This is a genomic window from Thermovibrio guaymasensis, from assembly GCF_003633715.1.
GTDB classification, from domain to species: domain Bacteria; phylum Aquificota; class Aquificia; order Desulfurobacteriales; family Desulfurobacteriaceae; genus Thermovibrio; species Thermovibrio guaymasensis.
On the sequence record NZ_RBIE01000001.1, the window covers coordinates 673,572 to 731,242 of the forward strand.

General features: G+C 42.6%; 52 protein-coding genes (1 of these 52 only partly in view). 24 read left to right on the top strand and 28 right to left on the bottom strand.

Annotated elements, in window-relative coordinates; translation table 11 throughout:
* Positions 1–11: 11 nt before the first annotated feature.
* The gene (mnmE, locus tag C7457_RS03595; protein WP_211321810.1) at positions 12–1,406 is read right to left on the bottom strand and encodes a tRNA uridine-5-carboxymethylaminomethyl(34) synthesis GTPase MnmE; all 1,395 of its coding nucleotides are present in this window, start codon (positions 1,404–1,406) and stop codon (positions 12–14) included.
* A gap of 51 nt (positions 1,407–1,457) precedes the next feature.
* Here mnmE and glmS point away from each other — a divergent pair, with 51 nt between their 5' ends.
* Positions 1,458–3,287, top strand: coding sequence for a glutamine--fructose-6-phosphate transaminase (isomerizing) (glmS, locus tag C7457_RS03600; protein WP_121170073.1), 1,830 nt, complete (start codon positions 1,458–1,460; stop codon positions 3,285–3,287).
* A gap of 2 nt (positions 3,288–3,289) precedes the next feature.
* A complete protein-coding gene (gene purU / locus C7457_RS03605; RefSeq protein WP_121170075.1) occupies positions 3,290–4,147 on the top strand; it encodes a formyltetrahydrofolate deformylase in 858 nt (285 codons plus the stop codon).
* Here purU and hisG read toward each other — a convergent pair.
* The 3 genes from hisG to prmC are packed head-to-tail and all read right to left on the bottom strand — an operon-like array spanning position 4,134 to position 6,892.
* Entirely contained in the window at positions 4,134–4,772 is a 639-nt protein-coding gene (gene hisG / locus C7457_RS03610) for an ATP phosphoribosyltransferase (protein ID WP_121170077.1), read from the bottom strand. The two genes, purU and hisG, sit on opposite strands and share 14 nt — an antisense overlap.
* A gap of 10 nt (positions 4,773–4,782) precedes the next feature.
* The gene (gene murA, locus C7457_RS03615) at positions 4,783–6,048 is read right to left on the bottom strand and encodes a UDP-N-acetylglucosamine 1-carboxyvinyltransferase (RefSeq protein ID WP_121170079.1); all 1,266 of its coding nucleotides are present in this window, start codon (positions 6,046–6,048) and stop codon (positions 4,783–4,785) included.
* The gene (prmC, locus tag C7457_RS03620) at positions 6,041–6,892 is read right to left on the bottom strand and encodes a peptide chain release factor N(5)-glutamine methyltransferase (protein WP_121170081.1); all 852 of its coding nucleotides are present in this window, start codon (positions 6,890–6,892) and stop codon (positions 6,041–6,043) included. Before prmC ends, murA begins: the two co-directional genes overlap by 8 nt.
* Positions 6,893–7,121: 229 nt before the next feature.
* Between prmC and C7457_RS03625 the strand changes: the two genes are divergently transcribed.
* The 19 genes from C7457_RS03625 to C7457_RS03715 all read left to right on the top strand — a co-directional run bounded on the left by C7457_RS03625 (position 7,122) and on the right by C7457_RS03715 (position 25,148).
* Positions 7,122–7,814 carry a biotin--[acetyl-CoA-carboxylase] ligase gene (locus tag C7457_RS03625; protein WP_121170083.1) on the top strand — a complete coding sequence of 231 codons (693 nt, stop codon included), beginning with the start codon at positions 7,122–7,124 and terminating at the stop codon, positions 7,812–7,814.
* Positions 7,811–8,482 carry an HD domain-containing protein gene (locus tag C7457_RS03630; protein WP_121170085.1) on the top strand — a complete coding sequence of 224 codons (672 nt, stop codon included), beginning with the start codon at positions 7,811–7,813 and terminating at the stop codon, positions 8,480–8,482. Before C7457_RS03625 ends, C7457_RS03630 begins: the two co-directional genes overlap by 4 nt.
* Before the next feature lie 10 nt (positions 8,483–8,492).
* Positions 8,493–9,143: a methylenetetrahydrofolate reductase C-terminal domain-containing protein gene (locus C7457_RS03635; RefSeq protein ID WP_121170087.1), complete on the top strand. Its 651-nt coding sequence runs from the start codon at positions 8,493–8,495 to the stop codon at positions 9,141–9,143.
* A 4-nt stretch (positions 9,144–9,147) separates the two neighbouring features.
* Positions 9,148–10,029 carry a methylenetetrahydrofolate reductase gene (locus tag C7457_RS03640; protein WP_121170089.1) on the top strand — a complete coding sequence of 294 codons (882 nt, stop codon included), beginning with the start codon at positions 9,148–9,150 and terminating at the stop codon, positions 10,027–10,029.
* The gene (gene uppS / locus C7457_RS03645) at positions 10,030–10,722 is read left to right on the top strand and encodes an undecaprenyl pyrophosphate synthase (RefSeq protein WP_121170091.1); all 693 of its coding nucleotides are present in this window, start codon (positions 10,030–10,032) and stop codon (positions 10,720–10,722) included. It begins immediately after the preceding gene.
* The gene (locus C7457_RS03650) at positions 10,719–11,543 is read left to right on the top strand and encodes a phosphatidate cytidylyltransferase (protein WP_121170093.1); all 825 of its coding nucleotides are present in this window, start codon (positions 10,719–10,721) and stop codon (positions 11,541–11,543) included. The genes uppS and C7457_RS03650 overlap by 4 nt, the downstream gene beginning before the upstream one ends.
* Positions 11,540–12,526, top strand: coding sequence for a hydrogenase expression/formation protein HypE (gene hypE, locus C7457_RS03655; protein ID WP_121170095.1), 987 nt, complete (start codon positions 11,540–11,542; stop codon positions 12,524–12,526). The genes C7457_RS03650 and hypE overlap by 4 nt, the downstream gene beginning before the upstream one ends.
* Complete coding sequence (locus C7457_RS03660) at positions 12,527–13,294, top strand: ABC transporter permease (RefSeq protein ID WP_121170097.1); 768 nt, start codon at positions 12,527–12,529, stop codon at positions 13,292–13,294.
* Between the two features lie 3 nt (positions 13,295–13,297).
* Positions 13,298–14,347 (top strand): hydrogenase formation protein HypD, encoded by a 1,050-nt coding sequence (gene hypD / locus C7457_RS03665; protein WP_121170099.1) that lies wholly within the window; start codon positions 13,298–13,300, stop codon positions 14,345–14,347.
* A gap of 75 nt (positions 14,348–14,422) precedes the next feature.
* A complete protein-coding gene (locus tag C7457_RS03670) occupies positions 14,423–15,742 on the top strand; it encodes a sigma-54-dependent transcriptional regulator (protein WP_121170101.1) in 1,320 nt (439 codons plus the stop codon).
* Entirely contained in the window at positions 15,732–16,898 is a 1,167-nt protein-coding gene (locus C7457_RS03675; protein WP_121170103.1) for a sensor histidine kinase, read from the top strand. Before C7457_RS03670 ends, C7457_RS03675 begins: the two co-directional genes overlap by 11 nt.
* Before the next feature lie 109 nt (positions 16,899–17,007).
* Entirely contained in the window at positions 17,008–17,979 is a 972-nt protein-coding gene (locus tag C7457_RS03680) for a DUF2202 domain-containing protein (protein ID WP_121170682.1), read from the top strand.
* Positions 17,980–17,981: 2 nt separating this feature from the next.
* Positions 17,982–18,806, top strand: a complete 825-nt coding sequence (locus tag C7457_RS03685) for a DUF4405 domain-containing protein (RefSeq protein ID WP_121170105.1) — start codon at positions 17,982–17,984, stop codon at positions 18,804–18,806.
* A complete protein-coding gene (locus tag C7457_RS03690; protein ID WP_121170107.1) occupies positions 18,775–19,029 on the top strand; it encodes an HPr-rel-A system PqqD family peptide chaperone in 255 nt (84 codons plus the stop codon). The genes C7457_RS03685 and C7457_RS03690 overlap by 32 nt, the downstream gene beginning before the upstream one ends.
* Positions 19,022–20,050, top strand: a complete 1,029-nt coding sequence (locus tag C7457_RS03695) for an ATP-grasp domain-containing protein (protein ID WP_121170109.1) — start codon at positions 19,022–19,024, stop codon at positions 20,048–20,050. The genes C7457_RS03690 and C7457_RS03695 overlap by 8 nt, the downstream gene beginning before the upstream one ends.
* A gap of 138 nt (positions 20,051–20,188) precedes the next feature.
* A complete protein-coding gene (locus tag C7457_RS03700) occupies positions 20,189–21,550 on the top strand; it encodes an alanine racemase (protein ID WP_121170111.1) in 1,362 nt (453 codons plus the stop codon).
* Positions 21,538–23,604, top strand: coding sequence for an urea transporter (locus C7457_RS03705; RefSeq protein ID WP_121170112.1), 2,067 nt, complete (start codon positions 21,538–21,540; stop codon positions 23,602–23,604). Before C7457_RS03700 ends, C7457_RS03705 begins: the two co-directional genes overlap by 13 nt.
* Entirely contained in the window at positions 23,601–24,485 is an 885-nt protein-coding gene (locus C7457_RS03710) for a TonB-dependent receptor (RefSeq protein ID WP_121170114.1), read from the top strand. Before C7457_RS03705 ends, C7457_RS03710 begins: the two co-directional genes overlap by 4 nt.
* A gap of 9 nt (positions 24,486–24,494) precedes the next feature.
* On the top strand, positions 24,495–25,148 hold the full coding sequence (locus tag C7457_RS03715) for a tetratricopeptide repeat protein (protein ID WP_121170116.1): 654 nt from the start codon (positions 24,495–24,497) through the stop codon (positions 25,146–25,148).
* A 12-nt stretch (positions 25,149–25,160) separates the two neighbouring features.
* On the opposite strand, the gene purD is transcribed toward C7457_RS03715, so the two are convergent.
* The 10 genes from purD to C7457_RS03765 are packed head-to-tail and all read right to left on the bottom strand — an operon-like array spanning position 25,161 to position 36,413.
* Positions 25,161–26,441, bottom strand: a complete 1,281-nt coding sequence (gene purD, locus C7457_RS03720) for a phosphoribosylamine--glycine ligase (protein WP_121170118.1) — start codon at positions 26,439–26,441, stop codon at positions 25,161–25,163.
* 37 nt (positions 26,442–26,478) lie between these two features.
* A complete protein-coding gene (gene mobB, locus C7457_RS03725; protein ID WP_121170121.1) occupies positions 26,479–27,144 on the bottom strand; it encodes a molybdopterin-guanine dinucleotide biosynthesis protein B in 666 nt (221 codons plus the stop codon).
* Positions 27,144–27,761 (bottom strand): lytic transglycosylase domain-containing protein, encoded by a 618-nt coding sequence (locus C7457_RS03730; protein WP_245939571.1) that lies wholly within the window; start codon positions 27,759–27,761, stop codon positions 27,144–27,146. The genes mobB and C7457_RS03730 overlap by 1 nt, the downstream gene beginning before the upstream one ends.
* Positions 27,727–28,596 (bottom strand): signal peptide peptidase SppA, encoded by an 870-nt coding sequence (gene sppA / locus C7457_RS03735; RefSeq protein ID WP_121170123.1) that lies wholly within the window; start codon positions 28,594–28,596, stop codon positions 27,727–27,729. Before sppA ends, C7457_RS03730 begins: the two co-directional genes overlap by 35 nt.
* A gap of 1 nt (position 28,597) precedes the next feature.
* Positions 28,598–29,416 (bottom strand): ribonuclease HIII, encoded by an 819-nt coding sequence (rnhC, locus tag C7457_RS03740; RefSeq protein WP_121170125.1) that lies wholly within the window; start codon positions 29,414–29,416, stop codon positions 28,598–28,600.
* Positions 29,413–33,351, bottom strand: coding sequence for a translocation/assembly module TamB domain-containing protein (locus tag C7457_RS03745; protein WP_121170127.1), 3,939 nt, complete (start codon positions 33,349–33,351; stop codon positions 29,413–29,415). The genes rnhC and C7457_RS03745 overlap by 4 nt, the downstream gene beginning before the upstream one ends.
* Positions 33,341–34,402 carry a tetratricopeptide repeat protein gene (locus tag C7457_RS03750; protein WP_121170129.1) on the bottom strand — a complete coding sequence of 354 codons (1,062 nt, stop codon included), beginning with the start codon at positions 34,400–34,402 and terminating at the stop codon, positions 33,341–33,343. The genes C7457_RS03745 and C7457_RS03750 overlap by 11 nt, the downstream gene beginning before the upstream one ends.
* A gap of 3 nt (positions 34,403–34,405) precedes the next feature.
* Positions 34,406–34,900 carry an HIT family protein gene (locus tag C7457_RS03755; protein WP_121170131.1) on the bottom strand — a complete coding sequence of 165 codons (495 nt, stop codon included), beginning with the start codon at positions 34,898–34,900 and terminating at the stop codon, positions 34,406–34,408.
* Between the two features lie 12 nt (positions 34,901–34,912).
* Positions 34,913–35,566, bottom strand: coding sequence for a hypothetical protein (locus C7457_RS03760; protein ID WP_121170133.1), 654 nt, complete (start codon positions 35,564–35,566; stop codon positions 34,913–34,915).
* A 28-nt stretch (positions 35,567–35,594) separates the two neighbouring features.
* On the bottom strand, positions 35,595–36,413 hold the full coding sequence (locus C7457_RS03765) for a tyrosine-type recombinase/integrase (RefSeq protein WP_121170135.1): 819 nt from the start codon (positions 36,411–36,413) through the stop codon (positions 35,595–35,597).
* A 253-nt stretch (positions 36,414–36,666) separates the two neighbouring features.
* Here C7457_RS03765 and C7457_RS03770 point away from each other — a divergent pair, with 253 nt between their 5' ends.
* Positions 36,667–37,731 (top strand): CheB methylesterase domain-containing protein, encoded by a 1,065-nt coding sequence (locus C7457_RS03770; protein WP_121170137.1) that lies wholly within the window; start codon positions 36,667–36,669, stop codon positions 37,729–37,731.
* Here C7457_RS03770 and C7457_RS03775 read toward each other — a convergent pair.
* From C7457_RS03775 to murD, 12 genes are all read right to left on the bottom strand, one after another.
* Positions 37,721–38,533: a CheR family methyltransferase gene (locus C7457_RS03775; RefSeq protein ID WP_121170139.1), complete on the bottom strand. Its 813-nt coding sequence runs from the start codon at positions 38,531–38,533 to the stop codon at positions 37,721–37,723. The genes C7457_RS03770 and C7457_RS03775 overlap by 11 nt on opposite strands.
* 12 nt (positions 38,534–38,545) lie before the next feature.
* Positions 38,546–39,922, bottom strand: a complete 1,377-nt coding sequence (locus C7457_RS03780) for a chemotaxis protein CheW (RefSeq protein WP_121170141.1) — start codon at positions 39,920–39,922, stop codon at positions 38,546–38,548.
* A 1-nt stretch (position 39,923) separates the two neighbouring features.
* Entirely contained in the window at positions 39,924–41,696 is a 1,773-nt protein-coding gene (locus tag C7457_RS03785; RefSeq protein ID WP_170137342.1) for a methyl-accepting chemotaxis protein, read from the bottom strand.
* 28 nt (positions 41,697–41,724) lie between these two features.
* Positions 41,725–43,650: an EAL domain-containing protein gene (locus tag C7457_RS03790; protein ID WP_121170145.1), complete on the bottom strand. Its 1,926-nt coding sequence runs from the start codon at positions 43,648–43,650 to the stop codon at positions 41,725–41,727.
* Between the two features lie 247 nt (positions 43,651–43,897).
* Entirely contained in the window at positions 43,898–46,576 is a 2,679-nt protein-coding gene (locus tag C7457_RS03795; RefSeq protein ID WP_121170147.1) for an EAL domain-containing protein, read from the bottom strand.
* Between the two features lie 34 nt (positions 46,577–46,610).
* Positions 46,611–47,621 carry a DUF1786 family protein gene (locus C7457_RS03800; RefSeq protein ID WP_121170149.1) on the bottom strand — a complete coding sequence of 337 codons (1,011 nt, stop codon included), beginning with the start codon at positions 47,619–47,621 and terminating at the stop codon, positions 46,611–46,613.
* A gap of 121 nt (positions 47,622–47,742) precedes the next feature.
* Positions 47,743–48,321 (bottom strand): nicotinamidase, encoded by a 579-nt coding sequence (locus tag C7457_RS03805; RefSeq protein WP_121170151.1) that lies wholly within the window; start codon positions 48,319–48,321, stop codon positions 47,743–47,745.
* Position 48,322: 1 nt separating this feature from the next.
* Entirely contained in the window at positions 48,323–49,183 is an 861-nt protein-coding gene (locus C7457_RS03810) for a cytidylate kinase-like family protein (protein ID WP_245939572.1), read from the bottom strand.
* Positions 49,158–49,688, bottom strand: coding sequence for an SMC-Scp complex subunit ScpB (gene scpB / locus C7457_RS03815; RefSeq protein ID WP_121170153.1), 531 nt, complete (start codon positions 49,686–49,688; stop codon positions 49,158–49,160). Before scpB ends, C7457_RS03810 begins: the two co-directional genes overlap by 26 nt.
* Complete coding sequence (gene murG / locus C7457_RS03820) at positions 49,667–50,764, bottom strand: undecaprenyldiphospho-muramoylpentapeptide beta-N-acetylglucosaminyltransferase (protein ID WP_121170155.1); 1,098 nt, start codon at positions 50,762–50,764, stop codon at positions 49,667–49,669. Before murG ends, scpB begins: the two co-directional genes overlap by 22 nt.
* The gene (locus tag C7457_RS03825) at positions 50,761–51,918 is read right to left on the bottom strand and encodes an FtsW/RodA/SpoVE family cell cycle protein (protein WP_121170157.1); all 1,158 of its coding nucleotides are present in this window, start codon (positions 51,916–51,918) and stop codon (positions 50,761–50,763) included. The genes murG and C7457_RS03825 overlap by 4 nt, the downstream gene beginning before the upstream one ends.
* Positions 51,911–53,146 carry a UDP-N-acetylmuramoyl-L-alanine--D-glutamate ligase gene (gene murD / locus C7457_RS03830; protein WP_121170159.1) on the bottom strand — a complete coding sequence of 412 codons (1,236 nt, stop codon included), beginning with the start codon at positions 53,144–53,146 and terminating at the stop codon, positions 51,911–51,913. Before murD ends, C7457_RS03825 begins: the two co-directional genes overlap by 8 nt.
* A 78-nt stretch (positions 53,147–53,224) precedes the next feature.
* Here murD and C7457_RS03835 point away from each other — a divergent pair, with 78 nt between their 5' ends.
* A complete protein-coding gene (locus C7457_RS03835) occupies positions 53,225–54,439 on the top strand; it encodes a M16 family metallopeptidase (protein ID WP_121170161.1) in 1,215 nt (404 codons plus the stop codon).
* Here C7457_RS03835 and C7457_RS03840 read toward each other — a convergent pair.
* Positions 54,407–55,651: a peptidyl-prolyl cis-trans isomerase gene (locus C7457_RS03840; RefSeq protein ID WP_121170163.1), complete on the bottom strand. Its 1,245-nt coding sequence runs from the start codon at positions 55,649–55,651 to the stop codon at positions 54,407–54,409. The two genes, C7457_RS03835 and C7457_RS03840, sit on opposite strands and share 33 nt — an antisense overlap.
* Before the next feature lie 42 nt (positions 55,652–55,693).
* Positions 55,694–56,662, bottom strand: a complete 969-nt coding sequence (locus tag C7457_RS03845) for an ADP-ribosylglycohydrolase family protein (RefSeq protein ID WP_121170165.1) — start codon at positions 56,660–56,662, stop codon at positions 55,694–55,696.
* Positions 56,663–56,717: 55 nt separating this feature from the next.
* Here C7457_RS03845 and C7457_RS03850 point away from each other — a divergent pair, with 55 nt between their 5' ends.
* Positions 56,718–57,671, top strand: partial view of an FAD-dependent oxidoreductase gene (locus tag C7457_RS03850; protein ID WP_121170167.1) — the 5' portion only. It continues 477 nt past the right edge of the window; only the first 954 of its 1,431 coding nucleotides appear in the window; the start codon lies at positions 56,718–56,720; the stop codon falls past the right edge of the window.

Below are 57,671 nucleotides of genomic sequence, written 5' to 3' on the forward strand. Positions count from 1 at the left end.
GCTTAAATCTCCTATTTTCCTATGCAGAACCGAGAAAAAATTATATCATACATATCCTCCGTCGTTACTTTGCCTACTATCATTCCTAGACTCTCTAGGGCTTGGTCAATATCCATTGAGAGGAATTCGGGAGATTCAAAACCTTCCTCTAGACTTTTAAGGGCTTTTTCAATTGAGTTTTTAGCTTTTTCTAAGAGCTCCCTGTGCCTTTCACTTGTTATTACCTCTTCTTCACCTCCAAAAACCGCTTCAGGTTCAAGTAAAACCATCTTTACAATCTCCTCTGAAAGCTTCTCAATCCCTTTCCCTTCCTTTGCGCTGATTTCAACGCACCTGTTCCACTCCTTTAAATCTTTACAGTTGACCTTTAACCCCGCATCCTTTTTGTTTACTACTACTATTACGTTTTTCCTCCCCTTAAGGAGTTCCCAAATTTTTTTATCTTCCTCAGTTAAACCGACAGAACCATCTACTACAAAGAGAACAACGTCGGCCTCTTTCAGCTTTTCAAGGCTCCTTTCAATTCCTATCCTCTCCACCTTTTCAGCAGTATCCCTTATTCCAGCAGTGTCTATAAGCCTTACGGGAATTCCCTTTACAGTAACGCTCTCTTCAATAACGTCCCTCGTAGTTCCTGGAATTTCCGTAACAATAGCCCTTTCTTCCCTTAAAAGGGCGTTTAAGAGTGAGGACTTGCCTACATTTGGTCTTCCAACTATCGCCACCTTTATCCCTTCTCTTATTACCTTTCCTTCCCTGTAGCTCTTTAGGAGTTTTTCTATCTCTTCCTTAATTTCAATTAACTTCTCTTTGACTTTTCCCCTTTCAAGGATCTCAACTTCTTCCTCTGGAAAATCTACGGCGGCCTCTATGTAGGCTTTAGTTTCAAGGAGTTTGTTCCTGATCCCCTCAATTCTCTTTGATAGAGAGCCTTCAAGGTGTCTTAGAGCGACCTTTGCCTCAACTTCACTCTTAGCTTCAATTAACTGGTTTATTGCTTCTGCCTGTACAAGGTCAATTTTCCCGTTTATAAAGGCCCTCATTGTAAATTCACCGGGTTCAGCAAGCCTTGCTCCCCTCTTTAGTACTTCCCTTAAAATCTTCCTCACCACGACTATTCCGCCGTGGCTGTGAATTTCAACTACGTCCTCTCCCGTGAAGCTCCTTGGAGCTCTCATGTAAACTGCCAAAACCTCGTCTATCGGCTCCCCAAACTCATCAACTACCAGTCCGTAGTAGACTCTCCTCTCTTCAAACTCTTCCTTCTTATTTCCCCTTTTAGTTCTGAAGAGTTCTTTAAGTATCCTAAGAGCCTCCTTTCCAGAGATCCTAACTATTCCGATAGCTCCTCTTCCAATTGGCGTTCCGATTGCCGCTATCGTATCCTGGCACATGTAATCTCTCATTTCTTCCTCCCAGACTGTTATACTAACAAAATAAAAATCTGGGAGATTTTAATGTGTGGAATTGTCGGTTACGTTGGAAAGGATAACGCAAAGAACGTTGTGGTTGACGGGTTAAAGAGGCTCGAGTATAGAGGTTACGACTCTGCAGGCTTAGCCCTGATAGTTAACGGTGAAATTAAAGTCTTTAAAAAGGTAGGGAAGATCAGAGAGTTTGAAATAGAGCTCAACAGGCTTAACGTTTACTCAAACGTTGGAATCGGCCATACTCGTTGGGCAACTCACGGTAAGCCCACCTTTGATAATGCCCATCCCCACCTTTCCTGCGACGGCAAAATAGCCCTCGTTCACAACGGGATAATAGAAAACTACGCCCAGCTTAAAGAGGAGTTCTTTAAAAAAGGCCACAAGTTTAAGTCTCAAACTGATACTGAAGTTGTAGTTCACCTGATAGAGGAGGAACTGAGGAGTTCTAGGGATTTTTTTGAAGCCTTCTTAAGGGCAGTAAACAGGTTAAAGGGTTCCTTTGCCCTTTGCGCTATAACTACCCATGAGCCCGATAGACTCTTCTGCGCCAGAAAGGACAGTCCTTTGGTTGTAGGCCTTGGAGAGGATGAGTCCTTCGTAGCTTCAGACGTTCCAGCTTTCCTATCCTATACAAACAGGGCCGTTTTCCTAGATGATGGGGAGGTTGCCGTTGTAGGTAGAGACGGGGCTGTCTTTTACGATTTTAGCGGGACTGAAGTTAAAAAGGAGGAAGTTAGAATCCCTTGGAGTTTAGCTCAGGCTGAGAAGGGTGGTTATAAACACTTTATGATTAAGGAAATCTACGAGCAGCCGAGGGCCGTTTCAGATACCATAAGTGGAAATATGGCTTGGTTTAAAGGGGATGTTCCTTTGGAAGGGATTGATCCAACTTCTTTTGAGAGGATACAGATCGTTGCTTGTGGAACCTCTTTCCACGCCGGGTTGATAGCTAAGTTCTTCTTTGAGAACTTTTCCCAGATACTAACTGAAGTTGACTACGCTTCTGAGTACCGATATAGGAATCCTGTAGTTAACGGGAAAACCTTGGTTATTGCAATAACTCAGTCGGGAGAGACTGCCGATACCCTTGCAGCTATGAGGCTTGCCAGAAAGAAAGGAGCAAAGCTCCTTGCTGTCTGTAACGTTATAGGCTCTACCGCAACCAGGGAAGCGGATACCGTCATATACACCTATGCAGGTCCTGAAATTAGCGTTGCCTCAACGAAGGCCTTTACAACTCAGCTAACTGCTCTATACATGCTTTCACTTTGGCTTGGTAGGGAAAATGGCGTTCTTAAAGAAGAAGAGGTAAACGCAAGGTTCTCTCAATTAATGGAAGTTCCCTCAAAGATTGAGTATTTCCTCGGTAGGGAGAAAAAGGAAGGAAACGTTAAGAATATTGCCCTTGAGTTCTACAGGTCTAAAGATGCTCTATACCTTGGTAGGCACGTTAACTATCCAATAGCACTTGAAGGTGCTTTAAAGCTGAAAGAGATTTCTTACATACACGCTGAAGGCTACCCTTCAGGAGAAATGAAGCACGGCCCTATTGCCCTTATAGATGAGAGTGTACCTGTTATATTTATTGCCACAAAGGGTAGTGTTTATGAGAAAGTGGTTTCAAACATGGAGGAGGTGAAGGCGAGGAAGGGTAAGATCATTGCCCTTTTGAACCCATCTTCTCCTGAAGTTGAAAGGATTTCAGATTTTAAGATTGAAGTTCCTGAGGTTGATGAGTTCTTGTCTCCTATTGTTAACGTTGTTCCGCTTCAGCTCTTTGCTTACTACATTGCCGATTTTCTTGGCTACGACGTTGACCAGCCGAGAAACCTTGCAAAAAGCGTAACTGTGGAGTGAAGATGGGTAGAACGGCAATTCTTTTGATCTCCTGTCCAGATACAAAGGGGATTCTCGCAGAGGTAACAGGGTTCATAGCTAGGAACGGCGGAAACATAATCCATGCCGATCAACATATAGACTTTCAGAAGAAAATCTTCTTCATGAGGATTGAGTGGGAGCTCTCAGACTTCAAAATTCCCGACTCCCAAATAGGGGATGCCTTCTCTCCGATTGCCCAGAAGTTTAAAATGGAGTGGGAGCTCCACTTTAGCGATGAAGTTAAAAGGGTTGCTATCTTTGTCTCAAAACACGATCACTGTCTCTACGAACTCCTCTACCGTTTTAAGGCTGGGGACTTTCCTGGAGGTGATTTAAGGCTGGTTATCAGCAACCACCTTGACCTTAAAGAGTTGGTTGAGCGTTTTGGGGTTCCCTTTTACCACTTTCCAGTGAGTAGGGAGAATAAACAGGAGGTTGAGAAAAAGGAACTGGAGCTCTTAAAGGAAGAAGGTATAGACTTAATCATTCTTGCCCGCTACATGCAGATTTTGAGCGATCAGTTTGTTAACCAGTACAGGAACAGGATAATAAACATTCACCACTCATTCCTTCCTGCCTTTGTAGGAGCGAAGCCCTACCACAGGGCTTACGAGAGAGGAGTAAAGATAATTGGGGCAACGAGCCACTACGTTACAGAGGAACTTGACCAGGGACCTATAATTGAACAGGACGTTGTTCGGGTAAGCCACAGGGATAGCGTTGAGGATATGATTAGAAAGGGCAGGGACCTTGAAAAGCTAGTCCTTGCCAGAGCTGTAAAGTGGCACCTTGAGAACAAGATTCTCGTTTACGACAACAAAACTGTTATCTTTGACTAATTGCAGATTTGAGTGAGTCTATTATCGGCTTTATCTCACTGTACTTTGTTTTGAGGCTAGCCCTGTTTACTATTAGCCTTGCAGTAGAGTTCAGGATCGTGTCTACCTCCCTTAGTCCGTTCTCCCTTAAAGTCGTTCCCGTTTGAACCAGGTCAACGATTCTGTCTGAGAGTCCTACCAGCGGCGCAAGCTCAACGGATCCGTAAAGTATAATGATTTCAGGGTGAATTCCTTTACTCCTAAAGTACCTATCAGTAATTTTAGGATACTTTGTGGCAACCCTTATGAAAGAGAGCTTTTCAAGGTCGTAAGGTTCGCTGATGTTAACCGGTTCGGCTACGCTTAACCTACACTCCCCAAACCTTAAGTCAAGGGGCTCGTAGAGGTCAAATCCCTTTTCTTTTATTACATCCTTTCCTGCAATCCCTAAGTCTGCAGCTCCGTAAAAGACGTAGGTGGGGACATCCATAGGTTTAACGAGTAGAAATCTGTACTTTCCACTTTCAAATATCAGTTTCCTAGTTTCTTTAAGGGTTTCGGATGCGTCAACTCCCGCCTTTTTTAAAAACTCTACGCTCTCCTTTAGTAATCTTCCCTTTGGAAGGGCAAAGGTTATCCTTTCCATTTTACTGCTCCTAGTATTTAAGCTCACTCTTTACCCTTTCTATTTCTGCACCAAGGGCCTTTAGTTTCTCTTCCATCCTCTCGTAGCCCCTGTCAAGGTGGTAAATTCTATAAACTTCCGTTGTATTTTCAGCTGCTAGCCCTGCAATTACCAATGAGGCACTTGCCCTTAGGTCCGTTGCCGTTACTTTTGCCCCGGATAGTTTCTTAACTCCCTTTACTACTACAGTGTTCCCGTCAATCTTCAGATCTGCCCCTAAGCGCTTTAGCTCTAAAGCGTGCATAAATCTATTTTCAAAAATGGTCTCCTTTATAACAGAAACCCCTTCAGCTAGGCACATTGCAGCCATAAACTGTGCCTGCATATCGGTTGGAAATCCAGGGTAAGGAGCCGTTGTAACATCGGTTCCCTTCAAACTACCGGTTTTTTTCACTTTTACCTTTCTATCGCTTAACTTTTCAATGCTGAGTCCAGATTCCAAAAACTTTTCAATTACAGCCGTTAGACTTTCGTAGGGGAACTCTTCTATTTCTACTTCTCCTCCAACTGCTCCAACTGCCGCAACGAAAGTTCCAGCCTCTATCCTGTCAGCCATTACTCTGTAAGTTGCAGGGTGGAGTTCCTCTTGACCGACAACTTCTATCGTATCTGTTCCCTCCCCCTCTATTTTAACCCCCATAGCCTTTAGAGCCCTTGCAAGGTCAACGATTTCCGGTTCCTTCGCAGCGTTCCTTATTACAGTCTTCCCTTTAGCAAGGGTTGCTGCCATCATTACGTTTTCAGTTCCACCAACCGTTGGAAAGTCAAAGGTTATTTCGTTTCCCTTTAGGCCCTTTGGAGCTTCAGCTATTACGTAGCCGTGTTTAACCTCTATTCTTGCTCCCAGCCTTTCAAGGCCTTTTAAGTGTAGATCTACCGGTCTTAAGCCTATTGCACATCCACCGGGAAGGGAAACAACTGCCTTCCTGTACCTTGCCACTAAAGGTCCAAGGGCTAAGATGGAGGCCCTCATCATCTTTACAAGCTCGTAGGGGGCCTCTTTTCTCTCTACTTCTCCGTAAATCCTTACTCTATTGTCCTTCCTTTCAACATTAAGGCCCATGTAAGAAAGGATTTTACAGGTGGTATCAACATCTTTGAGCTGCGGAACGTTCTCTACTTCAAGCTCTCCGCTCAAAATGGATGAAAATAGTATTGGAAGGCTAGCGTTTTTAGAACCTGAAACTTTAACTTTCCCTTTTAGTTCTTTACCACCTTTTATTACGAATTTATACATCTTCTTTTACTCCTAATGCGACTCTATCAATACCGGATAAGTCCTTGAAAATTTTAACTCCTTTAAAACCTCTTTCCTCAAGCAGTTCCTTTACCCTTTCGCCCTGTCCTTCTCCAAATTCAAGCGCTATAAATCCGCCTGGTTTAAGCTTTTCTCTGGCCTCTTTTATTAAACTTTCTATTACTTCAAAACCGGTTTTACCTGCAAAGAGGGCAACTGCAGGTTCAAACTTTACAACTTCCCTATCTACTCTCTTGTCGTCAAACGATATGTATGGAGGGTTTGAAACTACCACATCAACTTTCTCGTTAATTTCCTTTAATAGGTTGCTCTTTTTAAATTCAACCGGACAGCTTAAGTTTTCAGCATTCTCCTTTGCTACTTTCAGCGCTTTTTCAGATATGTCAACACCTATAATTTCATGTTTGTTCTTCGTTAATTTACAGAGAGAAATAGCTATACAGCCACTTCCTGTTCCTACGTCAATGATCTTTAAACCTTCCTTATCTTTAACTCTTTCGTAAACAACCTCAACTAAAAGTTCTGTTTCAGACCTAGGTATCAAAACTCCCCTTTCGACTTTAAAACTGAAACCGAAGAACTCCTTTCTTCCAGTTATATAAGCTACAGGCTCTCCCTTTGCCCTCCTTACAATTAACTTCCTGTAATTCTCTACTTCTTCTTCAGTTAAGGGCCTATCAAAATTTGTGTAAAGTTCTACTCTGCTTTTAAAACCGAGGGAGTAACTTAATAGGAGTTCTGCATCTAGCCTAGGACTCCTACTTCCCCTCTCTCTTAAAATCTCCGTAGCTCTCTTTAGTAATGCTCCGATGGTCCACTTCATAGCGGAGTATTATCTACTAAATTGTTTTTTTGTTCAATATTACTTATAAAATTTACGGTTATTTAGTTTGCCAAACCAAACCTCAACCTCAAAATAGTATCCCTTACTTCCCTAAGTATTCCCATAGGTCCTTTATAGGAACTTATTTCCTATCCAGTCTAACCCTATTATTTAATTCAGAGTTAAATTAGTTCTGATCACTCTAAACCTACTTTGACGGAGGAAATCTTTGAAAATCCTTTACTTTGAAGAGCTCCCTTCAACCAACGACTACCTTAAATCTGTTCCATTTGAACCTTTCCTGGGAGTAGTTGCCCTATCTCAGACTGCAGGAAGGGGTAGAAGGGGAAAGAGTTGGCTTTCAGAAAGGGAAAAGGGGCTCTACTTTTCACTTCTCTTTCCTCCCCTAAAGGAAAACCTAACCTTGGCTGGTCTAGCCTTTGGCTATGCAACCTACTTGGCCTTAAAGGAACTCTCTCCCGACTTTTACTTAAAGTGGCCTAACGATGTCTACATAAACGGAAAGAAAGTTGCCGGAGTTTTACCGGAGATCTTAAAGGACCGTCTGATAGTCGGAGTTGGAATAAACCTCCTCTACGCGGAAGAAGAGCTTTCCTCACTTTCCGTTCCGGCAACGTCACTCAAAGCTCAAGGTATAGAGTTTAATTACGACCTTTTAGTTTCAAACCTATATAACCAATTAGTTGAACACTACCACCTTCTAGATAGAGGTTTTTTTAAAGTTGATGAATTTGAAAAAGCGTGTCCTTTAGTAGGCTCTCCCGTAAAAGTAATTGAGGGTGAAAAAGTTTATAATGCTTTTGCCTTAGGTGTAGATAGGGAAGGAGCCTTGATCGTTGAGACTTCAGAAGGTATAAAGAGGCTCTTCTCGGCAGAGGTTTCCGTAAGAGAGGTAAGATGAGAGAGGTAGAGTTTCCAACCTACAGGGAGCTCCTTAAGGACAAGAGAATCCTCTACTACATAGAAAGGGCCGATTACTTTTTAGAGAGAATGGGGTACACTGACCACGGTATAAAACACGTAGGCTGGGTAGCTCAGAAGGCCAGGGAACTACTTCTAGCCATAACTGGTGATAGGCGTTTAGCAGAGCTTGCCGGGGTTGCCGGGCTTTTGCACGACATCGGTCACGTTGTTGGCCGCCACGACCACGCCCAGAGCGGAGCCCTCCTTGCATACCAGCTCTTAAAGGGAAGGGGCTACCTGGACGACGACTTAACGGAGATAACATTTGCAATTGGAAACCACGAAGAAGGAACAGGAGAGCCTGCGACAGAAGTTGCAGCTGCTTTGGTTATTGCCGATAAGTCCCACGTTCACAGAACTAGAGTGAGGAGCTCCAAGACGATATACGAGGATATTCACGACAGGGTCAACTACGCCGTCCTTTACTCAAACCTTTTGGTTGATAAGAAAGAAAAGGTTCTAAGGCTGGTTCTAAAGATAGATACTGAAATTTCAGACCTGCTGGACTACTTTTCTATATTCCAGCCTAGGATGGAGATGTGCCGTAGGGCTACTCAGGTTCTAGGCTACCGCTTTAGAATCAGGATTAACGACACCGACCTTTAGGGGGAGTTAAATGGTAACAGTTAGGCTGAAACCTGTAGAGGAGATAGTAAAGTCCTTGAAGCCTTACCGGAAAGTGTTTGTTATAGGCTGTCAGCTTGGTTCTGGGAGGTGTAAAAACGGCGGTTTAAGGGAAGCCTTTAAGGTTGCCGGTTACCTTGAACTTCACGGCTTTAAGATAAGTGGGGTTAAGAGTCCCGGCGGAACATGTATTCTTGAGAGGTTGGATTCCTCAGATAGGAGTTTGATTAAGGAGGCTGAAAGTTCCTCAGATGCAATTCTCTCCTTGGCATGTGGGGCCGGTACACAGCTTATTGCTGAAAACGTTTCTATTCCTGTTGTCACAGGAGTTAACACTCTCTTCATAGGGGTTGAGAGGGAGAGGAAGTACTTTGATGAGTACTGTATAGCCTGCGGTGAGTGTGTAATCTCTGAAACCGGCGGGATCTGTCCCGTTGCAAGGTGTCCTAAGTCCCTCGTAAACGGTCCCTGCGGTGGGGCTATAGCCGGTAAGTGTGAAGTTGACCCTTCAATTCCCTGTATCTGGTACAGGATAGAGAATAGGTTGAGAGAGCTCTGTTCTTTAGAGACCCTTAAAAAGAGAGTCCCCCTTAAAGATTACAGGGCTTCAGTTTATCCGAGAAGGTTAGTTCTGGAGGATTGAGGAGTTGGAGTTTAGAGAGAAATTAGAGTCTGGGCAGTTTCTCATAACCGTTGAAGTGGCACCTCCGAGGGGAGTTAGCTGGGAGGAGACTATCTCAGCCCTTAAACCTTTAAAGGGAAAGGTAGATGCCTTTAACGTTACAGACTGTCAGCGTTCAATGGTTAGAATGTCTGCGCTGTCAATGGCTAAGCTCCTGCTTGACTCTGGATATGAGCCTATTCTACAGCTAACCTGTAGGGATAGGAACAGAATTGCCCTTCAATCTGACCTTCTGGGGGCCTGGACCTTAGGTATAAGAAACCTTTGTCTTATGACTGGAGACTTTACTACGCTGGGCGATCAGCCCGACGCAAAGCCAGTTTTTGACGTTGATTCGGTTCAGCTGATAGAGATTGCAGAGAAACTAAACTCTGGAAGGCTTCTAAATGGAAAGGAGCTAAACGGTAAGACCTCCTTTCTCATAGGAGCAGTTCACAATCCTTTTGCAGGTCCTGAGTTCCTTCAAACGTTGAAACTTAAGAAGAAAATAGAGGCTGGGGCACGCTTTGTACAGACCCAGCCGGTGTACGAGTTGAAAATAGCTGAGGAGGTCCACAGCCTCATTTCCTCCCTTGGAGCAGTTCCCCTAATAGGGCTACTTCCTATTAAGAGCCTTAAGATGGCAAACTTCATGAAGAGGCTCAATCCTACTTCAATTCCGCCTTCTCTCATTGATGGCCTTGAGAGGGCTAAAGATCCTGTCCTGTACGGTTGGGAATATACCCTGGATCTTGCCAGGGCTGTTTCAGAGTTTGGAGCTGGCGTTCACTTCATGCTTGTTGGTAAAGTTAGGGAGCTTGCAGACTTTATTGACGAGCTGAGGAATAACAGGAGAGAAGGGCCTTAAATGGAAGTAAAGAACGTTCCGGTTCACGTTGGAATAATTATGGATGGAAATGGCCGTTGGGCTCAAATGAGAGGTTTACCCAGAATTGAGGGCCACAAAGCTGGAGCCCAGACTACTGAGAAGATCGTCGTAGCAGCGAGAAAAACTGGAATTAAGTACCTCTCCCTCTTTGCCTTTTCAACTGAGAACTGGAAGAGGCCTAAAGAGGAAGTTGAGTTCCTTTTTCACCTTATGTACGAGTATGTTAAAAGTAAACTTCCCCTCTTCCTTGAGAATAACGTAAGGTTTAGGGCTATGGGAAGGCTCTGGAAGCTCCCTCCTTACCTTCAAGAGGCTTTTTCCAGCGTAGAGGAGAAAACCTCCCACTGTACCGGAATGACCACCGTTTTTGCAGTCAACTACGGAGGCAAACAGGAGATTTTGGACGCAGTTAACAGAGCTATAAAAGATGGCCATAGGGAGATAACCGAAGCCGTTTTAAGGAGGTACCTTTACATTCCTGAGCTTCCAGACCTTGACCTATTAATTAGAACCAGCGGGGAGCTCCGAATTTCAAACTTCCTCCTGTGGCAGTCTGCATATACGGAGCTCTGGTTTACCGATACCCTCTGGCCAGACTTTACCGAGGAGGAGTTCATGAGGGCCCTCCTTGATTACTCTAAGAGGGAGAGGAGGTTTGGCGGAGTAAAATGAAAGAAAGGATAGTTGGAGCTCTTATCGTTCTAATTTATGCTCTCCTCATGTACTTACTTCCCTACAACTACTACTACTCCCTCGTTTACCTGCTGGGAGTTTTTATGGTGGTCGAGCTCTTTAAAATGGCCTCCCTTGAAAAGCTCTTGACCTGGGCAGTTCTCCTATTCTCACTTGCCTTCTTTGTGGCTGTAAACCTTCCACTTGTTTTATCCCTCCTATCAAAAGTCTTCTCAAGTTTCTCCCTTATCTTTTACAGCGGAACTTTTCTCTCTTACCTTCTTATTCTCCTACCGGCCCTACTCTCCCTTACTCTCCTCCTTTTCTCTCTCCTTTCTTACGGTGAGGTTAAAACTTCCTTCTTTCCGACCCTTTTCTTCCTCATCTATATAACCTTTGGAACCGTTGCCCTTGCTAAGTTAACTAAACCCTACTTCCTCCTTCTACTGTCAATTGTCTGGAGTACAGATACTTTTGCCTACTTAGTCGGTAAGTACTTTGGGAAGAGGAGGATTACTCCGAAAGTTAGCCCTAAAAAGACCCTTGAGGGCTCTGTTGGAGGAAGTCTTGCAGGAGCTCTCCTATCCCTTCTCATAGGTTCAGAGCTGGGCCTTCTGGAACCTTCTCTAGAGAGTTTATTCATTTTGTTTTTCCTTACCGTTGTATCCCAGCTCGGAGACCTACTTGAGAGCGCACTAAAGAGGCTATTTGGTGTAAAGGATTCTGGTAATATAATACCCGGCCATGGCGGGGTCCTTGATAGACTTGACAGTACTCTTGCTGTTTCCCCATTCCTCTTTGTTATTGGAGGCCTTTCATGAAGAAGGTAGAAATTGGGCACGGAAGCGGAGGTAAGCTTACAAAGGAGCTGGTAGAGAACCTATTCCTTAAATACTTTAGTTCTCCTGCCCTTCATAAGCTTTCCGACTCTACTTATGCTCCTGGATTTAATAAGTTGGCCATTACTACGGACAGTTACGTCGTTCAGCCCCTTTTCTTCCCCGGTGGAAACATTGGAAAGCTTGCAGTGAGCGGAACCGTTAACGACCTTACTGTTGGCGGAGCTCTTCCCAAATACCTAACTGCTGGTTTTATTATTGAAGAAGGTTTTCCATTAGAAGAGCTTGAGAAGATAGTTTCTACCATGGCTGAGACTGCTAAAGAAGCCGGAGTTGAAATTGTTGCAGGTGATACTAAAGTCGTTGAAAAGGGAAAGTGTGACGGAGTTTATATAAACACTGCTGGGGTTGGTCAGGTTGTTAGGGAACTTTCCCCGAAACTTATAAAGCCTGGGGATAAGGTAATAGTTACTGGAACTATTGGGGACCATGGAATAGCAATATCCCTTGCAAGGGAAGAGTTTGAGCTTGAAACGACACTTGAGAGCGACTGCGCTCCTCTTAACTCTCTCCTAGTTTCCCTCTTTGAACTTCCCGGCTTGAGATTTATGAGGGATCCAACCAGGGGAGGGCTTGCCACTGTTTTAGTTGAGGTCTGTGAGTCTGCCGGGCTTGGAGCTCTTTTGTACGAGGAGAAGATTCCCGTTAGGGAAGACGTTAAGTTCGTATGCGACATGCTCGGTTACGATCCTCTCTACCTTGCAAATGAAGGCAAGGCTGTTGTAATAGTTTCTCCTGAAGATTCACAGAGGGCCCTTGAAATTCTCCGTTCCCATCCCCTTGGTAAGAATGCACAGTTAATAGGAGAGATTACTCAAGATCCTCACGTTTTACTTAAAACGGAAGTTGGAGGGATGAGGAGGTTGGAGCTCCTTGAGGAAGATTCCCTTCCAAGGATCTGTTAAATGGTTGAACCGATAGAAGTCCTAAGAATTCTCCTTGTTTCATACTCCTTCGTTCTGGCGGTGGTTCTCCTTGATAGGAAGTTTTCCATAGGAATTTGGAAAGAGCTACTCATCTCTTCCGTTCTTTCCCTCATCCAACTTATTTTGATTGGATTTGTAATTCTCTTCTTCTTAAAGCTTAAGCATCCTATCTATAACTTCATCTTCGTTCTCTTCTTCTACTTTAACGCCTCTTTGATTGCCCTTAAGAGGTTTAACCTTCCACTTCCAAAGTATAGAGCTTTTCTCGTTATCTTTTTCTCTATCTCTACTCTCTCTAGTTTAACCCTCTTCCTCCTTTACTTTGGAGGGGTTCTACACTTGAAGGCCACTTCACTAATTCCTCTTGCCGGAATAGTTACTGCTGCAGGAATGAGGAGCCTCTCCCTTTCCTTTAAGTACTACTCTACTCGCTTACAGGATTTGGAGGATATTATCCTGGGAATGGCTGCTTTGGGAGCTCCGAATTTTGAAATTTTTAAGTTTATTTTCCGCCAGCTCATTGATGACGTAACGACCCCTGTGAGGGATATGTTCCGCTCCGTTGGTATAGTCCACATTCCGGGAGTTATGGTCGGTCTTCTCCTTGCTGGAGCCTTTCCCTTAAAGGCAGCCCTCGTTCAGTTTGCAGTTCTCAGCACTATGGTCTTTCAGTTTACATTTACTCCAACCCTTGCCCTGTTTCTCCTGGTTCTTTCCTTTGGAGTTAAAATTCCTAACAGGAGTTGAATTATGAAGAGAGAAAGAGTTAAAGAACTTGTAAACCTAATCCATTCACTTGCTCCAAGGGATAGAAAAGTAAAGATAATGAACGTCTGCGGTTCTCATGAACATACGATAACCCATGCAGGCCTCCGTTCCTTGATGCCTGAAGCTATTGAGCTCGTTCCGGGACCGGGGTGTCCAGTTTGTGTCTGTTCTGAAAGCGACGTAATAAACGCAATAAACCTTTCAAATAGGGACGACGTTATCCTCGCAACTTACGGAGATATGCTGAGAGTCCCTACAAAAATCGGTTCAATCAGGAGCAGTGGCGGAAACTATAAGATGATCTCTGCTCCACATGAGGTTTTAAAGATTGCAAAAGAGAATCCCGATAAGAAAGTTGTCTTTTTCTCAATAGGATTTGAAACGACCACAGCTCCAACAGCTGCTCTCCTTGAGATGGGTATTCCGGATAACGTCTTTATACTTACCTCTCAAAAGCTTACCCCTGAGATAATGGAAGTTCTAGTTAAGGATTCTGAGGTAGGAGTTGATGCGTTTATTGCTCCCGGCCACGTTTCTGCAATAGTAGGCTCAAAGGCTTGGAAGGTCTTCCCTGAGGAGTACGGAATACCGACAGTTGTTGCTGGGTTTGAGCCGGAGAACCTCCTCCTTGCGATTGTTAAGGTTCTCTACCAGCTAAAAGAGGGAAGGGCGGACCTTGAGAACGTCTATAGCGGAGTTGTTCGTCCTGAAGGGAATAGAAAGGCTCAGGAACTTATGTATAAGTACTTTGAAAAGGCTGATGTAAACTGGAGGGGAATAGGTTTGATTCCAAAATCGGGGCTGGAGCTCCGACCGGAATACTCTAACGTTAACGCAAAAGTAGTCTTCAACCTTCCAGAAATCAAAGAGGAGAAAATCCCAGGGTGCATCTGCGACAAGGTCGTCCTCGGTAAGGCCTATCCAACCGACTGTAAACTCTTCGGGACTGCCTGCACCCCGAGAAATCCCAAAGGCCCCTGTATGGTCTCCTTAGAGGGCGCCTGCAACATTTGGTACCGCTTCGGAAATTAACTTTTATCCCCTCTTTTCTCTATTCTCCAGTTAGTATTTCTCTTTGGTAGAGTATTATCTTTGGAGGAGAGAAATTTGGACAGTTTTAGGGTTCTGCTTGTTGAAGACGATAAAGTTCAGAGGGAGCTCCTTACCGAGCTTTTAGAGGAGGAAGGCTTTTCGGTTGCTTCGGCCTCAAGCGGTGAGAGAGCCCTTGACCTCTTCAGGAAGGAGCGCTACGACGCGGTTATTACCGACGTTCGCCTTCCTGGTATGAGCGGTTTGGAGCTCCTACAGAAGTTAAAAGAGCTTGAGCCCTCTGTTGAAATAATAGTGATAACCGCTTTCAGCAGCGTTGATGATGCTGTAAAGGCTATAAAAATGGGAGCTTTCCACTACGTAACAAAGCCCTTTGAGCCCGAAGTTCTGCTTAACCTGCTCAGAAAGGCCTGTAAGCTGAGACTCCTCTCTAAACCTTCAAGGGAGTGTTGCGGTCTGGTTTACTCCTCAAAGGTTATGGAGAATTTGATTAATCAGGCTTCACTCTTTGCCCGCTCCGATGCTCCCGTTTTAATAACCGGTGAAAGCGGAAGCGGTAAGGAGCTCCTTGCCCGTTTCATCCACAGGGAGAGCCGCAGAAAAGTGCAGTTCGTTGCGGTCAACTGCGGAGCTCTCCCCAAGGAACTCTTTGAAGCCGAGCTCTTTGGCTACGAGAAGGGAGCCTTCACCGGAGCAACCTCCTCCAAAAAGGGGCTTGTTGAGGAAGCCGAAGGAGGAACTCTCTTCCTTGACGAAATTGGCGAACTTCCTTTAGAACTCCAACCCAAACTCCTGCGCTTTCTTCAGGAGGGAGAGTTCAGAAGGGTAGGGAGCACCAAACTCAGAAAGGCCAGTGTTCGGATTATAGCCGCAACAAACAGGGACTTAAAAAGAATGGTTAAAGATGGAAAATTCAGGGAAGATCTATACTACCGGCTGAGCGTTTTAACTCTTAATATACTGCCCCTCAGGGATAGGCCTGAAGATATTCCCGTTTTAATTGAACACTTCTTAAGAAAGTACTCTAAAAAGTATTCAAAAAAGGTCAGGATAACCCTTGAAGCCCTTGAGCTTCTTTTGGCTTACTCCTATCCCGGAAACGTCAGGGAGCTTGAAAATCTGATTCACCGTTTAGTTATCCTTTCAAGAGGTGAAGTTGATAGAGCTCTTCTTACTTCCTTTATGAACCTAACTTCACCCTCGGTTTCCTTTACTCCCGACCTTTCAAAGCCTTTGCCTAAGGTAATTGAGGAAGTTGAGCGGGCAATGATAGAGGAGGCCTTAAGGAGGGCCAACTTTGTCCAGACAAGGGCTGCAAGGCTTTTGGGAATAGATGAAAAGTCTTTGAGGTATAAGAGGAAGAAGTATGGAATTTAGGGAGCTCCCCCTTAAAAAGCTCTCACTCTTTGCCTTGCCTTTAACTTTCCTCTTTACCGTTATGCTCCTAAACTTCTACTTCCTTCAGAGCGAGCTTGAAGACTTCTACTCCTTAATTATAAAGGAAGAAATTTCAAAAGTTCGCTCTGTCGTTGAGGGAACTCTCTCTGCAGGGGGAGACCCGGTTGATGCCCTCAGCTACTACATAGAGCACTCAAAGCTCCTTAAAGGTGCTACTTTCTACATCGGGGGAAGGGAGGTTATTGTTCCCGGCTCCGATATATCCGACTCTTACTATCAGGTTGTTTTGGAAGTTAAGCCCTTTAGATTTAAGCTCTTTATTGATACTTCCTATCTGAAAGAGCTCAACCGACACATAAAAATTATCTTCTTCTACCTCATATTCTTCACCCTCCTCTTTTCCCTTTTTCTCCTCTATTGGCTCAGGGAGTATTACAGGGAGAGAATTGAGCACGAGAGGGAGAGGCAGGAGAAAGAGAGAATTAAGAGTATTAACCTCGTGATTCACTCAATCCTCCACGAAGTGAAGAACAGGCTCAACGTTTTAAACCTTTTACTCCACAGGTTTAAAAGGAGTGGCGATAGTAAATACCTTGATATGTTGAGGCAGGAGCTCCGCTCCTTAAACCGCTACGTTGAGGAGACGGCCGATTTAAGGAAACCGATTTCTCTTGATATTGCCAAGTTTCCGGTCGGAGCCCTCTTTAACGAGCTGAAACTCAGGGTTGAGCCCCTTGCAGATAAGGGAGGTGTTAAACTCCTTTTTGACTACCACAACTGCCCTTTGAAGGCCGACTACGAGAGGCTCCTCTCTGCCTTAACAGACCTTGTGAAAAATGCCATTGAGGCCCTTGAAGGTAAAGAGGAAAGAGTTGTAAGAGTAGGGGGACGGGGGGCCGGTAAGTTTTACACTTTTAAGGTTCTTGATAGCGGGGGAGAACTGCCGAAGAGGGAGCTCTTTAAACCCTTTAAAACCTCAAAGGATAGAGGTTTTGGCTTGGGGCTCTTTAACGTAAAGAGGATAGCTCTGGCCCACGGGGGAGAAGTATGGGCCTTTACACAGGACGGTTGGACCGTTTTTGAGCTGAAGATTCCTGCCGACTGCTCGGAAATTTCCCCGAAAAACGGGAAGTAGATTCGGAAATTTTTCCGTCCTTTTCTCTACGATTTCCCCTCTTTAGGCGTTCCAAAATTGGCACTCCGATTGCTAACAATATCCGATGAACTTAATAGTTGGACTAATCATGAGAAAACTTCTTCTAATGACTTTTGTTGCGGCTTTGACGGGGTTTTTGCCGCAGACGGTAGCTGCCCAAGGTCAAAGGATAAAAACTTACGGAGCTTATATGGTGCAAACTCTTCCTAAAGAACCCCTTTCTAAGGAGGAGATAAACGACCTTCTTCACATGCGCGAGGAGGAGAAGCTTGCCAGAGATGTCTACCTGACTCTCGGCAACTACTATCCCCTTCCCATTTTCAGGAACATTGCCCGCTCGGAAGAGCAACACATGAGGATGATTAAGCTCCTTCTTGATAAGTACTCCCTTCCCGACCCGGTTGAAGAGAGCGGAGGAAGAGTGGGAGTTTTTAAAGACCCGAAGCTGCAGAAGCTCTACAACAAACTGGTCTCTCGGGGAAAGCGCTCCCTGATTGACGCCCTTAAAGTTGGAGCTACAATTGAAGACCTTGACATTAAAGACCTTGAAGAGGCGCTCTCAAGAACCGATAACAAGGACATAAGGGTTGTTTATCAGAATTTGATGAGAGGTTCCCGAAACCACATGAGGGCATTTGTCAGACTTTTGAGGAGGTATGGTTCCGATTATCAACCTCGGTACATTTCCTCTGAGGAGTTTAACTCCATTCTCTCGGTTAAACATGAAGCCGGTTTTTACTCCCCCAGCGGTACCTATTTTGGCCCTCGGTTTCTTAAGGGGAAAGTCCTAAAGATTTCTCAGAAGCCAGGATTTAGACGGAAGAACGTAATGTGGTGGGTGGTCCAAATAAAAACGCCTCAAGGAGAAGTTTCCGTAAGAGTCGCTCCCGTCCGGTGGTTACCTCAGTTTGAAGTTAAAGCCGGAGATTTTGTAAAGGTTATCAGACTTCCTTACTGGAATATAAAGGGACTAAACGGTTATATGGCCTGCAAGTTGATTGACGAGACTGCCGGAAAAACCTACGACTTCTCTAAGTGGCGCAAGTGGTGCAGGAGGTAAAGATGCTGAGAAAATTTGTCAGCCTAATGCTCTTTTACTCCCTTCTGGTGATGCTTATCAGCGGTGTAGTTCTCTTCATAATGCCCCACGGAAGGGTAGCCTACTGGACAGGCTGGACTTTCTTAGGTCTTGATAAAGACCAGTGGGATAACCTCCATATTATCTTTGGTTTTCTCATGCTCTTTTTCGGCTTCTGGCACCTCCTTTTAAACTGGAGGGCCATCGTAAACTACTTCAAATCCAAATATTTCCTCGTTTCAACCCTTTTAACCGTTATCGTTGCCGTTGGGGCTGTTTCAAACTTACCTCCCTTTAAAAACTTCATTGACTTTGGTGAAAAGATTAAAAACAGCTGGCCTAAACCCGCAACCATGCCTCCCGCTCCGCATGCCGAGCTCTTTCCCCTCTCTAAAGTTGCCCAGATGGTAGGCCTTGAGCCCCGGCAGGCCGTTGAAGTTCTTAGGAGCAGGGGCATTAAAGTTCCCTCACCAAATACCACTTTAAAAGAGATTGCAAACCTTAATAATACTACTCCTGCAAGGGTTTACGAGATTCTCCTTGAGGTCTCTCCGAAAAGGAGCTCCTCCCGAACTCTCCGGTTTCAGCCGGGCTCGGGTATGGGCAGGCTTACTTTAAAGGAGGTCTGCGCTCAGCTGAGGATTCCCCTTAACGTTTGTCTTGAGAGGCTTAGGAAGAGGGGAATTGAGGCAGCTCCCGATTCTCAGCTTAGGGAGATTGCCTTTAAAAATGGACTCTATCCCTATCAGTTAATTGAAATTCTTCAGGGAGGTAAAAATGGGGAAACTTCAGAAGCTGGCCATAAGTGATGAGGGTTTCATCTTTGACCCTGAAACGGGAAGCAGCTTCACTGTTAACCAGACCGGTCTCTTTATTCTGAAGCTCCTTAAGGAGGGTAAAAGTCAGGAAGAGATTGTTGAGGCTTTAACAGAGGAGTTTGACGTGAGCCGTGGGGAAGCCGCCAGAGACCTGATTGACTTCCTTGAGCAGCTAAGGCTCAACGGCCTTTTAAGGGAGGAGAAAAATGTATAAGGTAGCCGTTTCGGGAATAAATGCCGTTGATAACCCCGGCCCCGGCGTTGGCATTGCAAAGAGTTTGAAGGAGGGAGACAGGGAGCTCCGGGTCTTCGGCCTTGCCTATGACGCCATGGAGCCGGGAATCTACATGGACTGGCTGATAGACAAGAGTTTTATAATGCCCTACCCCAGTGAAGGAGAGGAGCTCTTCTTAAACCGGCTCCTCTACATTAAGGAAAAGTACGGCTTTGATGCAGTAATTCCCGCCCTTGACGCAGAGCTCCCCCTCTTCATAAAAGGCGCCCAGTACCTTGAAAACCTCGGGATAAAAACCTTCCTCCCGACTCAGGAGCAGTTTAACTTAAGGGCTAAAGATAAACTCCCCGAAGTTGCCGAGAGAATAGGAGTTAAAGTTCCTAAGACAGTTGTCGTTACCTCATACGAGGAGCTCAGTAAAGCCGTCTCCGAGCTCGGCTTCCCTGTTATGATTAAGGGCATCTTCTACAAGGCCTACAAAGCCCAAAATATGGCTCAGGCTACCGCCTACTTTAACTCAATAGTCAGTGAGTGGGGCTACCCGATAATCGTTCAGGAAGTAGTCTCCGGCGAGGAGATGAACGTTGTAGGGGTCGGAGACGGTGAGGGAGGGCACTTCGGCCTTGTGGGAATAAAAAAACTCTGGATAACCAGTCTCGGGAAAATCTGGACGGGAGTAACCGTGAAGAATGAAAAACTCCTTGAGGCCGCAGAGGGGTTTGTTTCGGCCTACTCTTGGAGGGGAGCCTTTGAGTTTGAATGTGTAGCCACCGATAGCGACATCTACCTGATTGAGATTAATCCCCGATTTCCCGCGTGGGTTTACTTCTCAACGGGAGTCGGCGTAAACCTTCCCTACAGGCTCCTTCAGGCGGCTTTGGGAGTGGAACCCGAAAGGAGCTGGGATTACGAGGCTGGAAAGCTCTACGTCCGCTACACCGACGACCTCGTTACCGACATGGATAGATTCCAGAAAATCATTACTTCCGGGGAGGTATAGAATGGGGCGCTTTCTGGCAGCCGCGGTTCTTTTGGGAATTCTTCTATTTAATCCCGGCTGCTGCCGTTGTCACTCCTGCGGAGAGGTCTGTCATCATCCCTGTAAGTGCTGTGTAAATCAAGATTTTAGGAGGTAAATATGAAGAAACCCTATGAGAAGCCGGTAATTTTCAAGCTCAAAACCGGCTTTATGAATAAGTTCGGCGAAGGTTCCTATCTCTTAAAGAAAGTTCGCTCCAAGATAGAGGGTGTAAGTGTTGATGACCTCGTTAAAGAGTTCGGCTCTCCCCTCTTTGTCTTTTCCGAGAGGAAGTTGAGACAGAAGTTCCGTGAGCTAAAGAATGCCTTTGCTCTCCGTTACCCCAACGTTGAGTTCAGCTGGTCTTACAAGACCAACTACCTTGACGCTATCTGTGCCATTCTCCACGATGAGGGGGAGACTGCCGAAGTTGTCTCAGAGTTTGAGTACGAGAAGGCAAGGAGGCTCGGAGTTCCTGGAAATAAAATCATTTACAACGGTCCCTACAAGCCCCTTGATTCCCTGCGTGTTACAGTCAAAGAGGGGGCAAGGATTAACGTTGACCACTTTGAGGAGATAGCAGACCTTGAGCAGGTTGCTGACGAGTTGGGTACCAAGCCCCGTATAGGTATCAGGCTTAACATGGATATAGGGATTCAGCCCCAGTGGAGCCGTTTCGGCTTTAACCTTGAGAGCGGTCAGGCTTTGGACGCCGTTAAGCGAATTGCCGCCGGAGGCAAACTTGAGCTTGTGGGTCTCCACTGCCACATCGGTACCTTTATCCTTGAGCCCCGTGCCTACGAGCAGGAAGTTAAGAAGATGGTTGAGTTTGCTTACCGCGTTGAGGAGGAGTTCGGCTTCAAAATTGAGTACCTTGATATCGGAGGCGGTTTCCCCTCAAAGAACAAGCTCAGGGGAATTTACCTCCCTCCCGACGTTGCCGTTCCTTCAATTGATGAGTTTGCAGAAAGGGTCTGCAACGCTTTGCTATCCTCCCTCCGTCCTGGAGATTACCCGAAGTTAATCCTTGAGAGTGGAAGGGCTATAGTTGATGAATCAGGCTACCTGATTACCACAGTTCACGCTGCAAAGAGAATGCCCGACGGCAGAAAAGCCTACGTCCTTGATGCGGGAGTAAACATCCTTTTTACCGCCTTTTGGTACCACTTTAACGTTGAGATTGACAGAGAAATAAACGGTCCAGCCGAGCCCTGCATTCTCTACGGTCCCCTGTGTATGAACATTGATGTTGTTGACGATATGGTTCAACTCCCTCCCCTTCCTAGGGGAACGAGGTTAATTCTTTCTCCCGTAGGCGCATACAACGTTACCCAGTGGATGCAGTTTATCAGGTACAGGCCCAACGTCGTTTTAATCGGGGAAAACGGAGAGGTTGAGCTAATCAGGAAGGCCGAGGACCTTTCTGACATAGTCAAAAGAGAGAGACTCCCCGAAAGGTTGGAGCTGAAATGGAAAGGTTAAAAAACTACTTTCTCCCTATTCTGAGGAGCTACTCGGCGGTTCTCTTTAACTCAAGTTTCTTGGGAGGAGGGGCTCTCCTCCTTCTAACCTTTTTAAACCCTAACCTCGGTTTAGGAGGTTTGGTTGCCGTTATTTCGGCCTACCTCTTTGCCAGGTTAATCAGCTTTAAGAGGGAGTTCCTTCGCCTTGACTACTACATCTACAATCCCCTTCTGGTGGGCCTTTCCCTAGGTTATCTCTTTAAAGTTTCCTTTCTCAGCCTCCTTTTCTTTGCGGTTGCCGGAGTTATGACCTTTCTCTTAACCTACGCCCTCTCTTCTCTCTTTTCCTACTACCTTAAACTTCCCGTCCTCAGCGTTCCCTTCGTTATAGGGAGTTCCCTCCTCTACCTGGCGAGCGTAAAGTTCAGCAACCTTTTTGCAGTAAACCTCTATCCCCACGGAGCTCCCCCCTTTTCTTTTAACCTGCCCCTGCCCCTTGAGGGCTACTTAAAATCCCTCGGGGCAATCTTCTTCGTCCCAGATTCATTTGCCGGCTTTGTTATTTTCCTTGTTCTCCTAATGGTTTCTCGGATTCTCCTCTTCCTTTCACTTTTGGGCTACTTCTCGGGAGCTCTCTTCCAGGCCCTCTTAACTGGTTCAACCTACCACGCTTTCTCCGATACCTCTGCCTTCAACTACATCCTTACCTCAATGGCGGTAGGCGGTGTTTTCCTTATTCCCTCTTTAAGGAGCTACAAGTTTGCCCTCCTCTCCTCTCTCATTGCCGTTCCTTTAAGTGCCGGTGCCAAGGTCTTCTGGGAGAGCTACGGACTTCCCGTCTTTGCCATACCCTTTAACATCTCAACTCACATGCTCCTCTACGTTTTAATCGCCATTAGCTACTACTCTGTTGTAAAGATTTACAAGGGAACTCCCGAAAGGACCCTTGACTACTACCTTACCTACCAGAGGAGATTTCCCTTTACCGGCAGGGAGCTCCTGCCGCCCTTCTCAGGAAGGTGGACTGTCTGGCAATCCTTTGACGGCCGATGGACCCATAAAGGCCCCTGGAGGTACGCCCTTGACTTCGTTATTACCGATGAAGAGGGTAAGACCTATAAGGGGGAGGGCCTCTACCTTACCGACTACTACGCCTTCGGTAAACCCGTTCTCTCTCCCGTTGACGGTGAGGTCGTCTCTGTGGTCTCAAACCTTCCCGATAACCCTCCCGGGAAGGCCGACAAAGAGAACAACTGGGGCAATTACGTTCTAATCTACGACAGAAGAGGCTTTTACGTTCTCCTGTGCCACTTTAAGCAGAACTCTATCAGGGTAAAACCGGGAGAACACGTTGTTAAGGGTACTCTCTTGGGACAGTGTGGGAACTCTGGCTACTCTCCCCAGCCCCACATCCACCTTCACGTTCAGCTCCTTCCCCATTTGGGAGCCCCCACAGTTCCCTTTAACCTTGCCTCTTACCTGTCGGGGGAGTTTTTCTACGACTGTGGGGTGCCTGAAGAGGGGCAGGAGGTTGAGCCGGTTTACCCCGATAAATCTCTCTTTAACCGCCTCAACCTTCTGATTGACCAGGAGATGGAGTTTACCGTTTCAGAGTTAGGAAAGGAGTTTCCTCTCAAACTCAAGGTTAAGATGGCTCCGGAGGGGACCTTTTACCTTACCGACGGCCTTGCTAAGCTTTACTTTGGAATAGAGAACTCTACTTTCTACTTCTACCATTTTGAGGGAGATAGTTCCTCTCCTCTCAGGTATTTCTTCTTTTCCGCTCCAAAAATTCCACTTATCGGCCGTCAGGGGATTATCTGGAAGGATTATCTACCCCTCCTAACTCTCTCTTCAAAATTGAGGAGGGAGCTCTACCTTTTTCTCTCTTCCTTCAAGTACGGCCTCTTTGAGGTTAAGGTTGAGAGTTCCTTTATCTCTTCTGAAAAGGTCTCTTCTGATATACTTCTGCCGGGAGGAGAGAAGGAGAGAGCTTGCCTTCTGATAGCTCCCGACTTTGGATTTGAAGAGATCTGCTTTGGAAATAAAGTAACAATAAGGAGGAAGAGATGAGAAAGCTAATCGGAGTTCTTACAGTTTCACTTCTCTTTTCTGCACCTGCCCTTTCTCAGGAAATTCACGGTTACGAAGCCATCTACGGCAGCTACGTTAACTACTCAGGTTCAGGAATTAAGGACTACGGCTATTCCGGAACCGCGTACCTTGCAGTTGGAGATGGGAAGGAGCATTCCCTTCAGGCTGGCTACTCTTATACTAAAATCAAGTACAAGAGTGCTCCAGACCTTAATCAGAACGAATTTACTCTGGCCTATTCAAATACAAATGGAATCCTGAAAAACCACACTTTTACCTTCGGTGGTCACTACATTGACTCTGATGACGACTTAACCGATGGTGGATATGCCCTCTTTTTTGACGGAACTTACTCGAGCTACTCAAAAACTTACCCTTACGCTTTTAACTGGTCTGGTGGCCTTGGTTTTTACTACACCAGATACCCCAATACTGTTGACTTCTACGTTTTCCAGCTTACTCCCCATGCAACCTTGAAACTATTTTCTGACTATAAAAAGGGAGCTCTCTACCTTGACCTTACCGGTTACGGGATTCACGTTGATAAGAGTTCCCAGGTTGGCCTTTCAAAGAGCAACTACTACTCCCTTGAGGGAACTCTCAGATATTACTACGGCCGATACGACTTTAAAGTGGGCGGCTGGGTCGGTCAGCAGGTCTTTGCAGTTAAGAAAGGAGGTTTTATCGTCTATAACCTGTCTGAGAAGTACAAGGGAGGAGCAGAACTTGAGACTGGCTACACTTTTAAGAATGGCCTGAGATTTTCATTCAACGTTAGCTATAACAAGTATAAGGAACTTTCTACCGATAATTCGGTTAACCAGACTGTAATTACCGCCTCCCTTGGGTACAGATTTTAGGGGGAGGAGATGTTCCTGAGAGTATTTGTCCTCCTTCTCCTCATCTTCTCCTCCATTGCCTACTCTATGGACTATGAGGAAATTAAGAGCTCCTATAGCCGTTCTTACTTCTACGAGAAGAGTGGAGATTACGAGGATGCGATAAAGGCCTTAATGCCGGTCTATAAAAGTTTCCCAAACGGCTATACCGTTAATCTCAGGCTTGGGTGGCTCTACTACCTTGCAAAGAAGTACGCAAACTCCGAGTTTCACTACAAGAAGGCTCTTCAAGTAATTCCCTCGTCGGTTGAGGCCATGCTTGGCCTCACCCTTCCCTATATGGCTCAGGGAAAGTGGTCCGATACTGAAGCTCTCTGCTACAGGATTCTCAGAATTGACTACTACAACTACTACGGAAATCTTAGGCTCTCTTACGTTCTGAGAATGGAGGGTAAGCACTCCATTGCGGAGGCCGTTGATAGGAAGATGCTGTCTCTCTATCCTGCAGATGTTAATTTCCTCCTTGAGCTAGCTCTCTCTCTTTATCACCAGGGAAAAATTGCTTATGCTAAAAGTCTTTTTCAAGACGTTCTCATTCTTGAACCTGAAAACCTTCTAGCCAAAGATTATTTAAAAAAGCTTAATGAAAAACTTAAGACTGGTAAGGTGGAAGAGAAAGAGTAAATTAAGGGGGAATTACTCCCCCTTTAATCTTTTAATGGCTTTTAATCCTATATCCTTTCTGTAGTGCATTCCTTCAAAGTGAATCTTCTCAACTGCTCTGTAAACCCTTTCCCTTGCTTCGAAGATGTCTTTTCCAAGAGCTGTTACGTTTAAAACCCTTCCCCCGTTAGTTACTAACTTACCATTTTCAATCTTTGTTCCTGCATGGAAAACAACTACTGTAGGTATTTTTTCCGCCTCTTCAATTCCGGTTATTACTTTTCCCTTTTCGTATTTGCCCGGATAACCTTTTGAAGCAAGAACTACGCATATTGAAGTTTCCGGCTTCCACTTTAACTCATCAACCAGTTTACCCTCTGAAACGCTCATGCAAACTTCAAAGAGATCGCTGTCAAGTCTCCTCAGTATTGCCTGTGCTTCCGGGTCACCAAATCTTACGTTAAACTCAAGGACTTTCACCCCTTCGTCTGTAACCATTAATCCGGCGTAGAGGACTCCCTTGAAAGGATGTCCTTCCTTTCTCATTCCTTTTAGGATTGGCTTTATTACTCTTTCCTGAACTTCCCTTTCAAGCTCTTCCGATAGAACAGGTGCCGGAGAGTAGGCTCCCATTCCTCCGGTGTTTGGGCCTTTATCTCCGTCAAAGACGGCCTTGTGGTCCTGAGCCGTTGCAAGGGGAATAAACCTTTTCCCATCGGTTATTACAAGGTAGGAGGCCTCCTCTCCAAAGAGACAATCCTCTATAACTACTTTATCTCCTGCACTTCCAAATACCTTTTCTACCATTATCTTTTCTATAGCTTTTATAGCTTCTTCAACGCTTTTTGCAACAACTACTCCTTTACCTGCAGCAAGGCCGTCGGCTTTAACTACTATTGGAGCTCCCTTTTCCTCAACGTACCTCTTTGCCTCCTCTGGATTGCTGAAGACCTTAAAGTCTGCGGTAGGAACTCCGTACTTCTTCATCATCTCCTTTGCAAAGGCCTTACTTCCCTCAAGCCTTGCTGCCTGTTTACTCGGGCCGAAAATCTTTAGTCCTCTACTTTCAAATTCATCAACTATTCCGGCAACTAATGGTGCTTCTGGTCCTACAACTGTAAGGTCTATCCCCTCTTTCTCTGCAAAATCTGCAAGGGCTTTGATTTCTGTTACTGGTATGTCAATACACTGACCTATTTGGGCTATTCCCGGGTTTCCTGGAGCTCCGTAAACCTTACTGACTTTTCCACTTTGAGCCAACTTCCATGCTAAGGCGTGTTCCCTTCCTCCGCTTCCAACTACAAGCACCTTCATCCTTTAGCTCCCTGCAAAATTTTTTCAGCCAATTATCTTATATTGATTTCTCTTTATCAACTTCAAACCTTATCTCTACCCTTTCTAAAGGACTTTCTATTCCTTTTAAAGTCTTTATATATCCTTCAATGACTCCCCTCAAACTATCCTGAACGAACTTCTTAAGAGGGATTTTCTTCCCGTTTACAAGTAGTAAAACCCTTTCTTTCCTCTTTATAAACTTCTCCTCTATGAACTGGGCTACTTCTTCTGGTCTCTCTATAGAGAACCTCTTTAGTCCTTTTCCTTCTACTGGGAAATCAGAGACTACACCAATTACCCCTTCAAGTTCTCTGTAGAGGGCTTTATCCTTGAACTCTTTCCTTACAACCTCTATTTTTGGAACTTTAGATCTCTTAAACCCTTCACAGATTACAACGTCGTAGTTACTAAAGAGGAGGAATGATAAGTAGAGAGGGTCTCTATCCTCTAAATCCATAAAGAGGATAGCCCTTTCTGGCTCAACCAGTCCTACTGCTTCTGTTCCTGCCCTCTTATACTTATAGGTATCGCTTCCCTCTCTGTCCTTTATTAAACCTTTGTGTTTTGTTGATTTTAGAACGGCTACTCTGTATCCTTTCCTAGTGAGAATTTCAACGACTTTCGTTGCAAAGGTCGTCTTACCGCTGTTGTGGTAGCCGACAAAGGTTATTACAGGAACCATCACTCCTCCAAGATGTTGGAAATAACTATTGTGTCTCCCCGCTGTTTAACGACTATCCTGCAGTTACCTTGCCTTCTGGGATTTTTAAGGTCTTCGTACCTGCTAAGTATTTTCCTTACGTAGGCCTTGGTTTCTTTATAAGGGGGAACTCTCCTTCCGTACTTTTCAACAGCACTTTCCCCTGCGTTGTAAGCGGCAAGGGCTAACTTCCAGTCTCTATACTTGTTGTAGAGCTCCCTCAGATACTCTGCTCCTGCCCTTAGGTTCTCATCTGGGTCAAAAGGGTTTTTTACTCTAAACCTTCTGGCTGTTGCCGGCATCAGCTGGCACAGACCTAGAGCTCCCTTTGGAGAAACTGCTTTTGGGTTAAAGTTTGACTCTGCTCTAACTAGTTCTATAAAGAGTTTTTCAGGTATTCCGTACCTTTTAGCGTAGAGTTTTACCTTTTCAAGTATCCGATTTACATTCTTTGGCCTTTTAAATGTCTTTTCTCCGATTCCCGTTATGTAGATTACTCCGTTCCTCTCGTAGACTTTTATCCAACCAAAGCTCTTAACAGAAGTTAGAGTGTTTATCATTAAACTAGTTAAGAAGATACATAAGCTTAACCTCTTCAACTTCTCCCCTTAAGGCTTTAAAGATGTTCTTTACTGAGGAGCTCTCTTTTCCGACTACCCTCTCAATTAGACTCTTTTTTTCCTTAACTTCGTACTTAACTGCATTTGGATAACCGGAGAGTTCTCTTGCGACTTCTACAGCTCTATCAAGTCCTCCTAAATAATCAACTAAACCCAGTTCCTTTGCCTTTCTTCCGCTGAAAATCCTTCCATCTGCAAAGGACTTTACCTTCTCAACTGGGAGTTTCCTTCCTTCTGCCACTGCTTCTACAAACTGCTGGTAAGAGTCGTCTATAAGCTCTTGAATAATCTTTAAGCTCTCGGGATCTGGTTTCCTAAAAGGGTTAAGGAGGTCTTTAAACCTACCACTTTTTACAGTTATAACCTTTATCCCCAGTTTATCGGCAAGTTCCTTAAGGTTGTAACTCTGGAGTATTACCCCGATACTTCCAGTTATCGTTCCTGGATTTGCTACGACTTTCGTAGCTCCAACGCTAATGTAGAGTCCTCCCGAAGCAGCTACAGACCCCATTGACGCTACAACGGGTTTATGCTCTTTAACTTCTTTTACCTTTTCGTATATTTCCTGACATGCACCTACTACTCCTCCCGGTGAATCTACCCTTAGAACAACTGCTTTTATGCTCCTATCTTTTTCCAGCCTGTCAAGAGTTTTTACTACCTTATCTGAAGAGTTTATAACCCCGTAAACCTTCACGATTGCAATTTTAGGAACTCCAAAGCCCTTTAAGGTTCCCCTAAAGATGGTTCCCACTACAGCAGATACAAATAGGGCTGATAGTAAGACGAAAATTAGGATCTTGAACTTCCTCAACCTAATCCTCCACGTTAAAGTGCTCTTTTACAAATCTATACCTGATCTCTTTCGGTATTTCCTTTAGAAGTTCCCTGTTTTCTAAGTTTCCTTCCTTGACTTTTCTTCCAAGCTCCTGAGACATCTTCCTCAGCTTCTTCAATCTTTCAGCCTTTGCAACGATTGACGCTGCAGCAACAACTGGTTCATCCTCTCCTTTCGGAATGGCAACTATTTCAACCTCTGGAAACTCTTCTTTAAGTCTTTCTCCAATGCTCTTACTGAACTTATCAATTACAACGACTTTTGCACCGTGCTTTTTAAGGAGCTCCTTTAAGATCTCTAAGTAAACCTCTTCAAGGAGTCTGTTTTGATTCCTATACTTCCTGTAGAGCCTGTTGTACTCTTCAGGCATTAGTACCTTTACCCTGCCGTGACAGGTGTTTTTTATCTCCTCAGAGAGTTTCGGTATTCTCCTTTCGTCTAACCTCTTTGAATCCTTTACTCCCAACTTTAGGAGTTGGCGGTACTTATTCCTATCTGCCCAAACGCAGGCAACTACTAAAGGTCCAAAGAACTCTCCCTTTCCTGCCTCGTCACAACCTACTATCGGAAACTCTCTGCCTCTCAGTACCTCTTCCGATAGAGCTTTAACAACCTCACTTTCTACCTTTTCCCTTTCTTTACCGCTGAAAGTTATAGAGCCTGTATGGTAGACTTGGACTATTCCTCCACCAAATCTAAATCTGGCTGCTACTCCCTTTGGAGGTTCTTCCTCTTTTCCTCCAATTTCCCTCAACTTCTCAATGACCCTTTTAACTTCTTCTTTTCTAACCTTCACTTTATCCTTACCTCAGCTCCGATTCCTGCTTCTGCTCCGTAGTAGGAGTTATACCTAAATTCTAGATAGTATTTGTCGTCTAGACGGAAGTCTATACTTCCTCCGTATTCCGGGTTCTGTCCGGTCGTTTCATAACCTACTAGCCTGATTCTCTCTGAGAGTCTTTTTACTACTGTTAGTTTCGCAACAGTTTCCCCGTACTTGGTTATGTAAGGCTCGATAGAGAAGTTCTCAAGGCCAAGTGCTTCTTGAAACTTGCTCTCAATAGGTTTAAAGAATGAAGATGCAGCGTAGTATGCAATCTGGACTGCAGGGAATAATTCAGAGCTTGCCTCCACCTGTTCGGGAGAGGCTCCCGTCATTATAAGGTTTAGTATCTCTTCTCTGGTTAGCGGTGGGTCTGATGAGAGATAAATCGTCGGAGATGAAAACTCCCCTTCAATCTTCATATAGATGTAGTACCCTGAAATGTGGGCTGATGCAAGTATACTAAGCCTTCCCCTTTTCTTACTTAGGTCCTCAATAGTTCCTGAACCGTAGAGGACTTTAAACTTCTTTCCCATATAGTTAATCACTCCATCTGTTACGTAGAAGTTCCCCGAAATTACCGGTTCTCCGTTGAGGGTGGTTAGTTTGAGTGTTGGGAGTATCTCAATCCAGAAGAGCTCTCCCTTTAACCTTACTGGTTCGCTAAAGAGAGCTCCAATACTGAGCTCTACTGGAATCTTCCTTACTTCCTTGTTCTCCTCCTCCTTTTCCTTTCTTTCTTTTAGAAAGAGTTTAGTTTTAGAGAGCTCTACACTCCCTTTTAGGTTTTTCTTTTTAATTTCATAAGTTAAATTTCCAGAAACTAAGCTTTTCCAAAAGCCTATTTCTCCTACAGGTATCTGTGAAAGGGCTATTATGACTGAGTGGTTAGTTTTATTTATCAGTACGTTACCGTCTCCAACTGAAATTTCGCTCTTTAAAACCTTAACTTCACCGTTACTTACTCTTCCCGTTAGATCATTTACGATAACTTTACTGAGGATGTATTTACTCCTTAAGCTTATATCGCTTCCTTTTATGTAAGCATCATAGTTTAGGATTTTATCGTAGTTAAACTTACCCTTTACTTTTAAGTTCCCTTTACTGTACTTAATTAGGTCGTTCAGTTTAAAAAGGTATATAAGCCCTTTTATTCCTAGTTCAGCCTTAAACTTTGCCGAAATGGGCTCTATTTTAGGCTCCCTAATCTCTATCCAGCCGTCAACGTAGGAAAGTGTAAAAGGAGAAACTTCTAATTCCTTATTTTTTAACTTTAGGTAGACTCCAGTAGGCGAGTAGAGTTTGTAGAAACCATAAGGTTTTACGGTAAACGTAGGAACAGATACGTAACCGTTAAAACTCGGAAACTCCAAATTGACAAAGGCTAAGTTTATTAAGACGTAGCCTCTAGTATCTTTAATCTTAAGCCTCCTTACTTTACCTACAACGTTTCCCTTTTCCCCAAACAGGATAACGTAAATTTCATTTCCGTTTCCAAAAACCTTAATGTTACCCCTATTACTGGGCTCATTTACAGTTCCAGCAACTTCAAACTCTATGGGTTTTTCAAGGTATTTTGATTCTAGCTTTCCTTTACCAGAAATTTTTACAGTGAAATTAGAAAACCTACCAGAGAAAACAAACAAATAATCACCACCTAAACTACCAACCGGCTTAACCAGATCTCCGAAAACTCTCACTTTACCGTTAATCCAATTTCTATCCAGCAGAAGATCAACGCTTCCGGAGCTCTTAAACCCTTTTAGCTTTCCACAGAGATTAATTCCGTTATAGTCAACCTCTAAGTTCCTTCCTTTAAAAGATACTCTGTATTTACCCTCTTCAAACTTAAAACCCTTGAATACTCCTTTTTCCAAGTTGCCTGAGAAATTTCCGAATAGGTTTTTGCTTCTGTAAATGATGTTACCACTACCGTTCCCCTTTACAGAAATTAAATTTTGATAGGTGAAACTACCGTAGAAGGAGTTCACTTTCAGATTAACGTTACTTTCCTTTGGCTTAGATATTGGAATAATAACTTCTGCAGAAGAAGTTGTTTTTCCAGAAACCTCAAAAGGTAACTTTACGCCGAATCCCTCAACAATCTTTAAGATAGAGGAAGAAGGAAAGTCCTCAACGTTAACATCAAGGAGTACTTTTTTCTCTCTTATTAAATAAGTCAAATTATTTAAGTTAACTCCTATGGGGCTTATAGCTGAGATAACTAAACTGTGATCTTTATAAATTACTGAACCTTCAACGTTCGGAATAAACACTTCAAAGAGGGAGAGCTCTGGTGATGAGAAACTGAACTTAGCTTCCGGCTCCTTTAACTTCCCAAAGACCCTTCCACTGCCGGAAACTCTCCCTTTAAGGCCTAACTTCCTTAGAAAATCAATAGAAGAAACTTCCAAATCCTTCCCAAAGAACCGAGAATCTATTTCCCTTTTAGCTAAAGATATCTCTCCCCTTCCTTGAACCTTTCCTTCATTTCCTCCAATTAAGACTTTAAATAGAGTTTTCTGAGAGTTCCCCCTTATGTAAGCTTTTCCTTTTCCTTTAAATCCCCTAAAGTAAAAACTGCTAACTTTTAGATTCCCTTCATACTTAAACTCCTCATCGTAGTTGAAACTTAACCTTCCGCTGAGTGTTGCTTTAGGTATCCAGCTTCCGTACTTCTCCTTAAAAGAGGAGACCTGCCTTATAGTGCCAAGCTCAAAATCCTTTAAGTTAAAGTTTCCCCGTAGCTTTTTACCTAAGTAACTTAAATTTCCAGTTATCTCTGGAGACTCAAGCTCAACCTCTCCTCTCTCCTTTGAGATTTTCCCCTTAACTTTAATTTCCCTTAACGCAACAAACTGGGTTGAAAGGGTTTTTGATTTTAACTGAACCCTTAAAACGGGATTCTTGGTTTTCCCCTTTAAAGAGAAATCTCCCTTTAAACCTTCAAGAATAAAACTTTCCTCTTTTACGTCTCCATCAACTTTTCCCCTTAAGGAAACTTTTTCAGGCGATACTATTCCCTTTAACGTAAAGTTCAGACCATCAAGCTTTCCTGAAGCCTTTGAAAAAATTAACTTTAAATTCTTTAAATCATACTCCCCATTCCCACTGAATAAGATTTTCCTTTCTTTAACTCTTCCTCTTGCATCTGCAGAAAACTTTTTACCATTAATTTTTACAGTTATCTCTCCCAGAGAAAAAACACCACCAACTAAACTACCAACAAACTCTCCCTCCCTCCTTTCCTGATCAAACGAAAGGGAACCCTTTAGGTTTAAACTTCCATAGGAAAAATTCAGCGTAGGAATTATCAGCTTACCTCCATCAAAGTAGCCCTCAAGAGGGAGAAGGGAAAATTCCTTTCCTCCTAACTTCCCGAAGATACCTCCTATCAAAACTCTCTCTCTGCCCTTTAAAAGTTGCCTACCGTAGAGGTAGAAGTTACCCTTCTTAAGGTAGAGATAGTCTATATCCAGCTTATCTATTAGAACAGGGGGAATATTAAGTGAAAACTTATAACTTTTTCTATTTTCCGAAGAAGGTAAGATGAGTTCAACTCTTTCGGCACTGATAAGCTTAAAATGGGGCTTTAAATTCAAAAGGGAATCGTAGACTAAAATCTCTACCTTTCCATCGTCCACCGATAAGGATGACTTCTCCGAGTTTACGCTAAGTTCTTTAAACTTTAGTGAGAGTTCACCTTTCTTTATGGAAAAACTCCACTTGAAGTTCCGGAGGGAAATGTTTAGCTTTTCTTTCTGATATAGGTAGTAGTTTAGGAGCTCTCTTCCAACTTGAACAGATAGATAGATAAACAGAAGAACCATTAAGAGTTTTAAAAGCCTGTGAATTCTTCCGCTCTTAATTGACTTTAAGAGCTCTGCCAGAACTTCTCTAAACTTCACTGTTTATCTCCAGACTTTCCCAGCTCTTACAACGGGGACATACCCAATCAAAGTTATCCGTTCTATAGCCACAGTTTTCACACTTAAACAGTTTTTCCTTTTTCTTTAAAGTATCCAAGTATTGAATAACTTTATTAACGACTTGCTTCCTTTGACCTCTTTCCCACATCAGCTTCAAGTAGGTCTCAAAGAGGGAGGCGCTAAACTTTCCTCCGTTTAGAGAGTACCTATCAAGTAAACTCAGCGCTTCATCCGTATTTCCTTCCCTAAGTAGAAATTCAACCCCCTTTGATACAGCGGGAAGGGAGAAGTGGGAAATCTCAATAATCTCTTTTAATCTTTCATAGGTCAGTTCTCCGAAGTTTTCTATTACCTGAATAAAAGGATAGGCGTGCTTAGGAGAGAGCTTTATACCCTTTAGCGCTGATTTATAGCCCTTTTCCCCTTCCCCGACGGAGTAGTAGAGCTTTGAAAGGACGTAGTACAGGAGGGGAATAGGAACTTTTAGATTCGTCTTCCTAACTATCCTTGATGCCTTATCTGTCCTTCCCTCATCTATATACCTATCTGCAAGATAAAGCTTTGTGTGGATTAACTCATCGTAAAACTCCTCTTTCAGCTGAGAGGCCTTTTCAAGGAGCTCTACAGACTCTTCAAACTTACCGCTGATCGCCCTTATTCTAGCAAGCTCATAGTAGAAAAAGCTTTCGTCTGGAAATCTATTTATTCCTTCCTTAAGGGCATCCTCTGCCCTATCTAAGAAACCTGCAGCTTTATAGACGAGGGCTAAGTTGAGAATTACTAACCTCTCCTCGTAGGGGGTTAAGTTTTCCTTCCTCAGTCTTTCAAGGACTTTTAGACTCTTATAGTACTCTCCCTTCTCCTTTAAGAGGATAGCAAGGGTTAAGTAGGCGTTAATAGGACTATCAAGGTCTATATCGGATATTGTCTTTATAAGATCTTGCCTGTTAATGGAGAGCTTCTTTAAATAGCTTTCAAGGTCAAAATCCTTCCTCTTTTTAAAGAGATTTTTAAGCTTTCTAAATATCATACTCTACTCCCAGAGCTCTTTAAGGAGCCTATAAGTTTCATCAAGGGATTGAGGGATCACTTTCACTCCTCCTACAATGGGCATGAAGTTGGTATCTCCCAGCCACCTTGGAACTACGTGGTAATGTATGTGTGTATTGATACTTCCTCCAGATACCTTTCCCAAATTGAGACCTACGTTGAATCCATCTGGGTTATAGGCTCTTTTAAGAACAGAGATGGACTTCTTTAATAGAAGGTCTATCTCCTGAAGTTCCTCAGGAAGAAGGGAGAGAAAATCTCCAGTGTGTCTAACTGGACAGACCATCAAATGACCGGTATTGTAAGGAAAGCGGTTGAGTATTACAAGAGCTTTCTCTCCTCTGTAAAGGAGGAGGTTTTCAGGGTCCTTCTCAGGGGGAGATTTTAGGGCCTCACATATAAAACAGCCCTTTCCTTTCCTTCCTTCGGTGGCCTCTTTAACGTAGTTCAACCTCCAGGGAGCCCAAAGTATTTCCACTTCTATTACCTCCTACAAGAGATTGTTATTCTTCAGGTTCTTCACTATTTCTTTTAAATGTTCTCCCTTAGCCCTTTCAGGTTTTTTGTATATTTCCCCCTCCTCTTTTCTTAGATACTCAAATAGGGTCTCCAGCGTCTGATCTGGAAAGTGTTTTAGGAGTTCCTTACACTGAAAGTCATTAAGGAATGAGGAAATGGAAGGATTTGCCTTTAAAAGTTTGCACTCTTTAATTGCTTCCCTTAAGTATTCCTTTGAGTTCCTGTCAATAAACTTTTTAATGTCCGATTTACAGTTAACTCTTACTTGATCTGTTAAGTTTTCCATTAAGAAGGCAACATCAGGATCCTGAACTCTAAACTTAAAGTGGGAGAGTACGTCCTTAATGGCAACCTTTACGGCTCTACTGTAGAGTTTTTCGGTTTCTTTAACCGGTAATTTGTAACTGTTAGTAATTTGAGTAAAGGTCTCTATCTTTAAGAAGTTGGGAGGTATTATTTCTAATTTTTTCCTGTTAATCTCCTCTGCAGACTGTTTAAAGAATTCATTGATTCCTTCCTGCCAGTAAGGAAGAGGTTTTTCAATGAGCTCTTCAAGTCCCATTCCATAGGACGTTGGGAGGTAGGAGAGTCCGATAATAATTCCAACTAATAAAAGTTTCTTCATCTTTTATCTCCTTTAACTTTACTGAATTTTACTCAAAAACTTCCTCAATTACTTTAAACATAACTTCATCCCTAACCTTTGCATACCTTGCAGACGTGTTGGGTGAGGCGTGGCCTAAGAAGGCTTGGATTACTCTTATATCCACGCCCTTTTCAACGAGGAAGGTGGCGAAGGTATGCCTTAGTTTATGAGGGTGAAGGTTGACGGAGCTCTCCTCTTTTATCTTATTGAAGATGTACTTTGCCCCCTGATAAGAAAGCGGGAAGAGTCTATCCCTAGGTTCAAAGTTTTCAGCGTAGTTTATTAGTTCTCTAGCTAGAGAGCTGTTCAGAGGGATAAACCTTTCTTTGTTTCCTTTGCCGATTACCCTTAAAACGTACCTTCCCTTGTGCTGGACTATATCTGAAGGGGTAATGGAGAGGAGTTCTGAAATCCTTAAACCGCAGTAGAGGATTGTTTTCACCATTAAGTAGTCTCTCTTTCCCCTCCTTCTTGCAACTTCCAGTACTTTTTCAACCTCTTCCTTCGTTAAAGCTTCTGGAACCCTCTGTTTTACCTTTTTTATTCTTAAAGAAGGCTTGACTGGATTTTTCTCTATTACTTCCATATCAACCAGGAAATTAAAGAAAGAGTTGAGGGCTGAAATCCTCCTGTTGATTAGCGAAGGACTGCAGTTCATTGAAGTTCTAAACAGCATAACGTCAGCTGTCTTTACATCTTTAACCGGCTTATTCCCGACGACCCTTAAAAATTGGTTAAGGTCACTCCTATACTCTTTTATGGTTCTGGGAGAGAGCTCCCTCTCTTTAAAGTTCAGGAAGAGTTCAATTGCCCTTTCTAAGTCCAACTCTCCTCCGTCTATCCATTTCCTCTATTTCACGTTGGGTAGTACTCTTATGCCCTCTGATTGTGTGTAGGCCAAATATATTGACGTTATAGTTTATCTCTCTTCCTTTTGAAAATGTTTCCTCACTGGAATAATACCATAACAAATGTCAATTTGTTATAGTACCCCTTCTCCACGTATTAGCTCTGCAGGATAGGCAAAATACCGTACAATACTCTATCAAGTTGAAACTTTACGTGATGAGGAGAGGAAGTTGACTAGAATCCTACTTATAAGCAGTTCTGCAATTGATAGAGTTTCTTTGAAAAGAATACTAAACAGGTTGGGAAGTTTAGAGGTAGTTAAAGAAGTTCCGGAAAAGTTAGTTGAGCTAAATAAAAGAGATATTGATATTATTGTAGTTTCCTCTGCAAAGGAAGATGAAAACGTTTACGCATTAATGGAGAATCTCCTTGAATATACTAATATCCCAATCCTCTTTATAGGAACAATTCCTTCAAAGGAAGTGCAAAAGCTAGGAGATTTCTTCAATTTGAATTACTTCTTTTACATAGAAAGAGATATCAAAAAAACCATTAAGGATTATGAAAAAGACATTCTTCAGGCTATAGATAAACTACTGAAGTGGAACAAGAGTAAACCCTTCCTAGAAAAAAGACCATATTTTAAAAACTTATCAATAAATAACATTAAGATCTATAAAAATTTTCAAGAAAAAGTACAGCCAAATAGTAATTTAAAATTTGTTCTAATAGGAGCTTCAACTGGAGGTCCTAGGCTCATAGAAGCTATAGCAAGGAGCCTTCCTGAGAACTATCCTTACCCAATATGTGTAGTTCAACACATGCCAACTAACTTCACTTCTAAGTTCGCAAGTAGACTAGACAGTATCTCTAAGATAAAAGTCGTTGAGGCGCGAGACGGTGAAGAACTTACACCTGGAAAAATGATAATCGGGAAGGGAGGAAAACATCTTCATTTTACGAAAAGGGATGATAAGATTTATGCAAAACTGGTACCGAACACTAGAGGAAAGTTTTTCTGTCCTTCAGTAGACGAAATGTTTTTCTCTGCAAAAGAAGTAATAGGTGGAAAGAATATAATGGCCGTGCTTCTTACCGGTATAGGAGACGATGGAGCTGAGGGAATGGTCGCCTTGAAAAAAGATGGTGCTTACACAATAGCAGAAAGTGAAGAGACAGCAGCAGTCTATGGAATGCCCAAAGAGGCTTACGTTCGTGGAGGAACCGTAAAAGTCCTTTCTTTTCCAAAAATTTTAGAGGAAATTATAAAATTTGGATATGATACTACTTCTTAGCTATGTAAACATAACTTTCTCCCACTTTCCTTTTTTCAAATAAGTGTGAAGAATTTCTAGGAATTTTCTCAGCATGTCCTAAGAATAGATAACCCCTTGGAGACATTATTTCGTAAAAGTTTTTAATAGTTTTCTCTCTCGCAACTTCATCAAAGTAAATCAGTAAATTTCTTGAAAACACTATGTCAACATATTTAAATTTTCTCAGGTCTTCAATATTCAAAACATTTGCTCTATGGAAAGAAACTGCAGTTTTTAAAAAACTTTTAACTTTATAACATCCTCCATCAACTTTATCAAAGTATTTATCAAGAAGATCCTGCTCCACTTTCTGTATACTACGCAAATTATAAACACCTTTCTTGGCATTCCCTATCATTTTCCAGTCTATGTCTAAACCTATTATAAAAATTTTTTCTTTAATTTCTGGTAACTTTTCAAATATCTCTATCGCTATACTGTAAACTTCTTCACCAGAAGCACATGGAGCACTTAAAATTCGGATTTGTGTCTTTTCCTTTTCTAATTCCGGAATTATAAAATCCACTAAAGATCTTATCTGGTAATACTCTCTGAAAAAATAAGTTTCGTTAACGGTTACTAAACTTATAAACTTATCAAGAAGTCGAACATCTTTATCTAGGGAAGAAATGAAGTCAAAAAAGGATATTTCTTCCTCCTTCAGTAGCTTCTCAAATTTCCTTTTATATATATTCCTCAATTTTTTCTCAGGAATATCAATTCCAGTTTTTTCCTTAACAACTCTTCTTATTATGCCAAGCTCGTAGTTAGTTAATTCCAACGGCTCCTCCTGTTACTTGGGTAACTCCTCCTTTTCTTTCTTAGCAAACACCGCCTCAGGATTTAGAACTTCATAGAGTTTATTTTCTTCTCCTGTAACAACACCTTTCACTAAATAGTTCTTACTTTCTGTTACCTTGTAATAGAAGCGTTTGGGAACAGAAAGTATATTTGTAACTTCAGAAATCTTGAGAGCTATCTCGTTTCCCTCTATTGTTCTAAAAATGAGAATTCTGTTCTCTTCACTATCTTCTATTTTGGTACCCAATACTTTCTCTAAAGTTACTAGAAAATAACTTGTATTCTTCGTTGTAACTATGCCTTCTATTGCCTCTACTCTCGTTGGATAAGGACTCAGGTTAACATCATCAAGTTTGTATATCTTAACTATTGATTCTATTTCCACGAGAAACTCTTTTTCACCAATTGAAATTACTAAGAAAGATATCTCATTCTCCGGATCTTCCCTGAAGAACTCCTCTTGACTTACTTCATCTTTTAATCCTTCTTTCTGTAAGAAATTATCAATAAATAGGTCTGACAAAACCGGAACGACTTTACCTTTATAGTTTACAAAATACTTAAATTTTGAATCAGATTTTCTGTCCTCAAAATGGGAAGTCTGATCTAGTTCTAAAAAATCTATTATTTCATCCACTTCAAAACCGATTATCTTGTCATCCTTTTTTAAAATAATTAATATAGGATTCTCTCTTACAGTACTTATTCCGGTACCCACAAACTTTGATAAAGCTGTTGCCTTCACTATTTTATTTCCAACAACGTAGGCCTTTTCAAATAATTGATCTTTGTCAATAAAAGTTTTTGACTGAACATTATCTGAATACTCTATTTTCAGTACCTTTTCTGCCTGGATACCTACCAAATTACCATTGGTCTCTAAAATTAAAATCCTTTCTTTTTCTTCCAAGCTCCTCAAATCAAAATTTTCTTCCTCCTGATCCTCTTCTTCAAAAATTCCCGGAACGTTCACTTCTTTTAAGAAGAATTCAGCAGTTAACTCTTCTACTACCTTGCCTTCCACTTGACATATATTAACTTCTCCAGTTGTGTATTCACTCCTCTCAACTTCAAAAATTCCTTCAATTTCATCTGCTAAAACTGCCCAACTTCTTCCAGATATGTTTACTATAACAGCATCCTTGCCGTTAACATCAGTACAAGAGTGAATGTCTAAAAATTTTGCCAAGCAAACGAGAACAAAAGCCTTATTCTTGTGTTTGAGAAATCCAAGGGCAGTATCAGGAAAAGAAAGTGCTGGGAAAATATTCTCTTCATTTACTTCAACTATTTCCTTTATTAATTCAGTATTAATAGAAAAATAGATTTCTCCTACTCTAAATACTAAAAGATTTACTTTTCCATCCATTTTAAACCTCACATAACTCAGAAAGCCTCTTCTTCATATTCTCTAAATCTTTTGAAATACCAAGAATCATCTCTGCAGCCTCTTTAGACTGAGAAATATTTGATAGAGATATCTGAGCTGCCTCGTTTATCTGGTCAGAGGCTATTTTTGCTTGTTCTAGGGCAGTATAACTCTCTTCTACATGCTTCTGAAATTCCTTAATCTTCTCTAAAGCAGATTCAACAGCTTTATAGTTTCTTCGCAGTTCAAACTCAAGTTTTTGAAGTTTTTCTACTTCTCTATTTTGATATATCAGGACATTGTTTACTTCCAGAAGTATGGAGTCAGTTTCTTTAGCAATTTCGTTAATGGTTCTAAAAACTCTATCTAAGTGTTCTTCAGACTGTGCTGCCAGTTTCTTAATATCCTTACTGACCTCACTAAAACCGGCCCCAGTGTTTCCATATCTCGCTGCTTCTACAGCTCCGTTTATTGAAAGTGCCGCTATTTGAACTATGGAAAGTTCTATCTTTCTTATCATACTGATGAATAAGTTAAGAATAGCCTTTATCTCAACTATATCACCTTTTCTGCTCTCTAAGAGCTCCACATTACTCTTTGAATCCTGTATGAGCTTGTAAATCTTCTCAATTATCGTTTCAAAGTTTCCGGACATTTTCTCCATGTTTTCCTTGACTTTGATGATAAGGTTTTTTGCGTTACTCATGTGGCTTAAGGAATTCTTAGAAACAGTAGCGTTGTTTGCTGCATCTTCTTTTGATATTAGAGCTGCTTGTTCTATTTGGTCGAAGGCTGCAACCAACTTCTCCATAGAGGCCCTTAATTCAACTGTTAAATTGCTTATAGTATCTATGGCAATTTTCAGTTTTTCTTTATCTCCTGATTGAATTAAACTTTTGATTTCTTCTGCAACTTCTTCCACCTTAGCAAATGTTTCAAGGTTCCTACCAACAGTTTCCGTAACTGAATTTACTGCAACTGCGCTTTTTTCAGCGGCTTCTGCAATTACCTCAGCTCCTTGATGAAGTTTTTCTATTTCAAAAGCTACTTTCTCTACAGAAGAAAGGACTTCTTTTATATTTGCAGAGACCTGAGACATCCACTCCACTATCTCGTTTATCAAATCTATAACCTTTTCTGAATCTTTAGATGCAGCAGATATTCTACTGTCAACCTTTTCTACCTCGTTGTGTAGTTTATGCAATCTATCCTGTATATTCTTAACCGTGTCTTTGACGTTTGAAGCGTAAATGTTAGATTTTGCAGCCATTTCTCTAATCTCCGATGCCATTATCGTAAAACTCTTTCCTGTATCCTTTGCTCTTGTTGCCTCTATTGCTGCATTGAGAGCAAGAATTGATATCCTCTTAGAAAGCTTTGTTATAAGCTCTACAGCTTCACTTATTTTCTTTCCCGATTCAAAGAGCTTTTCTTCTTTCAATATTATTGCGCTTGCAGACTTTAAAGTTCTTTCCATTCCCATTCGGGTGTCATTTATGTTCTCTTGAGCAATGTCAAGTACCTCTTTCAAATCACTTATGGTGTTAAAGACTTTATTTGTCTCACTTTCTAAGTATTGGGAGCTCCTCTTTATCTGGGTTACAGAACTAAGGCTCTCTTCTGCTGCTCCGGCACTTTCTTCCGCTGATGCAGCAATTTGTTCCATTGTGCCCTTTAATTCCTCTATGGCTGCGAGTCCCTCTTGGGCTTTGGAGTGGAGTATCGAAGAAAACTCCTCCAGATCTGTTCCTTTGAAATCTACAAATTCGGCCATTGCTGTCCCCTCCGACGGATTGGTATGGTTAGGATAGAGTCTTTTCATCAACAATAATAGGCTTGCCAAGATAGTACCCTTGTCCATAATCAACACCCAGAGAAGAGATTATGCTCAGTATAGTTCTGTTCTCTATAAACTCAGCTACTGTGAAAAGGTTTAATGACTTAGCCATATTACGCAGAGAACTAACTAAAAATACAGCAGTTTCCGAGTTTTCAACTTTCTTAACGTAACTTCCATCTATTTTTAGTCCAGATATTGGTATGCTCTCTAGCAGTTCTAGGAAGGAAGAAAATGAAGAATAACCTGTACCAAAGTCATCTACTAGGATCGGAATTGATGACATGTTTATAAGTTTTTTCAGAAGATCGATTGAATTTCTATCAATAATCTCTTGTTCTGTTATCTCCAATCCTACATAAACATCAGAGCTTTTAACTTTATTAAAAATCCTACTAACGATTTCTAAGTTTTCATCTTTTAAAGTTTTGGGACTTATGTTTATGAATAAACTTTTTCCTTTTAGGAGTTTTGCCTTTAATAACACCTGTTGCAAGACAAGCATATCAAGTTTTGAGGCAAGATTCAGTTCGTAAACGATATCTATGACCTTATAAGCAGGTAAAATTTCTCCATTCTTCTTCTTAAATCGGACAAGAACCTCCCAATGTATAGGTTTTATCCTCTTTAAATCAAACACTGGCTGGATGGCAAAGGTAATTTTGGAAAAATCTAGCTCCCTTATGGAATCGTAAAGTTCTTCAAACTCTTTAGCCTCTTCAATTATAGAATTATTAATTTTTACTGTTAAAAATTTTTCTTTTTCTCTCTTAACCTCTCTCATTTTATACCTGATGAAGTTTATAAGTTCCTTTTTTTCAAAGGGTTTTACTTTAGATATTTCAAAGAGTATCCAAGCTAAATCCACGTTATAATTAAGTTCTTTTAACTTGGTTTTTACGATGTTAAAAAACTTATCCAAATCTTCAATTTTTTCTTGCGATAGAACGGAAATACATCCAAATACACATTTTATAACGACAAATTTATATCCCTTTCCTTTTAAAAACTCCACTATACTAGTTTTTATAATCTGAAATATTTTGTCTCCTGCCGGATATCCAAAGACACGATTTATTACGGATACTTTACTTGGGTCTATCAATAATAAATATAGGTCTTCTTTGGTCGATAGAATAAACTCCACCATCTCTTCTAGATCAATTTTGTTACCCCTTTCTTGAAGTTCTTTATATTTATCTATAAATCTGTCGAGTAAAAAGAATATCTCCATTAAGACAAAGTATGCTGAAATAAAGTGCTTATTCTTTAGTAAACTGGTAAAAACTCTCCCATAAAAATGAAGTAGAAAATGAATCCTTTTTAATTCTTGACATAATTTTTTATTATGAAAGCAAATTAAAGAAAAATCAACCTCTTTAAACGCTTTAGACATAACGCAATCTTTAGAGTTTTTAAAGAAAAAACCACAAAATTTATACTTATAAGCAAGATCGCAAGATTTTACATCTGTATCATAAGGTACCAAATTATTAACGAGGTCAATTTCCCTTGATACCTTTTCAAAAATATACTTTAACATATCATTTATAAAAAACTGACAGATCTCTTCCAGAAAATTTCTTGTAAATCTAACAGCAGTTTTAGGAGGTATTTCTCCCCATTCCAAGTATAAAAGAACTTCCTCTAATACCTTAATAACTAAGGTAGTACTTAATCCACTACTGTAAAATCTTTCTCCCATATTTTTGGCAACTTCTTTAAACTTATTTTTCTCGGTTTTATAAGCCCTAACGAGCTCCGGCAAAGAACAGAAGTTTTCTAGTTCGTTAGAAATTGTTAAAAAACTTTCTTCTTTCCTTTGGCTAAGGAACAGCGAACATACCTTTCCATAAAATTGTTTAATCCACTCCTCACTTTTACTCTCCACTCCTCTCCCTCCTCTTTTTCTCTTTTTGTTATATTGGGTTGTATAATAATACAAGATCCTGAATCAGGCAACATATAATTTAAAGATCTATTAAAAGCAGAATACAGTTTTTCAGTAAAAACTACTGAAAGCTATACCTTCCAAAGCCTTTAGAAAGCAATTACAGATTCTTATCAGTTTGTAATTTATTTAATTCTAACAAAGTTAGAATAGCCGTCAACTCTACAGACAGCTCTCAGACGGCGAATTACCTGGTGAAACGAGAATTAAAGTCTTCAAAAAACTTTAAAAATTCTTCTGGAGGTAGAGGAGGGGAAAAGAGGTATCCTTGACCATAGTCGCAACCGTAATACCTTAGGAACTCTAGCTGTTCCTCTGTTTCGATTCCTTCAGCCACCGTTCTCTTTTCCAAGGACTTCGCGATACTAATTATCGCTTTTACGATTGCCATGTCATCCTTGTCCTCGGGAATGTCCTTTATGAACTCTCTGTCTATCTTTAAAGCGTACACCGGCAGTTTTTTAAGGTACGCAAGGGAAGAATAGCCGGTTCCAAAATCGTCAATCTCTACCCTCACTCCCTTTTTAGAAAGAGTTTCTATATCATCTCCAATAACGGATATATTCTCCATCAAAGTAGACTCTGTTATTTCAACAATAATTTTGCTTGGATCTCCATCAAGTTCATCAATTTTCTTTAGAATTAACTCAGCCAAAGAAGACCTTATGAACTGCTTAGGTGAAACGTTAAGTGAAACTGCAATATCTATATCAATACCTTCCCACTCTTTCTGCTGTTTTACAACTTCTTCAATGACCCACTCTCCGACTTCAGTAATCATTCCCGTATCTTCTAAAATGGGAATAAACTTAAAAGGAGGAACTAATCCTTCCTTAGGGTCCTTCCACCTCAACAGAGCCTCAGCTCCTACTATTTTCATTTTCTCAAGGTCAACGATCGGCTGGTAGTAGAGGATGAACTCCCTGTTCTTAATTGCCCTTCTAAGTCTACTTTGAAGGTTGATTATTTCAATTGATATTCGCTTCATACTTGGATTAAAGAATTCAATTCCGTTTCCTCCCCTCTTTTTAACTTCATTTAAGGCAGAAACTGCAGAAGCTATTATCTCCTCTGCACTTCTACCGTCATCTGGGTATATGGCCACTCCTATACTGACGCTTAAGAACAGATCTCTGCCATCAACCTTAATAGGCTTATTTAAAGTTTCCTTTATCCGGGTAATGATTTTCATTACATCTGAATTACTTTTAATATCAAAGGAGAGAACGGCAAATTCGTCATTTCCAAACCTTGCAAGGACGTCTCTTCCCCTTAAAACTCTCCTGATTCTCTTTGATACTTCCTTTAGTACCAGGTCTCCTACAAACTCACCGTAGACTGTATTGATATTTTTAAAGTTATCTATATCTATAATCATAACCGCAAGTTTTTCTTTTTCTTCCTCAGAGAGTCTAATAGCATTTTCCAGTTTTTCAATAAAGAATCTTCTGTTAGGTAGATTAGTGAGAACGTCATAGTAAGAGAGGTATTTAATCTCCTCTTTCCTCAAGATTGAATAGACTGCAAAGGCTATATCGTAGCCTATCTGAGTTAAAAGCCTTTTCTCCTCTTCCGACAAGTCCCTTGCTTCCTTCCCGTAAACGACAATTGCAAAGTTCCTATGCTTAAGCTTTAGGAACGAAGTAATGAAGTTTTTATACACTAAGGGAATAGCAGCTCCTATTTTTTCATCAAGCTCTATTAGATTTCTCTTCTTTATAGCCTCAAGGATTGAATGGAGACTTTTCTCTACGTCAACGGCTTTTTCATTTCCGTATTTCTTTACTATTTCTATCTGCCCAAAATCCTTTACCTCGGCGATAAAGCAGAAGCTGAATCCTCCTTCTTCCACAAGAATCCTGAGTATTCTTTCAAAAAGGAGGTCTATATCAGTGGTTTTTAAGGTTGCTTCATTTATTAAATAGAGAACCCTATAAAGTCTTGATATTCTTTCTAGTTCTTCCTCCTTCCTTATTCTATCCCTTATGTCCCTGAAGATTCCTACTACAACCTCGTCATTTTCAATGATTATAGAGCTTATGTTAAGTTCAGTAGGAATAACTTCTCCGGTCTTATGGTTGTAAAGAGGAACGTTTGGTAAAAGTCCTTTTCCTTCGTTCACTAAGAAGTCCTCTATTTTGCTTATTATTAGCTTCTCCTTATCGGGAGGAAAGAGAACTGAGAAGTTTTTACCTATCAGCTCTTCTCTGTTTTTCCCGATTAGCTCTTCAAGCTTTTTATTGACATCTAAAATTTTTTCACTTTTCCAGTCTACTAAAACTATTCCATCGAAGGAACCTTCTCTTAAAGCTTTATACTTTAGATTTTCTCTTTCAATTTCTCTACTTAAGAAGTAATAATAGATTTTTGTTGTAAAATAAATATCCAAAAAGATTACTTTTAAGAAACTCCTTCCAAACTCGTAAACTTCGTTACACTTAAGCCTTTTATTTAAAGCATCAAATATGAACTCAATATAACTGAGGTAAGCCCCGAGGTAGTATTCTATTTTTACACCGTATCTGTAGTGAATACTTTTAACAATTTGGAAAATTTTTAAAACATATTTAACATCAAAATCGGAACTTAACAAAAAGTCAAAATACTCCTTATGGGCCTTTTTAATTTTTTCAATAGGTGGATGCGCCTTTTCAAGTATCTCTCTTATTTCATCAAAGGAGGAGAGGTATTCTAAGAAGTTCTGGAATACCTCAGGAAATACCTCCTTTAACTCATTCTTATACTTACTAAGGATTTCCCGGTCTTTATCGGTTATTAGGAAAAACCTTCTTACTCTATCAAGGTAGTCTTTATCAATCCCCTCGGCTTCTAAGAATTCCCTAAACTCCCTATTTACTTCCTCCATCTTACCCCTTTAATAATTATTTCTATTAAGAAAATTATACTGATCTGATACAAAAGTAAACCTTCAAAAGCCCAGCACAGCCAAAGAGCATTGCATCTCCCAGAGGGAAAGCATACTCTCCTAACTCCTTAAACTTCTCCCTATTTGGACCTACCAAAAAAACTTTTTCTGGGTTTACCCTCTCTATAAAGAGAGCTCCATGTCCTCCGTCTTTAAAGACTTCCTCAAATGAGATACTTCCTTCTGTCAATTTAACCATAATTTTTTTTAGTTTTTCAAGGTCAAGCATCCCGGTATGGTGCTCAAGGAACCCGCATATAAGCCCATCTTTAACAGTTGAGACGAGCGTGTGACCGTTTCCGCAGTCTATACAGACAAACTCCTTAATCCCCTTTTCCTCTGCGTAAGAATAGACCCCTGCCACCGCAGCTAGTTTACTGTCCATAACAAAGCCCTTAAGCCCCTCTTCCTCTATCTGTTTAAGGATAGAGTCAAATCGGCTGAGGAATCCGGTTCTCTCTGTATGGTAGAGTTCCCAAGGCTTCCTGCTCTTCTTAAGGAGACCCTTTAAGTACTCAAACCTTGTAATTCTGTCGCTTTGACCTTTAATAAAGCCGTGGTCCTGACAGGCAACCCCCACAAATTCAAAGTCGCCCTTTAAACCTCCTAGGAGGCGGAGCTCTCTGAAAACCTCAAACTCAAGGTCCCTTAGGAATAGGTCACACTCCTTTAGCTCATCTACTATCTCTATTCCCAAATCCTTAACTGTTTCAAGGTCGTCCCTGAAGGTCTTTGCTGCCTCTCTAGAGGCTACTACCCTCCCTCCCCTCTCTATAAACTCAACTATGGCCTTCTTTAAAGGCCCTCCTCCCATAGTATAACCGCAAACTCTTAGTTCCTTGCCCTTCCACCCTTTAACTACCTTTGCAAGCTTTGTTGTAGGGGAAGGGAGAACAGCCTTTATCCAGTTCTCTAGCTTTTCCTCTTTAAGAGGAATTAGTACATCCTGAGTTCCTTTACCAACATCAACCAGAACAGCTTCCATAAGCTTACTCCTATAAATAGAATTAAAATAAAATCTCCGGCCGAGATCAAACTCTTAGTATAAACGCAAATGAGCAGATGCTGGTGAAAGGAAGGAAGGGAAGGTAATTGGAAAACCTAGGCTAAAGAATTTCTTCCCTTTCTAAAATTAGAGCTCCCCTATTAAGGAGCTCTTCTTCGGCCCTCTCTACCGTTTGTGGACTTACTCCCCTGACTGCATCTGAGAGGATAAAGACCTGGTAGCCCAGATTGAGGCCTCCCAGTGCAGTATTCTTTACACAGTAATCTGTGGCAACTCCGCAGATAAAGAGCCTCTTAACTCCCCTTTCCCTCAAGAGAGAGTCAAGGAGAGTTCCCTGAAAGCCGGAGTAAGCCTCAAGTTCAGATCTGTCTCCCTTGTTAATTATAAAAGTATCCGGAGGGAGCTCCAGCCCATCAATAAACTCTGCCCCTTGGCTCCACTGAACACAGTGTCTAGGCCAGATTCCTCCGTTCTCCTTAAATGAAACGTGGTTCTCAGGGTGCCAGTCCCTCGTGGCAAATATGGGTAAACCCTTTTCCTTAAAGAGCTCTATGTAAGAGTTGATAACCGGGACGATCTCCTCCGTCCCGGGAACCGGCAGAGCCCCTGAAGAGCTAAAATCCTTCTGCATGTCAACTACGATTAAAGCGTCAAGTTGGACTAACTTTAACCTAGCCATCTTACTGGGCAACCATCCTAAATGCGTTTACTACGAGCTCCTTCGCATTGTCAACGGAGAGCTTTGAGGTATTGAGTTTTAAGTGAAAGAGGTCTATTTCCCTGATATCCTCATCGCACAGATCCTTGTAGAACTCTACCTCTTTAGAGTCAATCTTCTTTAGCTGCTTTTCAGCTTCTTCAACTGAAAGGCCCGTGTTCTCGGCAAATACCTTAACCCTGTCGTGGAATGGAGCCTCTACCTTTACGTGGAGTGAGTTAGGGTACTCCTGAAGTATGCACGCAGCACCGTGGCCCACAATAACCACGTTGTTTGAAACAGCAAAAGCTGTAATGGTCTTTACAAGGGCCTCCCTAAACTCCTCAAAGGATATCTCTTTCTTCTTCTCTCCAAACAGAGCTCCAAAGTCTATTAAGCTCTTATCAAGCTGGAAGAGGTCAAAGAAGGAGAGTTTAGAGGGAACGTACTTAAACTCGCTAAAGTCTTCCACTTTCCACTCAGGAACACCAAGCCTCTTTGCCACTTCAGAGATTATCTCTGTATAGATGAACCTATAGCCCAGCTCCTGAGCCACCTGCCTTGCAACTTCAAGTCCCATTGAGCCAAGCTCGTATGTAACGGTTACTACGCCCATTCTTCCCTCCAGAAATCGCTTTTTGTAGTCAGGATTTGCTATTAAGTTTACCCTAATAGAGTTAGCAAGTTCAACAAAGAAGTCCTCGTCGCACTCAGGTGGTAAAAACTGATTAAGCTTTACAAAGAACTCCTCAATGAGGGGAACCACCTCCTGACAGCAGATTGCCAGTTCCTCGTCCTCGTATAGGAGCTCCACGGCGTTAAGGATTCTGCTCTCTCTCTTCACCCTCTACCTCTATAATCTCAACGGGAGGAAGTTCTTTTAAGGAAGAGAGCCCAAAGTGCTCAAGGAAAGCTTTTGTCGTTCCGTAGAGCTTGGGCCTTCCCAGGGAGTTCTCCCTCCCTACTACCTCTATAAGTCCTTTCTCAAGTAATGACTTAACTGCCCCGTCGGGATTCTGTCCCCTTATCTGGGCTATCCTCTTCTTGGTTATCGGCTGATTGTAGGCTATGATGGCCAAGACCTCAAGGAGAGGTCTTGAGAGTTTTACCGGCCTCTCCTCAACAAACCTGCTCAGTTCCTCCTTAAGCTCTGGAGATGTGAAGAACCTGTAACCTCCAGCTACCTTCTTTAGGACAACTCCTCTATCAGAGTACTCCATCCTTAGCTGGGAGACTATAAGTGAGACCTTCTCTCTATCTATTCCCAGTTTTTCTGAAAGTTCCTCCTCAGAGATTGGCTCTTGAGACAGGAAAATTGCCCCTTCAACTAACTTCTTCTCTCTCTCCATTCCTCAATCTCATCTACTATGAGGGAAGTTGCACTTTTTGGAAAGAGGTCTAAGAGGACTCTCTCCATTTCTCTTCTCTTCATTATATCAAACAAAATGGTCTTTAATCCTTGCAGGAGCGTTTCTACGCTGAGCTCAGACTCCCTAAAGAGCAGAGCTCCCCCCCTTTGGGATAGAAAGGCTCCGTTTAAGTACTGATGGTCGTCTGCTGCGTAGGGGTAGGGTATAAGGAGGGAAGGAAGTCTAAAGGCGGCAATCTCAGAGATTGCCAGAGCTCCAGCTCTAGAAACGACCCCATCGCCTGCTGCGTAGAGCTCCCAGATTCTATCGTAGAAAGGGAGGACAACTGCCTTTACGCCTGCCCTCCGGTAAAGCTCCTTCAGTTTCCCTTCCTTCCCGTAACCTGTAACGTGGATGACCTGTATTGGAAGACCTGAGAGGAAAGGGATTGTCCTTTCAAAGAGCCTATTAATAGAGAGAGCTCCTTGGCTTCCCCCAAGTACTAAAAGGGTTCTCTTCTCCTCGTCAAGGGAAAACCTTTTAAAAACCCTTTCCTTTGCCTCTTTCTTTCTCTTTACAGTTTCTAAGATTTCCTCCCTTAAAGGGTTTCCCGTAAAAGTACATCTGCACTTTAGGTACTTTCCTGCTTCGGGGAACCCGAGAAACCCTCTAACTGCAAACCGGGAGAGGAACCTGTTGGTCTTTCCAGGAACAGAGTTCTGCTCCTGAATGAAGAGGGGAACTCTTAAAAGGGCACCGGCCAGGCCGACCGGAAGTGAAGAGTAACCTCCAAAGACTATACAGCAGTCGGGCTTAAAATCCCTAAAGAGGGATAAAACCTTAAGGAAAGCCCTTCCGTAGCCAACCAATGAAAAAAGCCCCCTTAACCCCTTACCCCTAAATGAAGAGTACTCTAGCAGGAAGATTTCATCAGAAGGGAAACCTAGCTTACCCTCAATGCCTAACTTAGAGCCGACAAAGAGAACTCTATGTCCCCTCTTCCTTAGCTCCTTCCCGACTGCAAGGGCCGGGAAGTAGTGACCGCCGGTTCCTCCTCCTGCAACTACAACTCTCAAGCGTACTTACCCCTTACCTTAAACCTGATTTTCACCTTTGACTCTGAAGGCAGTCCTTTAGCTATGCTCATGAGGAAGCCAACTGCGAGGAAGTTTGCAATTAGGGAGCTCCCCCCCATACTTAAGAAGGGAAGGGTAATTCCGGTAGTTGGAACGAGCCCCAGGTTTACCCCTATGTGTACTACGGCCTCAAGGAATATGTAAAGGGTTAACCCAAGGGCCATAAACTTACCTACCATCTCGTCAGACCTATCGGCTATTGAGAGGCCTAAGAAAAGAATCCCAAAGTAGGCAATAACTACAAGGAGGGCCCCAACGGCACCTACCTCTTCTGCTACGTGGGAGAACATAAAGTCACTGAAGGCAAAGGTTAAGAACAGGAACTTAGACTGGACTCCCTGACCGATTCCCATTCCGGTCAGCCCGCCTGATGCAAAGGCCACAAACGCCTGAACCAGCTGATAGCTGCTGTACTTACCGCTGGTATAGTAGTACTTCTCCGGGTCAAGGAGGATCTTTATCCTAGCAATCCTGTAGGGAGCAGTAACGACGGCAAACGTAAAGAGCCCCAGCCCAAATAGTGCCGGAATAACTATATACCTCAGGTTAAGCCCCGTTATGAAGAGAATGGCGAATATGACGATTGAAAGGATCATTGCAGAGCCCAAGTCCTTCTCAAGGAGAATGAGGATAACGGGAATGAACGCAAGGACCATTAACTTTGCAAAGTCCCTCCAGTCGTTTTGAATGTCAGACCACTTGTACTGAATGTACCCTGAGACAAAGAGTATTACCAGCACCTTTGCAAACTCTGCCGGCTGTAGGGAAAACCCTCCAATCACTATCCAGCTCTTAGAGTTGTTTATCTCCCTTCCAAAGAATAGAACTGCAAGGAGGAAGAGGTTTGCCGAACCGTAAAGAAGCCAGAGGAACTTTTCGCTTGCAACTTTCCTGTAGTCAACCTTCTTATAAATCAGAAGGGATAGGGTGACACCTATTCCAAGGGCGACAGCCTGCTTAAGGGCGTAGGAGTAAGGGTGCAGTCCGTGCTTTAGACACCAGAAGTAACTTCCAGTGTATACGAAGACTACTCCTGCAAGGGAGAGAACTAGAGAAATTAAGAAAATAGATAAAGCTGCTGCTCTTTTATCCAACCTCTTCCTCCAGCTTCCTTACTGCCCTCTTAAAGGCCTTTCCCCTATCGGCGTAGTTCTTAAACATGTCAAAGCTTGCACATCCGGGGGAAAGGAGGACAACGTCTCCACTGCTAGCCATGCTAAATGCAAGCCTTACCGCCTCATCCATACTCTCAGCCCTCTTAACCTTTACAAGGGGAGAAAAGCTCTCCTCTATTAGTGGAGCAGCCTCTCCAATTGAGACGACTCCCTTAACCCTCTCTTTAACGATTGGAGAGAGGACCTTAAAGTCAAGTCCTTTGTCCTTCCCTCCAGCTATTAAGACTACTCTTTCAAAGGAAAGGAGGGCCTTTGCCATAGAGTCTACGTTTGTAGACTTAGAGTCGTTGATAAAGAGAACGTTCCTTACCCTCCCTACTACCTCCGTCCTGTGGGGAAGTCCCTTAAAAGTCTTAAACCCTTTAAATATCTCCTCTTCACTTAATCCCAAAACCCTAAGGACTGAAAGGGCGCAGAGGTAGTTTTCTACGTTGTGGATACCCTTAAGGGGTAATTCTTTAACGTCTATCTTCACTCCGTTGCCACTTAAGTGGCTACCTTCCAGCCTAAACTCTCCTGAGCTCCTTCCAAACTCTACCACTCCTTCGCCCTTTAGGGAAGAGAGGTTAGGGTCGTCCCCGTTTACCACCAGCCAGTCAAAGTGTTTTAAGGCCTTCAGCTTTGCCCTCAGGTAGTCCTTAAAGGAAGGGTACCTGTCAAGGTGGTCAGGTGTGACGTTTAAAATGGCTCCCACTTCTCCTCTAAATGAAGTTAAGTCCTCAATCTGGAAAGAGGAGAGCTCCAAAACGGAGATTGAAGACCTACTCGTCTCAAGGGCAAAGGAGGAAGCAGGTGTTCCGTAGTTGCCGCCGATGAAAGCTTCCCTTCCCGAGGTCTTAAGGGTATGGTAAACGAGGGCTGTAGTTGTGCTCTTACCGTTTGTTCCGGTTATTCCGACTATTCTTCCCTTCATAAACCTGTACGCAAGCTCCACTTCACCGTAAACTGGAACCTTTCTCTCTTTAACCTCCTTAACTACCCGGTGCCACGGAGGGAAGCCGGGAGATTTAACGACAAAGTCAAACGAAGAGACTTCTGGGAAACTTTCCCCGTCTTCAAAGTACTCAACTTGAAATCCCAGCCCTTTAAGGAGCTCCCCCGCTCCCTTTCCGCTTACTCCCTTTCCTAAGATTAAGGATCTCTGCATAGGAGAATACCCTCCTTCAGCTTTAAGGAAGATTATAGTCCTTTATAATTAGAGAAGTTTATTGAAAGAGGAGAGCTTATGAGGAAGTTTGTCCTTAAAAACGGCCTTAGAGTTTATTTAAAGGAGAGGAGGGACTTAAACTCTATCTCAGTAAACGTATGGGTTAAGGCGGGAGCTTCCTACGAGAGGGAAGACAATAGGGGTGTAGCCCACTTCCTTGAGCACGTACTCTTTAACGAGAGCTCTAAGTACAAAAGGGGAGAGATAGACAGGATTGTAGAGGAGCTGGGAGGGGAAATTAACGCAGCTACCTCTTACGACTATACCTACTACTACATAAACCTTCCCTCATCTGCCGGTTTGAGAGCAGTTGAGCTCCTTTCCCAGCTTGTGTGCCATCCGGTTATAACCGACCACTCTGTTGAGAAGGAAAAGCCGATAGTCTTGGAGGAGATTTCAAGGAGCAGGGATAACCCCCAGGAACTCTTTGCGGAGAAGTTTATGGAGGAGCTCTATGAAAGGGCTCCTTACCGCTACCCGATTCTTGGCTTTCCCGAAACTGTTAAGACCTTTACAAAGGAAACTTTAACTGAGTTTTACAAAAGCCTTTACAGGCCTGAGAGAATGTCAGTTGTAATCGTTGGTAATTTTGATACAGGCAGGGCTTTAGAGGAAGTTGAAGAACACTTTGGAAGTTTTACTGCCGGTGGCTCCTTACAGCCTTTAAATTCTCCTAAGGAGGAAAACCTCTCCTCATCAGGCTCCTTTAAGTTAACTCACCCTGCAGTGAGCGTCCCCTACGTTTACCTAGGTTGGAAACTTCCTCCCTGCAGTAGGGATGATGTTTACTACGAAATCCTTGACTCCCTTCTTTCCTCAGGTAGAAGCAGTCTACTGTACAGGTACTTAAGGGAAAGGGGGCTTGTTTATGCTGCTTACTCAAACTACCAGAACCTCCTCTTTGGCTCTAACTACACAGTCCTCGTCATTACAGAGAGAGTTGATGAGGCACTTAAGGAGTTAAGAGAACTTTTAACTCACGTTCTCTCAATTAGTAATGATGAGTTTGAATTTGCAAAGTCAAAGCTCCTTAAGGGGGAGCTCTTTGGAAGGGAGTCTGGAGAGGCTGAAGCCGACGCGATAGGTTTTGCCTCTACCGTAATTGAGGATGAAGGCTACTACACCCAGTTCTTTGAGGATCTAAAGAGTGCAGACTATAGTGAGTTCCTAAAGAGGGTAGAGTTCCTGAAGGAAGAGCCCCTAGTTGGACTCCTCCTTCCAGGCACACCTTAGGTTCTCCCTGTATATCTCCTCCCCGTACTTCCTCTTTAGTTCCTCCATTCTCTTTTTAAATAGGGATCTTGCCTTCTCAGTAAAGAGCTTACTCTTTACCCTTGAGTAGGCGTCTCCGTAAGGAAGGGGTTTAGGCTCCTTCTTTTCAAGAACCTCTATTAAAAGGACTTTCCCGTTTGGCAACTTTAAGATGTTGTACCTCTCCTTTGAACTGAATACCAGTAGGGAAACAGGGTTATTCTTATCCTCCGATGATACTAGCCATTCCCTAGCGGTTCTTAAGGAATTTTCCGGGATTGCCCTTTCCTCTCTTTCACCCTTTTTAAGTCTACTAAGGCTCCTCTTAGCCTCCTCCTCACTCTCAAAGACGAAAATCTTAACTTTTGCCGTTCCGGGAGCTTTAAACTCGCTTTTGTGCTTTTCGTAGTAATTCTTAATCTCCTCATCTGTTACCTTTACGGAAGATAGGATTTCCCTTTCAAACTCCTTAACTGCTAACTTCTCCTTAAATGCCCTTAAAGAGTTTTTAAACTCCTCCCTCCTATCAAGGTTTTCCTTAAGGGCAAGCTTATACAGGGCGTAAGTTTCAAGGGCTCTCTCTATTTTCCTTTTGTTTGATTTTCCGCTGATTAGGGGGGAGATTTCAGAGAACCTTACCTCCTTCCCATCTACTTTTCCTACAACGTCGTTGGGCTTCTTGGGGTTTGGGTTTATTACTTCTATCTTCTTTTTCACATTAGAGATTATCTTTTCCCTTTCAGAGATTATCTTCTTTGCCATTAGGGAGGCTTTAACCGACTTTAGTTTCTTTTTCCTCTCCTCCGGAGGGTACTTTTGAAGGGCTTTTTGGATCTCTTCATCGGAGATCTTAACGTTTTTCAGCCTTTCGTTGATGTACTCGTAGGCTAGCCTCTTCATTTCAAATCGTTTAACCTTACTTCTCAGGGGCTCTTTCTTAAAAGTCCCTCTCTTTTCAGCGTCAACGAGTATTAATGTCCTCTGGGCTATCTTCTCTAGGAGCTTCTCCTTTCCTCTGTTTCCTCCGTAGTACTTATTGAGGGCCCAGTTTGGAATGGTCTCCTCAACGTACTTAAAGTAGGAGAGCGTAATCTCTTTCCCGTCAACCTTTGCCAGTACAGTGTTAGAACTGCACTCAGCAGGAGCGTTTGTTGATATGAGGAACGCCAGAAGGATGGGAATTAGGGTTCTCATTCTTCCTCCAAACTTTCAGTATTTTATACAAAACTGATTTTATCAGATTTGTATCTTCTCAATAAACTTTTCAATTGTAATCTCAATATCTCTTAAACCTTCTAAGCACTCAATCCACTCCCTTGGAACTGCAGAGACTGAAAGGTACCCTCCGGAGAGAGTTCCCGTTATAAAACCTACTGCATCAGTATCTCCTCCAAAGTCGCCGTAGGAGTTAACTGCACTAAGGAGAGCTCTCTTAAAAGAGTTAGGGTATCTGAGGAAGATGTAGAGTGAAAGGGTTAAGGTCTCTGGGGCAAACGTTCCGTTTCCAATCAGAAGGATAACCTCGTCAAGGGGAACCTCTCCCCTCTTTAAGACCTGAATTAGTAGGTCAAGGTAGCCTTTAACGTTCTCGCTTTTTGAGAGCTCCCTTAGGGAGTCAACGAAGGAGAGCTTACTTTCAAGGGTTGAAAGCTCAACCCTTCCTCCAACGACCGATGAGACCGCTGCAGCCAGAATTCCTGCAGAGTCTACCAGCGTTTCATCAGAGTGGGTTATTGATGCTACGTAGGCACCTTCCTGGTATGCCTCAAAGGAGTTATCCCACCTAAACAGTCCTGATGCAACGGCTGGTATAGCTCCGTCAACGTCGCAGGCCTTTACCCTTGCCTCTTCCGGCTCAAGGCCTGCAGCGTACGAGAGGGCAGCGTTTACGTGGGCTCCTGATGGGTACCTGTGGGACTTCTCGTCCTTTACCCACTCCACCAACTTCTCAATGTAGAGGGTCTCGTCAAAGTAGCCTTTCTCTGCGTAGACTTTGAGAGCTAGGAGAAAGATTTGACTTTCGTGGGAGTATTGCCCCTTCTTTAAGAAGGGGCAGACGGAAAGGTGTGAGGGCTCCATAAAACCTAAGATGGCTCCTCCGTATGCCCTCTTCACAGTCTCCCTATCCATATCCTCGACTAAGGTTCCTAGTGCATCTCCAATTATTCCTCCTAGTACCGCTCCTCTTATCTTCTCCTTTAACATTTTCTCCTCCTGTGTTTAGTGCCTATAATTTAGAATCTATCAGCCGGAGAGGATAATGTTTAAGGAAGATAGGAATTTAGCCTTAAAGCTTTACAGGAAGCGTTTAAAGAGGAAGAAGTGTTTCCGCCTTTCATTTCTACTTCCCGGACTTGGGCAGTTTTGTCAGGATAGAAAAGTTTCTGGATCTTTATTCTTCCTCCTTTTTTCATTCCCCTTTTACTACTTGTACCTGATTGGGGATCTTCTCTCCTACGGCGGGATTTCCCTTATCCTTTCCCAGTTAACCCTTTACATCCTCCAGCTTTACGATGCCTACAAGAGAACCTTTAGGGAGACATCTCCCTGTGAAGATTCCTGTCCGGCCGGAGTCGTTGTTCCCACTTTTATGGGCTTTTGTCAAAAGGGAGACTTTGAAAAAGCTTTTGCTTCCTTCCTCTTAAGAGCTCCTTTTCCGTTTACCTTGGGGGAAATCTGTCCGGCCGAGTGTGAGAAGAAGTGTGGGATTCTTCCCGGAAGGAGTTTGAGAATTAGGGAAGTCCACAGGGAGCTTGCAAGGATAGTCCTTGAGAGTATGGAAATAGGGGAGAGGGAACCTTTCTTCCCCAGAGTTAATAGGAAAGTTGCAGTGGTTGGGGGAGGTGTTGCCGGTTTAACCGTTTCCTACTACTTAGCTTCCTGTGGTTTAAGTGTAGAGATATTTGAGAAGGAGAACCATCTTGGAGGGATCCTTAACTACGTTCCTGATTTTAAGCTAAATAAAGAGCTCTTTAAGAGGGAAATTGAGTTTATAACTTCTTTTAAGAACGTTAAAGTTCATACTGGAGTTGAGTTAAAGGAAAGGCCTGAAGGTTTTGACGTTGTAGTTGTTTGTGTAGGTTCTCAGGTTGAGAGGAAGTTTCCCGTTAATTCACCTAGGGTTATCTATCCCCTTTCCTTTTTAAAGAATCCTCCTTCTCTTTCTGGAAAGAGAGTTTTAATTATCGGGGCAGGAGATACTGCATTTGACGTT

Bases quoted from the DNA above. Each gene is read 5' to 3' on its own strand.
- purD (WP_121170118.1), bottom strand. From the start codon at position 26,441: ATGAAGGTGCTTGTAGTTGGAAGCGGAGGAAGGGAACACGCCTTAGCA.
- mobB (WP_121170121.1), bottom strand. From the start codon at position 27,144: ATGGTTCCTGTAATAACCTTTGTCGGCTACCACAACAGCGGTAAGACG.
- hypE (WP_121170095.1), top strand. From the start codon at position 11,540: ATGAAGAAGGTAGAAATTGGGCACGGAAGCGGAGGTAAGCTTACAAAG.
- C7457_RS03660 (WP_121170097.1), top strand. From the start codon at position 12,527: ATGGTTGAACCGATAGAAGTCCTAAGAATTCTCCTTGTTTCATACTCC.
- C7457_RS03840 (WP_121170163.1), bottom strand. From the start codon at position 55,651: ATGAGAACCCTAATTCCCATCCTTCTGGCGTTCCTCATATCAACAAAC.
- C7457_RS03635 (WP_121170087.1), top strand. From the start codon at position 8,493: ATGGTAACAGTTAGGCTGAAACCTGTAGAGGAGATAGTAAAGTCCTTG.
- uppS (WP_121170091.1), top strand. From the start codon at position 10,030: ATGGAAGTAAAGAACGTTCCGGTTCACGTTGGAATAATTATGGATGGA.
- C7457_RS03695 (WP_121170109.1), top strand. From the start codon at position 19,022: ATGTATAAGGTAGCCGTTTCGGGAATAAATGCCGTTGATAACCCCGGC.
- C7457_RS03805 (WP_121170151.1), bottom strand. From the start codon at position 48,321: ATGGCTAGGTTAAAGTTAGTCCAACTTGACGCTTTAATCGTAGTTGAC.
- C7457_RS03700 (WP_121170111.1), top strand. From the start codon at position 20,189: ATGAAGAAACCCTATGAGAAGCCGGTAATTTTCAAGCTCAAAACCGGC.
- C7457_RS03835 (WP_121170161.1), top strand. From the start codon at position 53,225: ATGAGGAAGTTTGTCCTTAAAAACGGCCTTAGAGTTTATTTAAAGGAG.
- glmS (WP_121170073.1), top strand. From the start codon at position 1,458: ATGTGTGGAATTGTCGGTTACGTTGGAAAGGATAACGCAAAGAACGTT.
- purU (WP_121170075.1), top strand. From the start codon at position 3,290: ATGGGTAGAACGGCAATTCTTTTGATCTCCTGTCCAGATACAAAGGGG.
- murA (WP_121170079.1), bottom strand. From the start codon at position 6,048: ATGTATAAATTCGTAATAAAAGGTGGTAAAGAACTAAAAGGGAAAGTT.
- C7457_RS03800 (WP_121170149.1), bottom strand. From the start codon at position 47,621: ATGGAAGCTGTTCTGGTTGATGTTGGTAAAGGAACTCAGGATGTACTA.
- C7457_RS03650 (WP_121170093.1), top strand. From the start codon at position 10,719: ATGAAAGAAAGGATAGTTGGAGCTCTTATCGTTCTAATTTATGCTCTC.
- mnmE (WP_211321810.1), bottom strand. From the start codon at position 1,406: ATGAGAGATTACATGTGCCAGGATACGATAGCGGCAATCGGAACGCCA.
- hisG (WP_121170077.1), bottom strand. From the start codon at position 4,772: ATGGAAAGGATAACCTTTGCCCTTCCAAAGGGAAGATTACTAAAGGAG.
- C7457_RS03705 (WP_121170112.1), top strand. From the start codon at position 21,538: ATGGAAAGGTTAAAAAACTACTTTCTCCCTATTCTGAGGAGCTACTCG.
- murD (WP_121170159.1), bottom strand. From the start codon at position 53,146: ATGCAGAGATCCTTAATCTTAGGAAAGGGAGTAAGCGGAAAGGGAGCG.
- C7457_RS03630 (WP_121170085.1), top strand. From the start codon at position 7,811: ATGAGAGAGGTAGAGTTTCCAACCTACAGGGAGCTCCTTAAGGACAAG.
- C7457_RS03680 (WP_121170682.1), top strand. From the start codon at position 17,008: ATGAGAAAACTTCTTCTAATGACTTTTGTTGCGGCTTTGACGGGGTTT.
- C7457_RS03780 (WP_121170141.1), bottom strand. From the start codon at position 39,922: ATGGATGGAAAAGTAAATCTTTTAGTATTTAGAGTAGGAGAAATCTAT.
- C7457_RS03795 (WP_121170147.1), bottom strand. From the start codon at position 46,576: ATGGAGGAAGTAAATAGGGAGTTTAGGGAATTCTTAGAAGCCGAGGGG.
- scpB (WP_121170153.1), bottom strand. From the start codon at position 49,688: ATGGAGAGAGAGAAGAAGTTAGTTGAAGGGGCAATTTTCCTGTCTCAA.
- C7457_RS03760 (WP_121170133.1), bottom strand. From the start codon at position 35,566: ATGAAGAAACTTTTATTAGTTGGAATTATTATCGGACTCTCCTACCTC.
- C7457_RS03750 (WP_121170129.1), bottom strand. From the start codon at position 34,402: ATGATATTTAGAAAGCTTAAAAATCTCTTTAAAAAGAGGAAGGATTTT.
- prmC (WP_121170081.1), bottom strand. From the start codon at position 6,892: ATGAAGTGGACCATCGGAGCATTACTAAAGAGAGCTACGGAGATTTTA.
- C7457_RS03710 (WP_121170114.1), top strand. From the start codon at position 23,601: ATGAGAAAGCTAATCGGAGTTCTTACAGTTTCACTTCTCTTTTCTGCA.
- C7457_RS03715 (WP_121170116.1), top strand. From the start codon at position 24,495: ATGTTCCTGAGAGTATTTGTCCTCCTTCTCCTCATCTTCTCCTCCATT.
- C7457_RS03675 (WP_121170103.1), top strand. From the start codon at position 15,732: ATGGAATTTAGGGAGCTCCCCCTTAAAAAGCTCTCACTCTTTGCCTTG.
- C7457_RS03690 (WP_121170107.1), top strand. From the start codon at position 18,775: ATGGGGAAACTTCAGAAGCTGGCCATAAGTGATGAGGGTTTCATCTTT.
- hypD (WP_121170099.1), top strand. From the start codon at position 13,298: ATGAAGAGAGAAAGAGTTAAAGAACTTGTAAACCTAATCCATTCACTT.
- C7457_RS03845 (WP_121170165.1), bottom strand. From the start codon at position 56,662: ATGTTAAAGGAGAAGATAAGAGGAGCGGTACTAGGAGGAATAATTGGA.
- C7457_RS03685 (WP_121170105.1), top strand. From the start codon at position 17,982: ATGCTGAGAAAATTTGTCAGCCTAATGCTCTTTTACTCCCTTCTGGTG.
- C7457_RS03785 (WP_170137342.1), bottom strand. From the start codon at position 41,696: ATGGCCGAATTTGTAGATTTCAAAGGAACAGATCTGGAGGAGTTTTCT.